Below are 48186 nucleotides of genomic sequence, written 5' to 3'. Positions count from 1 at the left end.
CCGGAGGCGTTCGGCGCGGTGTCCCGGGCCGCGGGACCGCCCGTCGACCCGGTCGCCGGGCCCCCGGCGCCGCCGACGGCTCCGGCACCCGCTCCGGCACCCGATCCGCCCGCTGCCCCGCCCACCGCTCCGGCGCCGACACCGGCCCCGGTCTCGGGGAGCGGGGCGCCCGGCGTGCCGGGCGGGAGGGAGGCGGCGGGCGAAGGGGCGGCGGGGGAGGGCGAGGCCGCGCCCGGGTCGGCCGAGGCCGCCGGCGGCAGATCCGCCCGGACGGGGTCGCCCGTCGATCCCGCGGCCGCCGCCCCCGCCACGACGGCGGCCGGCTTCCCGTCCTGGTGCAGTACGACGGCCGTGCCGGCGGTGACGGCGCAGCACAGCACGGCCGCGCCCGTCACGAGCAGGGTCCGGCGACGGCTGCCGAAGAGCGCCGTCCGCCATCCGGCCGCGTGCTTCGGCGGGGCGACGGTCTCGACCAGGAGCAGCTCGCGCGCCGCGGTCCCGAGCGGATGGGACCCGGTCCCGACCAGGAGCGACCCGGTGCCGATCGACCCGGCCGGGTCGAACACCACCCGGCCGAGCGTCGTCGCTCCGGTGCCCCTGCCGGCCCCCGCGCCGGCCCGGGCACCCGTCCCCGTTGCCGCTCCCGTTCCCGTTCCCGTTCCGGTGGATCGGAGTACCGCCGCCGCTCCGGTCAACCGGACCGCGGCCGCTCCGGCCGCCGCGCCGCCCAGGGTTCCGGTGGGCGGCGGACCCGCGACCGGTTCCCCGGCCAGCGCCGCCCGGACGGCCGAGGCCATCGCGGCGGCGTCCGGCCAGCGCAGGGCCGGATCCTTCGCCATGGCCCCCTCGACCACGGCCCGGACCGGGGCCGGGACGTCCGCCGGCAGTGGCGGCACCGGGTCGGTCAGGTGCTTGAGGATCAGTTCGAGGGCGGTCTCGCCCTCGAACGGAAGCCGCCCGGTCAGGCACTCGTAGAGGACGACCCCGAGCGCGTACAGGTCCGCCGAGGCGGTGACCGTGCCGGTGGAGGCCTGTTCCGGCGCCTGGTAGGCGGCGGTGCCGAGCACCATCCCGGGCACGGTGAGCCGGGCGTCGCAGCCGGGGCGGGCGATGCCGAAGTCGGTGATGACCACGTGGCCGTCCCGGACCATCAGGTTGGCCGGCTTGATGTCCCGGTGGACGATGCCGGCCTCGTGCGCCGCCTGCAGCGCGGCCAGCACCTCCAGTGCCAGGCCCAGGGTCTCCAGGACGGTCAGCGGGCCGCGCCGCTCCAGTACCGTGCTCAGCGGCTCGCCGGTGATCAGTTCCATGACCAGGTAGGCGACCGGGCGGGTGGGGGGAGCCGTCGGCGCGCCCCAGGACGGCACGTCCTCGGCCGTCCGGCCGGGGCCGAAGTCGTGCACGCCGACGATGCCGGGGTGCCGCAACCGGGCCATCACCCGGGCCTCGTCGTGGAACCGCTCCGCGAAGCCGGGCTCGTCCAGCAGCGCGGGCTTCAGGATCTTGACAGCCACCCGGCGGTCGAGCACCTGGTCCTCGGCGAGCCAGACATCGCCCATCGAGCCGCCGCCGAGCCATTCGCCCAGCCGGTAGCGGTCACCGAGTGTGGTGCCACGCATGATTCTCCTCGACCTCGTTCCGTCGTCGCGTCCGCCGCCAGGGGGCCCGGGGTCGGGCCTCGGTCGCGCCGACCGACCCTGCCAGTCGGGAATAAACACCGACTTGGCGTGGGCACCGAAAGTTCCCTTTCGGGGGTACCCCGACGGCCCGTCAATGCCTCCGTGGACGGACGATGGCCACCCTATGCGTGGCGCTCTGTCGACATGTCACCAGGGCGAGGTCCCGGGCGGACGTGAGGCGGACATGCGGCGGACACGAGGCGGACACGAGGGGCCGCCCGGCGGGCCGGAAAATCCGAGGCGGGCGGGTGCGGTTCCGATTAGGGTCGCGGACGACCGGTCAGGTGATCCTCGGGGGCTTCGATGCAGCGCAACGGACAGGTACTCGTCTTCGACGCGGACGACACGCTGTGGGAGAACAACGTGCTGTTCGAGCGCGTCATCCACGACTACCTGGACTGGCTCCGGCACCCCACGCTCGACCGGGCCCAGCTGCGGGCCGTGCTCGACGACGTCCAGCGGGCCAACGCCGTCACCCACGGGTACGGCAGCCGGATGCTGCTGCGCAGTCTCGGCGACTGCGTCGAGAAGCTGCGCGGCAGGCCCGCCACCGGCCAGGAGCTGGCCGAGATCGAGGAGCTGGCCGCCGTCCTGGCCGACCACCGGGTGGAGCTCGTCCCGGACGTCGCCGAGACCCTCGCCGTCCTCGGCGGCCGGCACACCCTGCTGATGCTGACCAAGGGCAACCCGGAGGAGCAGCGGCGCAAGATCGACGCCTCCCGGCTGGCGCACCACTTCCGGGCGATCGAGATCGTCGAGGAGAAGGACACCGCGACCTACCGGGGCTTCGTGGCGGCGCACGGCCTCACCCCCGCCGGCAGCTGGATGATCGGCAACTCGCCGAAGTCGGACATCCTGCCGGCGCGGGCCGTGGGCATGAACGCCGTCTTCATCCCCAACGACCACACCTGGGTGCTCGAACACAGCGAGCTGGACCCGGCCGACGAGGCGGTGCTGCACCTGCGCACCTTCCGCGAGCTGCTCGACCACTTCTGATTCCGACCGTGCCCGACACCGGAGGAACCACCGGATGAACCCCGCCCCGACCGGACGCCCCGCCGAACGGGCGCTCACCGCCCCCACGGTGTCCTGCGTCTTCGTCTGCCACGACGGCAACGGCCGCATCCTGCTGGCCCGGCGCAGCGCCGGCGCCCGGGACGAGCCGGGCACCTGGGACACCGGGGCGGGGGCCCTGGAGCACGGCGAGTCCTTCGAGTCGGCCGTGCGGCGCGAGGTCCTGGAGGAGTACGGCACCGAGGCCCTGACGGTCGAGACCCTGGGCGTGCGCAACATCCTGCGCGGCGACCCGGTCTCGCACTGGGTCGCGGTCCTGTTCGCCGTCGAGGTGGACCCCGCGCGGGTCGTCATCGGCGAGCCGCACAAGTTCGACGCCCTCGACTGGTTCGCCCCGGACGACCTGCCCGAGCCCCGGCACTCCCAACTCGCGGAGACCCTCGCCCACTTCGCGGCCGCCCGCTGACCGGCCGCCCGCTGACCGACCGGCCGCCCGCCGACCGGCCGCCCGCTGACCGGGGGCCGCCGACCGAGGGGCCGGGGCCCGGCTCTTCGAAGGGTCGGTCAGTTGTTGACGAAGGTGAGGCTGGCCGCGTCGTAGCGGGTACCCGCGACCTGCCCGGCCGGTGCGGCGGCCTCGATGGCGGCGAGGTCCTCGGGGGACAGTTCGACGCCCAGGGCCGCGAGGTTCTCCTCCAGGTAGCGCTGCCGCCGGGTGCCGGGGATCGGCACCACGTCCTCGCCCCGGTGCTGCACCCAGGCCAGCGCGAGCTGGCCGGTGGTGACCCCCTTCGCCGAGGCCAGTTCCTCCAGCTTCGCGACGATCGCCAGGTTCCGTTCGAGGTTGCCGTCGGTGAAGCGGGGCTGGCTGCGCCGTACATCGGTCTCGGCGAGCCCCTCCACCGAGCTGTACCGGCCGGTCAGGAAGCCGCGTCCGAGCGGGGAGAACGGGACCAGGCCGATGCCGAGTTCGCGGCAGAGCGGGGCGGTCTCCGCCTCCAGGTCGCGGGTCCACAGCGACCACTCGCTCTGCAGCGCGGCGATCGGGTGCACCGCGTGCGCCCGCCGGACGGTGTGCGCGGCCGCCTCCGACAGCCCGAGGTGGCGCACCTTCCCGGCCCGTACCAGCTCGGCCATGGCGCCGACGGTCTCCTCGATCGGTACCCGCGGATCGACCCGGTGCTGGTAGTAGAGGTCGATGTGGTCGACCCCGAGCCGGCACAGCGAGGCCTCGCACGCCTGCCGCACATAGGCGGCGTCGCCGCGGATCAGGGTGGGCTCGCCCAGACGGTTGGCGAAGCCGAACTTGGTGGCGATCACCACCTCGTCGCGCCGCCCGGCGACGGCCCGGCCGATCAGCTCCTCGTTGTGCCCGGCGCCGTAGAAGTCGGCGGTGTCCAGCAGGGTCACCCCGAGGTCGAGCGCGCGGTGCAGCGTCGCGATCGACTGCGCGTCGTCCGAGGCGCCGTAGCCGTGGCTCATGCCCATGCACCCCAGACCCTGCGCGGAGACCGTCAGGCTGCCCAGGTTCCGGGTGGGGATGTCGGTCATGTTGCTGCCTCCTGAGCTCGGGATTCGTCTGTCCCGGACGCTAGGCGTTGGAGTGCACTCGAAGTCAACCGGACCCTTGCTGCCAGGGGTGGTCACGGAGGGTGACGGATGGGGTGGGGGATTCGGACTTGAATCTTTGCGAACAGATGTTCGATCCTGGGGGTGTGCCCGTTATCGAATCTGTTTTCGAATCCATCGTCGAGCGGCAGCCCGCGCTCCGGCCGGTGGCGTCGCCCGCCGCCCCCGGGCGGGGGCTGCTGCCGGTGGTCCCCGCCCTGCGCGGGGTGCTGCCGGAGGGCGGGCTGAGGCGGGGGACGGCGGTGTCGGTGGCCGGCGGGGACGCCGGGCTGCTGCTGGCGCTGGCCGCCGGGGTGCGGGAGACCGACGGCGGATGGGCGGCGGCGGTCGGGCTGCCCGACCTCGGACTGGCCGCGGCCGCCGGGTACGGACTGGACCTGCGACGGCTGCTGGTGGCCGACGACCCCGGCCCGCACTGGGCCGAGGTGGTGTCGGTGCTGGCCGGTGCCGTCGAACTGATCATGCTGCGCCCGGACGGCCCGGTCCCGCCGAACCTGGCCGCCCGCCTGGCCGCCGTCCTGCGGCGCAGCGGCTGCGTGCTGCTGGTGGCCGGGCCGTGGCCGGGGGCCGGACTGCGGCTGGGGGTGCGGTCCGGACGCTGGTTCGGGCTGGGGGACGGGCACGGGCAGCTCACCGGACGGCAGGTGGAGGTGGTGGCCGAGGGGCGCGGCTCGGCGGTGCGAGGGCGGGCGGCCAGGCTCTGGCTGCCGGACGCGCACGGCGCGGTGCGGGCCGTGGAGGAGACGGTCGGCGCGGGGACGGTGGACATGGTGGGGGAGGACGCGGTGGCGGGACCCGGTACGGGTCTCGACCGCATGGCGGTGGTGTGAGATGAGTGGTGCGAGGTGACCGGCGGAGAGGTCGCCGGCCTCACCGGGGCGAGTGGCGCGGTCACCCCCCGGGTGCTGGTGGTGTGGTGTCCGGACTGGCCGGTGGTGGCCGTCGAACGTCCGGGGGAGGACCGGGACGCCCCGGTGGCGGTGGTCGAGGGCGGCCGGGTGCTGGCCTGTTCGGCGGCGGCCCGGGTGGCCGGGGTGCGGCAGGGGCAGCGGCTCAAGCTGGCCCAGCGGCTCTGCCCGGCGCTGGAGCTGCGGGACCGGGACCCGGAGGCGGAGGCCCGGCGGTTCGAACCGGTGGCCGCCGCGGTGGAGGCGTTCACCCCTCGGGTGGAGGTGCTGCGCCCGGGGCTGTGCGCGATCCCGGTGAAGGGGCCGGCCCGCTACTTCGGCGGGGAGGAGGCCCTGGCGGCGAAGGTCCGGGCGGCGGTCACGGCTGCCCTGGCGGTGTCGGCGGAGGTGGTTGCGGAGGTCGTGACGGCGGCGGTCGTCGGGCCCCAGGAGCAGCCGGCGGACGCGGAGGTGGAGGCGGAGGCGAACGCGGCGAGGGGCCGTGACGGCCTGGCCGAGGTGGTTCCCCTGCGTCCGGCCGCCCCTGCCGCTCCCGCGCACCCCGCCGATGCCGAGCGGGCCGGGGCCCGGCGGCGGACGGCCGGGGTGGAGGAGCTGTTCTCTGCCGCGCCGCCCGCCCGGGACGGCGCCCGGGGCGGTTTCGCGCGCCCGCCCGCCTATCCGTCGGCGCCCCCGTCGCAACCGGCGCCCGGAACACCCGGAACACCCGGAGCGCCTGCGGCTCCCGAGGTCGTGCCGCCCCTCGGCCTGGTCGGGGTGGCCGACGGCCTGTTCGCCGCCGTGCTCGCCGCCCGGGCCGGGGTGCTGGTCCCCGCCGGGCGGACGGCGGAGTTCCTCGCGCCCTACCCGGTGACCGCGCTCGGTGACGCCGGGCTGGCCGAACTGCTGGACCGGCTGGGCCTGCCCACGGTCGGGGCGTTCGCCGCGCTGCCCGCCGAGTCGGTGGCCGACCGCTTCGGCCCGACCGGTACGACGGCGCACCGGCTGGCCCGGGGGCTCCAGCCGCGCCCGCTGGCGCCGCGCACCGAGGGGCCGGACCTCTCCGTCGAGCAGCGCTTCGATCCGCCCGAGCCGCTCGCCGAACCGCTGGTGTTCGTCGCCCGGACCCTGGCCGAGCGGCTGCACCAGCAACTCGCCGGGGCGGGGCTGACCTGCCAGCGGGTCGCCGTCGAGGTGGTGTGTGCCGACGGGCGGACGGTCGCCCGGCTCTGGCGGCACGAGGGCCGGCTCTCGGCGACGGCGCTCGCCGAACGGGTCCGCTGGCAGCTCCAGGCCTGGCAGAGCACCGGCACGTTCGACCGCCCCGGGGAGAGCCCGCTCGGGGCGGGCCCCGAGCCGGGCGGCTTCACCGCGCTGCGCCTCGTCCCCGACGACCTCACCCCCGACCAGGGTCGCCAACTCGCCCTCTGGGGGCAGGCGGTGGCCGACGACCGGGTGGAGCGCGCGGTGGCCCGGGTACAGGCGGTGCTCGGGCATGCCGGACTGCGCCGGATCGAGCCGGCCGGCGGACGGGGGCCGGACGACCAGGTGGTCCGGGTGCCGTGGGGCGAGCCGTACGACCCGGCGGTGCCCACCGACGCACCGTGGCCGGGCCGGGTCGGCGGGCAGCGGGACGTCTGGCCGTCCGTCGTGCACCGGGTCCCGGTGCCGGCGACGGTCCTGGACGCGGACGGGCGGGCGGTGACGGTGGACGGCCGGGCGGGGGTGTCGGCCCGGCCGGCCATCGTGGCGGTGCGTGGGCGGGAACTGCCGGTGGAGGGCTGGACCGGCCCCTGGCCGGCGGTCGAGTACTGGTGGGACCAGGCCCGGGCCCGCCGCCGGGCCCGGTTCCAGGTGACGGTGGCGGACGGGCGGGCGCTGCTGCTCACGGTGGAGGGGGGCGCCTGGTTCGTGGAGGCCGGGTACGACTGACGGCCCGGGCGACGCGGGCCGTCCGAGCGGGGCCGAGCGGGGGGACCGGAGAACGAACGAGAGATCGAAGGCACCACCCCGATGGGATTCACCAGCCATCCCTCCGTCCCCTGGAGCGAGTTGCACCGGCGCATGACCGCCGGTGCCGGCGGCGCTGTCGTGCCGCTGCGCCCGGGCCCGACCGCGAAGGCCGCCGGCCCCGCCGCTCCCACGCCTCCGGCCGACCCCACGCCTCCAGACAACCCCACGCGTCCGGCCGAACCTGGCGGTGCCTCCGCCGGGCCCGCCTGGGCCGAGCTGCACGTCCACTCCGCCTTCAGCTTCCTGGACGGCGCCAGCGACCCCGAGGCGCTGGTCGCCGAGGCCGCCCGACTGGAGGTCGAGGCACTCGCGCTCACCGACCACGACGGCCTCTACGGCGTGGTCAGGTTCGCCGAGGCGGCTCGGGGCACGGGTGTGGCGACCGTCTTCGGCGCGGAATTGACGATCCGCCAGGACATGGGCGACGGGGTCGAGCACCTGCTCGTACTGGCCCGCGACCCCGAGGGCTACCGCCGCCTCTCCGCCGTCATCGGTGCGGCCCAACTCGCGGGCGGGGCCAAGGGGAACCCGGTCTACGACTTCGCCGCCCTGGCCGAGGCGCACGGCGGCCACTGGGCGGTGCTCACCGGATGCCGCCTCGGCCGCGTCCCGGCCGCCCTGGCCGCCGCGGCCGCGGCGGATCACGACAGCACCACCGCCCCCGACCCCGAGTACCAACTCCGCACCCTCGCCGAGGCCTTCGGTCGCGACAACGTCCACGTCGAGCTGATCGACCAGTGGCTCCCCGGCGACGATCTGCGCAACGACGCCCTCGCCGCGCTCGCCGCCCGGCTGCGCCTGACCGCCGTCGCCTCCACCAACGCCCACCACGCGAGCCCCGCCCAGGGCCGCCTGGCCCAGGGTCTGGCCGCCCTGCACGACCGCCGCACCCTCGCCGGGGCGGCGGGCTGGACGCGGGCCGCCGGTACCGCCCACCTGCGCTCCGGCCGTGAGATGGCGGCCCGGCTGGCCCGCTTCCCCGGTGTCCGGGAGGCGACCGTGGACCTCGCCCGCGCCTGCGCCTTCGACTTCGCGACCCTGGACCCGGGGCTGCCCGGCTACCCCGTCCCGCCCGGCCGGACCGAGATCGGCCATCTCCGCGCGCTGGTCGCCGAGGGCGGCCCGACCCGGTTCGGACCGGCGAACGGTCCGGCCCGCCGCCAACTCGCCCGCGAGCTGGACGTCATCGAGGACCTCGACCTGGCCGGCTACTTCCTGATCGTCCACGACATCGTCGACTTCTGCCGCCGCGAGGACATCTGGTGCCAGGGGCGCGGCTCGGCGGCGAACTCGGCGGTCTGCTTCGCGCTCGGGATCACCGCCGTCGACCCGGTGCACTACAAGCTGCTCTTCGAACGCTTTCTCTCCACCGCCCGGGACGGGCCGCCGGACATCGATCTGGACATCGAGAACCGCCGCCGCGAGGAGGTCATCCAGTACGTCTACCGCCGGTACGGGCGCGAGCACGCCGCCCAGGTGGCCAATGTGATCACCTACCGGCCCCGGCTGGCGCTGCGCGACGCCGCCCGGGTGCTCGGCTACCCGCAGGGGCAGGTCGACGCGTTCAGCCGACAGGCGGACTTCCGCTCGCCGCCCGGCGAGGACACCGTCATCCCCGCCGACGTGCTCTCGCTGGCCGGCCAACTCCACGGACTGCCGCGCCACTTGGGTATCCACTCGGGCGGCATGGTGCTCACCGGGGAGCCGATCGCCGAGATCTGCCCGACCGAGTGGGCCCGGATGCCGGGGCGGTCCGTGCTGCAGTGGGACAAGGAGTCGGTGGCCGGCGCCGGGCTGGTCAAGATCGACCTGCTCGGCCTCGGCATGCTCGCCGCGCTGCACGACACCTGCGACCTGGTCGCCCGCCACCACGGCCGGCACTACGACCTGGCGACCATCCCGGACGACGACGCGGGCGTGTACGCGATGCTGCGGCGGGCTGACACGGTCGGGGTGTTCCAGGTCGAGTCGCGGGCCCAGATGGCCACCCTGCCCCGCCTCAAGCCGGACCACTTCTACGACCTGGTGGTGGAGGTCGCGCTGATCCGGCCCGGCCCGATCCAGGGCGGCTCCGTCCACCCCTACCTGCGCCGCCGCGCCGGGGTGGAGCCGGCCGGCTGCCCGCACCCGCTGATGGAGAACGCGCTCGGCAAGACCCTCGGGGTGCCGCTGTTCCAGGAGCAGATGATGCAACTCGCCATCGACTGTGCCGGGTTCACCCCCGCCGAGGCGGACCGGCTGCGCCAGGCGATGGGCGCCAAGCGCTCCCACGAACGGGTCGCCCGGCTGCGGGAACGGCTGCTGGAGGGCATGGCCGAGCGCGGTATCCCGCAGGAGGTGGCGGAGGACGTCTATGTGAAGATCGAGGCCTTCTCCAACTACGGCTTCCCGGAGAGCCACGCGATCAGCTTCGCCTACCTGGTGTACGCCAGCGCCTGGCTCAAGTACCACTATCCGGCGGCTTTCACCTGCGCCCTGCTGGCCAACCAGCCGATGGGCTTCTACTCGCCGCTCAGTCTGATCTCGGACGCCCGGCGGCACGGCGTGCGGGTGCGCGGGGTGGACGTCAACGCCAGCGGCCCCGCGCCCACCCTGGAGCCGTACCGGGGGCCGACGCCCGCGCCGCCGCTGACCGCGGGCCTGCCGCAGCCCGCGATCCGGCTCGGCCTGGACACCGTGCGCGGCATCGGCACCGCGCAGGCCGAGGCGATCGCGGCCGGGCGCCCGTACGCGGACCTGGAGGACTTCGCCCGCCGGACCGGTCTGCCGGCGCCGGGCCTGGAGGCGCTGGCCGCGGCGGGCGCGTTCGGCTGTTTCGGGCTCGGACGGCGGCAGGCGCTCTGGGCGGCGGGCGCGTTCGCGGGCGTCTCGGCGGACCTCATCCCGGGCACGACGCCCGGCACCGAGGCGCCGGACCTGCCCGCGATGACCCCGATCGAGGAGACCATCGCCGACCTCTGGGCCACCGGGACGTCCGCGAGCAGCCATCCGCTCCAGCATCTGCGCGCCCACCTGGACCGCGGCGGCGCACTCCCGGCGGAGCGGCTCCCGGACGTGCCGGACGGGACGGCGGTGGTGGTCGGCGGCCTGGTCACCCACCGGCAGCGGCCGCCGACGGCGGGCGGGGTGCTCTTCCTCAGCCTGGAGGACGAGACCGGTCTGATCAATGTGATCTGCAGCCGGCCGGTCTGGGAGTCCCAGCGTCGTACCGCCCTCGACCGGGCCGGACTGCTGGTCCACGGGCACATCGAACGGGACCGGGGCGCCACCAATCTGGTCGCCACCCGGCTCGCCCCGCTGCGGATCGGGCTGTGACGCGCCGGATTCGTTCGTGCCATGATCGTCCCCATGGAATCGACGCCGTCGCCGACCCCACCCCCGCCCACCGTCCGCTCCCGGACCTCCGCCCGGGCGGGGCTGCTGCTCGCGGCCGGCCTGCTCGCGACGGCCGGATGCGGCAGTACCCCGGCGACCGGGGCGGGCGGGGGAGCGCCCACCCCCGCGCGCACCATCGGCGACGCGCCCCTCGCGGTCACGCCGACCTCCGCGGTCACGCCGACTCCCGCGGTCACGCCGACCCCCGCACCCGCCGTGAGCAGCGGATCCACCCCGGGGCCCGTCCGGGCGGTGCCCCTGCCGGGTTCCGCGCCGACCGCCACCCCGGCCCCGCCGCTCGTCTGCTCCCCCGAGGGCGTCGCCCTGACCGTCGGCGAGGCCGAGGCCGCGATGGGCCTGCGGGTGATGCCGGTCCGGCTGACCAACTGCGGCACCCGCCCCTACAGCCTCAACGGCCACCCTGCCGTCCGGGTCCTGGACGCCGAACGCGCCCCGCTCGCCGTCACCGTCAAGCACGGCTCGGCCGGCATCGCCACCCTGGCGAACTTCGACGCGGCCCCGAAGCCGCTGACCCTGCAGCCCCGGGAGTACGCCGAGTTCCAGCTGGTCTGGCGCAACACCGTGACCGCGGGCAACAAGGCTCCCGACAACGGCCGTTACCTCGACATCGCCCCGCTCCCCGGCCGCCCCCGGCTGACCGTCCCGGCCGACCTCGACCTCGGCACCACCGGCCGGCTCGGCGTCGCCCCCTGGTCCGTGCCCGCGGGGTAGTCCCCAACACCCCCGCCCGCCGGGCGACATGACAGCACTGATCCTGCGCGACGGCGGGAAATGACCGCGTGCGGGTGACCGGCGCGGCGCAGTCGTGGGGGTGCCTGCGCCGCGCCGGGGTTCACGGGGGCCCGGCGGCCGGACCCGACCGGTCGGAGGGCGAGCCGGTCGGAGGACGAGCCGGTCGGAGGGCGAGCCGGTCGGAGGACGAGCCGGTCGGAGGACGAGCCGGTCGGAAAGCGGCCCGGTCAGAAGGCGGGCTGGTCATTGAGCTCGACGATCTTCAGATCGCGCAGCCGCACGGTGTACCAGACCTCCTGGCTGCCGCCCCCGTCCCAGAACTCGGTGAGCCGGACGGAGGCGTAGCCGTACTCCTCCTTCACCTGCTGGACGGACCAGTCCACCGGGACGTTCTGGGCGCGGAACACCGGATCGGCGTCGTGCTGCCGCGCCCAGACGTCCAGCCGGCGGTCGAGGGCCGGGACGAGGAAGCGCTCGCGCACCTCGGAGGGCTGCTCGCCGCTGGTCTCCAGCACCGCCCGTCGGTACTCCTCGAAGAAGGTGACCACCTGGTGTGCGGCCGGCGTCCCCGCCCGCACCTCGGCCGTCGCGACCGCCGCGGCCGGTCCCGGGGGCAGCGCGAACGCGGCCTGGGCGGAGCCGGCCAGGAGGCCGCCGACGGCGAGCAGGGCGACGGCGCCGGCCAGGGCGGTGCGCCTCGGGTTCATTCGCTTCATGGCGGGATTCCATCATTCGCCGACGAACTCTGTATATCGCTGGAACGTGTGGTTTACCGTTCGAGCGAGCGTATTTGACGAATCATCTACTAAAGCGAGAATCCGCTCTGCCGCCCCTTTCCGGGCGGTCCCGCGAAGGCCTGGGCGATCGGCAGCCAGGCCGTCGCCACCTCGCCGACGGCGGTCAGCGCGAGGTCGTCCCGGTGCCGCCGCTGGGTGACCAGCAGGCAGAAGTCCAGGGCCCGACCGTCCACCCGGTCCGCCGCCCCCTCCGGGCCCCAGGTCCACAACCCGCCGTCGGGTGCCGTCAGTTCGACCCGCACCGGGGCCTGGGGGGCGGGCAGTCCGTGCACCGTGAACGCGAACCCCATGGTCCGCACGCCCAGGTGCGCGACGTGCCGCAGCCGGGCGCTCGGCTCCCGGACGGCGCCCAGCGCGTCCGCGACGTCCTGCCCGTGCGCCCAGGTCTCCATCAGCCGGGCGGTGGCCATCGAGGGGGCCTTCATCGGCGGCCCCAGCCACGGCAGCGTGGTCCCGGCCGGCACCTCCGCGAGGGCCTCCGCGAGCCGCTCCCGACCGGCCCGCCAACGGGTCAGCAGCGCGGCCGGCTCCTCGGCGGCCCCGCGCGCGGCGCCGTCCTCGACCGGGTCCGCCCCGGCCGCCAGCAGCTCGCCGAAGATCCGGCCGGAGTCCGCGACGAAGGCCCCGGGGTCGCGCGCGGCCAGCTCGGACCAGTCGTCCGTCCAGGCCAGGTGGGCGATCTGATGGGCCACCGTCCAGCCCGGCGCGGGTGTGTCCAGCGCCCAGCCGTCCGGCTCGAGCCCGGCGACGAGCCCGTCCAGCACCTCGCTCTCGGCCCGCAGGTCGGCCAGCAGCCCGGTCAGCACGGACGACTGCCCGGGAACGTTCGGGTCCGTCATGGATCTCCCTCTCGCAAGCTCGGAAACCTGGAACACACCGCGGCGCGCCACCCTTGGTGACCCGCCGGTAACCTCGCGCCCGCACCCTACGCCGCCCGGCGGCCCCGTACCCGGAACTCCACCGAACCCGCGCTCCGGACCCCTCCCCACGGGCGGGAGCCCGTGTGACAATCGCGCGGTGACGACCGCCCCGACCGCCCCGGGCCCGCCGACAAGTGGCCCGCCGACGAGCGGTGCGCCGAGGAGCGGTGCGCCCGCGCCGAACGGCCCCGCCGCGCCGGACGGCCTCCCCGCGCCGGACGACCTCGCCGCCCGGGCCGCTGCGCTGGTCCGGGACGCCGTGCTCGGCGACCTCGCCCGCCGGGTGGTCGCCGACTGCGGCGCCGACGTCGGCCTGGTCGGCGTGCCGGACCCGGAGGTGGCCGGACCGGGCGCCGAGGGCATGGTGCTTCGCCACTGGGCCGGTACCCGGGCGGAACTGCTGCACGGCCTCGCCGTGCCGGCCGGCACCGGCCTCGGCGGCCGGGCGCTGGCCGAGCGGGCGCCCAGCTGGGTGCCCGACTACCGCGCCGCCACCACCATCTCGCACCACTACGACGCCGCCGTCACCGCCGAGGACCTCTACGCGATGCTCACCGTGCCGCTGCTCCACCACGGCGCGGTGCACGGCGTGGTGTACGCCTCGCTGCGCGCGGTGGTGCCGTTCGGGGACGTCCGGATCGGCGCGGTGACCAGGCTCGCCGAGGCCGCCACCAGGGCCCTGGCCGGGGCCGCCGCCTGGTGCGGAGCGCCGGCCGCCGACCCCGCGCCGCGAGGACCGGGACCGCGCGCCCGGCCCGCCCGGCCCGCCCCGTTCGTCCCGTCGCCCGCCCCGCCGGCGGCCCCGCCGCTCACCCGGCTGCTCACCCGGCGCGAGCACGAGGTGCTCCGCTGGGCGGCGACCGGCCGGACCAACCCGGAGATCGCCGCCCAGCTCGGCCTCACCTGCAACACGGTGACGGGCTACCTGAAGAGCGCCATGCACAAGCTCGGCGTCCGCAACCGCACCGAACTCGCGCTCGCCGCCCGGGAGTCCGGGCTACTGGACTGAACGAAGCTCAGGGGCCGGTCAGTTGACGCGGCGCTCGCGCCCCGCCCAGTACGGCTCACGGAGCCGGAACTTCTGCAGCTTCCCGGTGGTCGTCCGCGGCAGCGACTCCCGGAACTCCACCGAGGTGGGCGACTTGTACCCGGCCAGCCGCTGCTTGCAGTGCGCGATGAGGTCCGCCTCGCCGACCTCGCTGCCCGGCTTCAGCACCACCAGGGCCTTGACCGTCTCGCCCCACTTGGCGTCCGGTACGCCGATCACCGCGGCCTCGGCCACCGCCGGGTGGTCGTAGAGGCAGTCCTCCACCTCGATCGAGGAGACGTTCTCCCCGCCGCTGATGATGACGTCCTTCTTCCGGTCCGAGATGGTCAGGTAGCCGTCGGTCAGGGTGCCGCCGTCGCCGGTGTGGAACCAGCCGTCCCGGACCGCCTCGGTGGTGGCCTCCGGCTGCTGCCAGTAGCCCTCCAGGACGACGTTGGAGCGGACCAGCACCTCGCCCTGCTCGTCCACCCGCACCTGGTTGCCGAGGGCCGGGGCGCCGGCCTGCACCAGCTTCTCGGCCCGCCGCTCGGCGGGCAGTTCGTCCCACTCGGCACGGGTGCGGTTGACCGTCACCACCGGCGAGGTCTCGGTCAGGCCGTAGATCTGCATGAACTCCCAGCCGAGTTCGGACTCCATCCGCTGCACCACCGAGGTGGGCGGCGGCGCGCCGGCCACCACCATCCGCACCCGGTCCCGGCCGGGGACCGGCCCCTCCCACTCGGCCGCCGCGTCCAGCACCATCTGCACCACGGCGGGCGCGCCGCACAGGAAGGTCACGCCGTGCCGCTCGACCCGGCGCAGGATCTCCGCGCCGTCGACCTTCCGCAGCACCACGTGCCGGGCGCCCAGCCCGGTGAGCGAGAACGGCAGGCCCCAGCCGTTGGCGTGGAACATCGGCAGGGTGTGCAGGTAGACGTCCCGGTCGCTCGCCCCGAAGTGCAGGGCCATCAGGTTCGCGTTCAGCCAGATGTTGCGGTGGGTGAGCTGAACGCCCTTGGGGCGCGCGGTGGTTCCGCTGGTGTAGTTGACGGTGGCGGTGTCGTTCTCGTCGATCGGGTACCGGCGGGGCGCGTGCTCGAAGTCGTACAGCAGCCGGTCGCTGTCCGCGCCGATCACGAACTTGTGCTTGGCGGCCACCCCGGCCAGCGGCTCGGCCAGCTCCGGGTCGACCAGCAGCACCGAGGCGCCGCTCTGTTCGACGATGTACGACACCTCCTCCGCCTTGAGGCGGAAGTTCACCGGCACCAGCACCCGGCCGTGCCCGCTGACACCGAACATCGAGGTGAGCAGCCGCGCCGAGTTGTGCGACACGACCGCCACCCGCTCGCCGGGGCCGACCCCGAGCCGGTCCAGCCCGGCCGCCTGCGCCCGGGCCAGCTCGGCCACCCGTCGATAGGTCAGATCGCCCCAGGATTCGGCCGGTTGCGCCGATTCGTCGACGATGCCGACCCGGTCGCCGTAGACCAGCTCGGCCCGGTCGAGGAAGTCCATCACGGAGAGTGGAATCTGCATGCGCCCACTGTCCTCCGCCCACCGCCCCCTGCACACCCCCGATCGGGGGTGTCACCCGGAAGGGGTCGGGGCCACCCCGGTAGCGGCCGCGGCGGCCTCGGCACCGGCGATCGCCGCGGCGAGCCGGTCCCGGGTCTCGGCCTGGGCGGCGATCCGGCGTTCCAGTACCGCCAGCCGGTCCCGGGCGATCCGCAGTGCGCCGGCCGACGGCGGTCCGAACGCCTCCTGGTCCAGGCACCCGAGGAACGGCCGGACGTCCTCCAGGGTGAACCCGGCCTCCAGCAGCGAGCGGATGTTGCGCACCCGGGTCACCGCCGACTCCTCGTACACCCGGTAGCCGTTGGCGGCCCGCCCGGAGCCGATCAGTCCGGCCTGCTCGTAGTGCCGCAGCGCCCGGGCGGTGGTCCCCGTCGCCCGTGCCAGCTCGCCGATCCGCACCCGTGCGGCCCCCGTCCTTCCCCCGGCGCTCATCCGACCACGGCGCCCCCGTCCACCGGCAAGACTACGCCGGTGACGAAGGAGGCCTGCGGCGCGGCGAGTTGCGTGACGGCCCAGGCCACCTCGGCGGCCTCGCCGATCCGGCCCAGTGGGGTGTGCGCGAGCTGCCAGGCCCGCAGCGCCGCCCGCTGCTCGGGGCCGATCCCGGCGTGCTCGGCGATGGGTGTCCCGATCGCGCCGGGTGCCACGGCCACCACCCGGATGCCGCGCGGGGCCAGTTCCACCGCCCAGCTGCGGGTCAGGGTGTCGACGGCGGCCTTGCTCGCGGCGTAGACGGAGTTGCTGGGCCAGCCGCGCAGGCCGACGGCCGTGCTGACGTTGACGATCACGCCCCGGCTGTCGGTGAGCGCGGGCAGCGCGGCCTGGGTCAGCAGGACGGGAGCCGTCAGATTGGTGGCCAGCAGCGCGCCGACGCCCTCCGGGGTGTAGCTGCCGAGCGTCGCGTGCGGGGCGATGCCTGCGTTGTTGACCAGGACGTCCAGTCGGCCGAACCGTTCCAGCGCGGCCCGGACGATCGCCTCCGGGCCGTCCGGCGCCGTGACGTCGGCGACCAGTGGCACGATCCGCCCCGGTGCCCGCTCCGCCGTCCCCGCCAGCGGTTCGGCCCGCCGCCCGACCGCCACCACCCGCACCCCCGGGTCCTGCTCGGCGAAGGCCCACGCGGTCGCCCGCCCGATCCCGGTCCCCGCGCCGGTGACCACCACCACCCGTCCTCGCTGTGCCACAGCCCCGTCCGTTCCCGTCGTTCCGTTCATGCCCGCAAGCCTGCGACCCTGACGCCGGTGGCAAGGTCAAGCGCCGTTCCGTGAACGGCGGGGTCCTGGGGGTGGGCGTGAGCCGGAGCGGGGGCTTCCTCTTGGTGAGCCGGCGGCGAACAGGGGCCGTGGGGGAGGCGCGGCCTCCGTTCCGCTGCTAGGAAGGGCGGCAGGACCGCAAGGACATCCGCACGGGGAGAAACACCGATGACCGACCACCGTTCCGACGGCCTCTACGACGCGATCGGGGGCCTCGACGCCCTCCGGAGACTGAGCAACACCTTCTACCAGGGTGTGCTCGCCGACCCCCTGCTCGCGCCGGTCTTCGCCGACTTCACGCCCACTCACATCGAGCACGTCGCCGTCTGGCTGGCCGAGATCTTCGACGGGCCGGACCGCTTCACCACCGACCTCGGAGGCCACCAGTCCCTGCTCCGCGCCCACCTCGGCCTCGCCATCACCGAGGAGCAGCGCACCCGGTGGATGGAGCTGATGGCCGAGGCCGTGCACAAGGAGCTCCCCGAGGGCGAACTGCTGCGCCGGCGTGTCCTGGAGTACTTCGACTGGGGCACCCGGATCGCCAAGGACGTCTCGGCCTCGCCGGCCGGCACCGACCTCGGGGACCCGGGCCCCACCCCGCGCTGGGGCTGGGAGGGCCTCAAGTAGGCCCCGGAAGCAGGCTCCCCGGAGCCGGCCGCCGGACACCGCCGGCGGCCGCGAAACCCGGTTGGACGAGACGGGTCCGACGGGTCACAGTGGGCGCATGGCTTCTCTTGTGCAACATGTGACGTTCGACTGCGCCGACCCCCACACCCTCGCCGTGTTCTGGGCGGAGGTGCTGGACGGTGCCCTGGGCGAGGACGACGTCCCCGGCGACCCGGAGATCGAGGTCAACTCGGAGGGCGTCTCCCTGCTCTTCATCCGGGTCGAGGAGGGCAAGGAGGTCAAGAACCGGGTCCACCTCGACCTCGTGCCGAAGGACCGCACCCGGGACGAGGAGGTGGAGCGCCTGATCGCCCTGGGCGCGAAGCCGTTCGAGGACCACCGCCGGCCCGACGGCGCGGGCTGGGTGACCCTCACCGACATCGAGGGCAACGAGCTCTGCGTGGTGCGCAGCGCCGCCGAGCGGGCCGCCACCGCCTGAGCGGCCGACACAACGGCTATTCGACGGCCGCCCGCCAGGTCCACGAGGTCCGGCGCGGGCGGCCGTCGAGCTCGCCCCGGCCGGTGCACCAGAGCAGTACGTCCACCGGCGCCCCGGCCGGTGCGTCGGGGAAGAGCCGGGCGAGCACCGCCGCCGCGAGCCGCTCCGGGGGCCGCCAGTCCAGGCCCAGCCCGAGGGTGATGTCATGGGTGTGCAGCAGGGTCTCGGCGACGCCCATCGCGGCGAAACCGGCCGGGTCGCACGGCCCGTAGTGCCAGGCCCGCAGTTCGGGCGGCGCCGCGTCCAGGGCGGTGGCCAGCAGCTGCGCGGCGGCCGTGACCACCGTGAGCACCTCGGCCGGTCCGGCGTCCGGGTGCACCGTGAGGTCCAGCGGCAGATAGCGGTCGGTGGGCCGGGCGGCGAGCTGTCCCGCGTAGGCGAGCAGGTCGTGGGCGATGTGGGCGGCGGTGTCCCGGCAGCTCCACTCCAGCGGCCCGGCGGGCGCGTCCCAGTCCGCGCCGCTTACTGCTGCGGGCCCCAGCACGGCCGTCGCCCCGCCGAGCGCGGCCCGGACGTCGGCGCCGTTCATCCGATGGTCGGTCATCGCCCCACCGTCTCATGCCCCCACTGCCGCCGGGGTCTCACCACCACTGCCTCACGCGCCTCACCCACCCCGCGTGTCCACGGGGTCCGCACCCGCCCCGGGTGCTACTGCTGGCCCCGGATCCCCACCCGGTCGGCGAGGAACTGGTCCGGCCCCGGAGAACAGGCAGGTACCCCATGGCCAGCATCGCCGTGTTCGGCGCCAACGGCACCGTCGGCAGCGCCGTCCTCGCGGAGGCCGCCGCGCGCGGCCACCGGGTGACGGCCGTCGTCCGGGACCCGTCCCGCTTCGACGTCGCCCGTCACGCCGGCCCGGTCCGGCCGGGCGGGGTGACCGTCGTGGCCGGCGACGTGCTCGACCCGGCGGACGTGGCCGGGGTCGCGGCCGGACAGGACGTCCTGGTGAGCGCGGTGGGCGGCGGCGACGGCCCGGGGCACCTGACGCTGATCGGCCCGGCGGCCCGTGCGCTGGTCGAGGGGCTGCGCGAACTCGGCGGCGGGGCACCCCGGTTGATCGTGGTCGGCGGCGCGGGCAGCCTGGAGACCGCGCCCGGCGTCCGGGTCTGGGACGCCCCGGGGCTGCCGGAGCAGGTGCGGCAGATCATGCACGCGCACGGCGAGGCCCTGGACTACCTCCGGACGGTGGCGGACGTGCGCTGGACGGTGCTCAGTCCGGCCGCCCGGCTCGGGCCGGGGGAGCGCACCGGCCGGTACCGCACCGGGTTGGAGCAACTCCTCACCGACGCCCGGGGGGAGAGCCGGATCTCGGTGCCGGACTACGCGCTCGTGCTCGTCGACGAGATCGAGCAGCCCGAGCACATCGGCGAGCGCTTCACCTGCTGCGCCCTGTGACCGGCGCGCCCCGCGCCTGCCCGCCCCGCACCTGGCCGCGCCCGCACGTGCTCGCCCCGCTCCTGCCCGCGCCCGGCCGGGTCAGCCGACCTGGATCGAGCGCTTCGCCAGGCCCATCCAGAAGCCGTCGATCACGGTGCGCTGGCGGCCCAGTTCACCTTCGGCGGCACCGAGGGTGACGAACAGCGGGGCGAAGTGCTCGGTCCGGGGGTGGGCGAGCCGGCCGGCCGGCGCCTTCTCCTCGAAGTCGAGCAGCGCGTCGAGGTCCTGGGCCTCCAGCGCCCGCCGGCCCCAGTCGTCGAACTCGGCCATCACCGAGGTGATCCGGCCGTCGCGGCTGAGTGCCCGAAGGTTGTGGGTGAAGAAGCCGCTGCCGACGATCAGCACGCCCTCGTCGCGCAGCGGGGCGAGCCGGCGGCCGATCTCCAGCAGCCGCTGCGGGTCGAGGGTCGGCATGGAGACCTGGAGGACGGGGATGTCGGCCTCCGGGAACATCTCCACCAGCGGGACGTAGGCGCCGTGGTCGAGGCCCCGGTCGGGGATGTCCTGGACCGGGGTGCCGGGGGCGCGCAGCAGCTTCCGCACCCGGTCGGCGAGCTCCGGTGCGCCGGGGGCGGCGTACTGGACGCGGTAGTAGTGCTCGGGGAAGCCCCAGAAGTCGTACACGAGTGGCACGGTGGTGACGGCGCCGAGTGCGAGCGGGGCCTCCTCCCAGTGCGCGGACACCATCAGGATCGCCCTGGGCCGGGGCAGGTCGGCGGACCAGGCGGCCAGCTGACCGGGCCAGACGGGGTCGTCGGCGAGCGGCGGCGCGCCGTGCGACAGGTAGAGGGCGGGCATGCGGCCGGTTGCGGCGGTACTCATGGCGGTTCTTCTCCTCCGGCCCTCGGGGTGCTCGGGGCGCTCCGTGGAAGGCGGTCCGGGCAGGTAGTTCAAATTTGAACTCTGCACGGATTCGACCGTACACCTTCGTTCGAATTTGAACAATAGGAGTACGATCACCCCATGCCCTCCACCTCGTCCGCACCTTCGGCGCCCCCCTCCGCCGCCTCCCCGTACGAGCCCCGGTGGCTCGACGAGGAGGAGATGGCTGCCTGGCGGAGCTTCGTCACCGCGAGCAACCTCCTCAACCGCCGCCTGGAACGCCAGCTCAAGGAGGATTCCGGTCTCTCCCACACCCAGTACGAGATCCTCGTCCACCTCTCCGCCGCCCCGGCCGGCTCGCTGCGCATGACCGAACTGGCGGACAAGCTCGTCACCTCCAAGAGCGGTCTGACCTACCAGGTCACCCAGTTGGAGAAGATGGGGCTGGTCGGCCGGCGCTCCTGCCCGAGCGATGTGCGCGGCGTCTTCGCCGAACTCACCGAGCAGGGCCGGGAGATGCTGCGGGAGGCCGCCCCCGGCCATGTCGCGCTGGTCCGCGAACTGCTGATCGACGTGCTCAGCCGGGAGCAGCTCGCCGTCCTCGCCGACGGCCTCGGCCAGGTCAGCGCCCGCCTCCGTCTCGACGACGCCCTCTGAGCCGGGCGGCGCTCCCCGGACCGTCCGCGAGTCGTCCGCCCTTCGAGCCGCCGGGTCCCGAGGACACCCCCGTCGTCCTCGGTACCCGGCTTCCGCCACGCCCCGTCCCGCCCTGCTCGTGACCGGTCCCACCCTCAGCCCTCGGCCGGGGCCGCCTCCGTCGCACGGGCGAGCAGCAGCTCCCGCTCCCGTTCGTTACGGGTCAGCCCCGCCGCCCGCTCGAACTCCGCCCGCGCCTCCGTCCCCCGACCCAGCCGGGCCAGCAGGTCCCCGCGGACGCTGGGCAGCAGGTGGTACCCGCGCAGCGCCGGCTCCTCGGCCAACGCGTCCACCACCTCCAGCGCGACCGCCGGACCCTCGGCCATCGACAGCGCCACGGCCCGGTTGAGCTCGACCACCGGGGACGGGGTCAGCGCCATCAGCCGCCGGTAGAGGGCGGCGATGGTGTGCCAGTCGGTGTCCTCGTAGCGCGGGGCCCGCGCATGGCAGGCGGCGATCGCGGCCTGGACCGAGTACGGGCCGGTGCCCGCCCGCAGCAGGGCGGCGAGCCCGCGCCGGATCAGCAGCCGGTCCCAGCGGGCCCGGTTCTGGTCGGCGAGCAGCACGGGTCGGCCGTCGGGGCCGGTGCGGGCCGCCGTCCGGGAGGCCTGGAGCTCCAGCAGCGCCGCCAGCCCGTGCGCCTCGGGCTCCCCGGGCATCAGCGCGGCCAGGACCCGGGCGAGGCGCAGCGCGTCCTCGCAGAGCGCCGGCCGCAGCAGGTCGTCCCCGGCGGTGGCCGAGTACCCCTCGTTGAAGATCAGATAGATGACCTCCAGGACGGAGGAGAGCCGGGCCGCCCGCTCCGCCCCGTACGGGACCTCGAACGGTATCCGGGCCTGCGCCAGCGTCCGCTTGGCGCGGACGATCCGCTGCGCGACTGTCGGCTCCGAGGAGAGCACGGCCCGGGCGATCTCCGCGGTGGTGAGCCCGCCGAGCAGCCGCAGCGTCAGCGCGATCCGGGCCTCGGCGGACAGCACCGGGTGGCAGACGGTGAAGATCAGCCGCAGCAGGTCGTCGTCGATGTCGTCCGGCCCGGCCGGCTCGGGCGGCGGGACGTCCTCCAGCGCCCGCCCGACCTCGGCGAGCTTGCGGGCGTACGTCTCCCGGCGGCGGACCAGGTCGACCGCGCGGTGCTTGGCGGTGGCCATGAGCCAGGCGCCCGGACGGTCCGGGACGCCCGAGTCGGGCCACTGCTCCAGGGCGGCGACCAGCGCGTCCTGCGCCAGCTCCTCGGCGATGCCGACGTCGCGCACGATCCGGGTGACCCCCGCGATGATCCGGGCGGACTCGATCCTGAACACGGCCTCGACCGTCCTGGCCGTGTCCGTCCTGGCCGTGTCGGTCCTGGCCGTGCCCGTCCCGGCGGCGGCCGTCCCGGCGGGCTCCACCGCCGGGGTCTCCGTCGCACCCGCGTCGCGCTCCGTCACGATCACCCATCAGAGCAGCCGCCGCCCGAGGGGGCAAACCGTCCGCCCGTCACGCCTCCGGCGGCGTGGCGGCCTCGTCGATCTGCCGCAGCTCGGCGCCGACCGTCCAGCTCCCCGGGTGGACCTCCAGGAAGCGCCGGGTCCACTCGACGGCCTCGGCCATGTCCTTGCACTGGAGGATCGCGTAGCCGCCCACGACCTCCTTGGTCTCGGTGAACGGTCCGTCGGTGCAGCTCACCTTGCCGCCGTCCCAGAGCAGCCGGGTGCCCTCCTTGGTGGGCAGCAGCCCGGCGGTCTCCAGCATCACCCCGGCCTTGGTGATCTCCGCGAACAGCGCCCCCATCCGCTCCTCGAACGCGGGGTCCGTCTCGAAGTTCTGGGACTGCTGCTCGTCGATGCGGATCAGGCTCATGAAGCGCGGCATGGTACTCACTCCTCGTCGGTGCGGGCGGGGCTTCTCCCCGCCGCTCACCCCTGCGTCGAACGGAGGGCGTCCGTTTCGACAGCCGGTCGGGAAATTCTTCCGACGGATTCCGGCCCCGGCCACCGGAGCACCCGGTGTGCCGGTGTGCCGGTGCGGCGGCCGCGGGAAAGCGGCGCCGCGCGGGTGTATCGGACCCGGCAGGGTCTCCGCTACGGTGGCGGCGGATACACCGATGTATCCGATGCGGTGATGTATCGAGTGCGGTGTTGTATCGAGGTGGGACTGTGGCGACGACGGATGCGGCACCCGGGCCCGGCGGCGTCCGGGTGACCGCGCGCAGGGCACGGACGAGGGCCCGGCTGCTGGAGGCCGCGTTCGGCGTGTTCGCGGCCAAGGGGTTCGGCCGGGTGTCGATCGAGGAGGTCTGCGAGGCCGCGGGGTACAGCCGGGGAGCGTTCTACTCGAACTTCGACACCCTGGAGGAGCTGTTCTTCGTCCTGTACGAGGAGCGGGCCGAGCTGATCGCCGCCCAGGTCACCGGGGCGCTCGCGGCGGGGGCCGGGGACACCGACGTGGCCTCGCTGGTCGAGCGGGTGACCGGGGTGCTGCTGCTGGAGCGCGACTGGCTGCTGATCAAGACGGACTTCCTCGTCGCCGCCGCCAGGGACCCGCGGACCGCGCGGACGCTGCTGGAACACCGTCGGCGGCTGCGGGAACTGATCGCCGAACGGCTGGCCGAGGTGGCCGCCGAGCGCCCGCTGCCCGAGGTGCTGGGGGGTGCCGAGGGAGCGGCCCACGCGGTGATCGCCGCCTACGACGGTGTCACCACCCAGCTCCTGCTGGACCGCGACGTCGAGCACGCCCGGGCCTGGCTCCGGCAGCTGCTGCTCGCCCTGCTGTCCGCCGACGGACCCTGCTGACGGGCGCACCCTGCCTTCCCCCTCGCCCTTGTCTTCCCTGTGTCCCCGGCCGGACCGGCCGGTCGCCCGAAGGATGGAGTGCTGTCATGGACGCCGATGTCATCGTGGTCGGAGCAGGCCTCGCCGGGCTCGTCGCGGCGCGCGAGCTCACCGCGCGGGGCCGACGGGTCGCGCTGCTGGACCAGGAGAGCGCCGCCAACCTCGGCGGCCAGGCCCACTGGTCCTTCGGCGGGCTCTTCCTGGTGGACTCGCCCGAACAGCGGCGCCTCGGTGTGAAGGACTCCGTCGAGCTGGCGTGGAACGACTGGAGCGGCAGCGCCCGCTTCGACCGCCTCGACGACGAGGACTCCTGGGCGGTGCGCTGGGCCCGCGCCTACGTGGACTTCGCCGCCGGGGAGAAGCGCGCCTGGATCACGGAGCGCGGTATCAAACTGACACCGCTGGTGGGCTGGGCCGAGCGCGGCGACCTCCGCGCGGACGGCCACGGCAACTCCGTGCCGCGCTTCCACGTCCCCTGGGGCACCGGCACCGGGGTGGTCGGCCCGTTCGTGCAGGACGCCCGGCAGGCCGTCGCCGCAGGCCTGCTCACCTTCCACCACCGCCACCGGGTCGACGAGTTGGTGGTCCGGGACGGGGCGGTGACGGGCGTGCGGGGCACCCTGCTGGCGGCGGACCCGGCACCGCGCGGCGCCGCCTCCAGCCGGGAGCCGGTCGGGGAGTTCGAACTCACCGCCCAGGCCGTGATCGTCACCACCGGCGGCATCGGCGGCGACCACGAACTCGTGCGCCGCCACTGGCCGGAGCGCATGGGCACGCCTCCGAAGGACATGATCACGGGCGTCCCGGCGTACGTGGACGGGCGGATGCTCGACATCAGCGCCGCCGCAGGGGTGCGGCTGGTCAACCGCGACCGCATGTGGCACTACACCGAGGGCATCCGGAACTGGGACCCGATCTGGCCCGGACACGCGATCCGCATCCTCCCGGGCCCGTCGCCGCTGTGGTTCGACGCCCTCGGCCGGCGTCTGCCGGAGCCCTGCCTGCCCGGCTACGACACCCTGGGCACGCTCAGGCACCTCCGCACCACCGAGGACATCGCGCGGTACGACCACTCGTGGTTCGTCCTCACCCAGCGGATGATCGAGAAGGAGTTCGCGCTGTCGGGCTCGGAGCAGAACCCCGACCTCACCAGCGGCGACCGCAAGGCCGTCCTGCGCGAGCGCCTCCTCGGCAGCGGGGCACCCCGGCCGGTGGAGGCGTTCAAGCGGAACGGCGCGGACTTCGTCGTCGCCGCCACCCTGGAGGAACTGGTGGCGAAGATGAACGGCCTGACCGAGGAACCGCTGCTCGACCCGGCCGTGCTGAGGGCCCAGATCGAGGCCCGGGACCTCCAGATCGCCAACCCCTTCAGCAAGGACGCCCAGATCCAGGGCATCCGCAACTCCCGCCGCTACCTCGGCGACCGGCTCAGCCGCACCTCCGCCCCGCACCGCGTCCTCGACCCGGCGGCGGGTCCGCTGATCGGCGTCAAGCTGCACGTCCTGACCCGGAAGACCCTCGGCGGCATCCAGACCGACCTCGACTCCCGCGCCCTCGGGCTCGACGGGCGGCCCGTCGACGGCCTGTACGCGGCGGGGGAGGTCGCCGGGTTCGGCGGCGGGGGCGTCCACGGCTACAACGCCCTGGAGGGCACCTTCCTCGGCGGCTGCCTGTTCTCCGGCCGGGCGGCGGGCCGGGCGGCGGCGGAGGCGGTGGCCTGACCGGCCCGACGAGGACGTGACGACGAGGGCGTGACGACGAGGGTGTGGCGAGGGGGCGTGGCGACGAGCGCGTGGCGAGGGGGCGTCACGCCCCGGGCGGTCAGAACATGCGGGCCTGGGTGACCTGGTTCAGGTGGATCAGGACGTCGTAGGCCCGGCCGATCGCCAACTGCGGCTGGGGGTCGGTGCGGTAGACCGACCCGGCCTCGTAGGTGGGGCGGGAGACGTTCAGCCAGTCGCGGGCCGCCCGGGGGGCGGTGCGCAGATCGACGTAGTAGTCCCGGTAGCGGACCCGGTCGAGGGTGTGCTCGTTCATGTCCGGCGTGGCCGGCGGGACGGTGACGGTCTTCCAGGCGTCGGTCAGGATCCCGTCGTTGGTGAGGAAGGAGCCGCCGTCGAAGGTGAAGCCGATGGCCACGTAGTCGCGGCCGTAGGTGTCCCGCAGGTGGGACCCCTGCGGCTCGGGGTAGAGGAAGGTGTCGGTGGCCAGGTAGCCGGCGTGCCCGTTGTGCGCCGACAGCAGCACCTTGCCGCCGGTCCGGCGCTCCCACCAGGCGGTGTTGTCCGCCATCGCCCGGTCGCGCAGCTGCTCCGCGGCGGAGACGGAGGCCGGGTCGGCGAGGTCCAGGGCGGCGAAGTCGAAGGTGTCGGCGATGTTCCTGGCGTGCTGCACGGCCCACGCGTGGGCGTCCCCGCCGGTACCGCTCGCGGTGACCAGGTCGAGGGCCTGCCGCGCCTTGGCGGCGTTCTCCCGGCGCTCGGCGACCGGCTTCTTCAGGTACGCCATGGTGTCGTCGAACGGCCGCAGCCCGGCGTAGAGCCCGTCGAGCTGCGGGAGCGCGTCCGGCCGGGCCTCGCCCAGGTAGGAGGCGACCCGTTCGAAGATCCGGTCGCCGAGCCTCGGGGCGCCGATGTCGTCGCCCAGGAAGTGGACCGGGTTCCGCGGGTGGCTCCGGTTGTAGGAGCGCATCCAGGCGATCAGGTCGGCGAACTCCTCGCGGTCCCACGGGCTGCCGCCCAGGGCGTCCTTGACCACCTGCCGCGCGTCGCCCGGGCCGCCCTGGATGTACTCCTCGACCTGCAGACCGCTGCTCCAGCTGGTCTCCAGGGCGAAGGTGGTGAAGCCCTTCTCCTCGACGAGGTAGCGGAACAGCCGCTGCTTCATCGCGAAGAACTCGTGCGACCCGTGGGTGGCCTCGCCGAGGCCGACCACCCGGGCGTCGCCGATCATCGCGCCCAGGGCCCGCAGGTCCGCGGTGCGGCCGCCCGGCTCGGTGGTCCGCAGCGGCTGGGCGACGCCCTCCAGCGCCCGCACCACGGCGGAGCGCTGGGCCTGCGCCGGGTCCGCGGCCGTGGCGGCGGCCGCCGCCGGGGTCACCGGCGCGGCAACCGCCGCCACGGGGGCCAGCACCGCCGCCGCGGCCAGTGCCGCCGTCGCCGCCAGCAGCCCGCGCCGCCCGATCCGCTTGTTGCCTGCCATCGTTGTGATCACTCCTCAACCCGACGGAACGCCGATGACCTCGGCGTTCGATGAGTTGATCTTCGCTTCGGAGGACCCTGCGGCGCGCTGGGGAGGGCCGCCGTCCTTGCTGGGGAAACCCCCCGGTCGGATTCGGTGGCGGGCCCCCGACCGGTGGCGGCCCGCCGTCCGTTACCCGGGCGCGCGGCACCGGGCGACGGGGAGGCGACGGAGGCGACGCGTTACGGGTGGCCGTGCCGCACGTCGGTGTTCTTCTCCGGGCGCAGCTCGGCCGCCAGCGGTTCGGCCTTGGCCCGCTTCACCGCCAGGGCGCGGGCCAGGTCGAACGCCGCCACCGGGTCGTCCTGCTTGCGCCACGGCTGCGCCCCGCACCAGGGGCCGATCGCCCGGAACTGCTCCAGCGCCACCTCGTACGACTCCACCTCGCCGGCGAAGTGCGCCAGCAGGTGCCGCAGCTGCGGCATCCGCTCGTCGTCCGGACGGACCTGGCGCAGCTGGGCGGCGAGGTTGTCGATCCGCCACCTGGTCCGGTCCGCGGCCAGTGTGCCGGTGATGCTGCGGCGCTCCTCCAACTCGGCGAGCGCGTGCAGGTAGATCCCGCCCAGCGGGCTCCCGGGCGGGGCCGAGTCCATGGTGCGCTCGGCGAAGGCCATCATCTTGTCGTTCGACCCGAACCACTTGGCGCACCAGTACTGCATGGCCTGCCAGTGGCCGTCGTAGTGGTACCAGGCGCGCTTCAGCAGCTCGTCCCACGCCTCCTGGAACTGCTCCGGGGTGAACTGCGCCCCGCGCGCCGCCGTCACGATCACCACCCACGGGCCGGGGTTCGCCGGGTCCAGCAGCGCGGCCCGGCGGGCGGCCTCGATCGCGGCCGGCAGCAGCTCGATGAAGCTGTTGATCGCGTCGTCACCGACCTCGTCCCGGTAGCCGGAGCCGCGCACCTCCCAGGCGCGGTGCACCATCAGCTTGGCCTCCAGGGTGGCGGCGTCGCAGTCGCCCGGCTCGGCGGCGCGCCAGGCGGTCAGCCAGCCGTCCCCCTCGGCCGCGACCGCCGCCAGCAGGCCGAGCCGGGACCAGCGCTCGTCCCAGTGGTCCCCGGCCTCGGCGACGTACGCGGCCGCCGGGCGCCAGTCCCCGGCCCAGGCGGCCTCGGCGATTGCCTGCGAGCGCTCGCGCTGCTCCAGCGGGGTCGGCGGGCCGGACCTGGTCGGGTCGAGCCGCTCGCGCGGCGGCATGCCGTACGCCGCCGGGTCGAAGCCCTCCCGGGCCCACTTCAGCTGGTTGCGCCGCCGGAGGAAGCGGTAGACGAGGTAGGCCACGAAGGCCAGGAGGATGATCAGCAGACGTATCACGAGGGCGAATCATGGCTGGTGGGACGGGGTGCGTGCAAAGCGATAACGGCTCGCCGAATGCGGTGTTCCATGGAAGCATCCGCTGTTATGGGGACGAATCTGCACGGCGCGCACGTCACACTCCGCCCGGCCTCGGCCGAGGACATCCCGGCCCTGGTCGCCATCCGCCGCACCCCGGAGGTCTTGGCCCGCTGGCGCGGTGGTGACGACCTCACCGACGCCGTCACCACCGACCTCGCCGAGCCCGGCACCGAGACCTTCGCGATCGAGGTCGGGGGCCGGGTCGTCGGCGCGGTCCAGTGGTACGCGGAGAACGACGACGAGTACCGCCACGCCGGGATCGACATCTACCTCGACCCGGCCCACCACGGCCGCGGCCACGGCACCGACGCCGTCCGCACGCTGGCCCGCCACCTCGTCGACGACCACCACTACCACCGGCTGATCATCGACCCGGCGGCGGACAACGCGGCGGCGATCCGCTGCTACGAGAAGGTCGGCTTCCGCCCGGTGGGGGTGATGCGCCAGTACGAGCGCGGCTCCGACGGCACCTGGCACGACAATCTGCTGATGGACCTGCTGGCCGCCGAACTCGTCTGATCCGCGGCGGGGCTCGCCGCCGGTGCGCCCCGGCGGGGTGAGTGCCCCGGTGGGGAGTGGTCCGGCGGGTCAGTGGTCCGCGCGCAGCGGCTCGCCGGTGCGGTGGAGGTGGGTGAAGATCTCCCGGTAGGAGCGGAGCAGCCCGGTCTCGTAGTACGGGATGCCCTTCTCCGCGCAGAACCGGCGGGTGATCCGGGCGGCCCGGGGGAGGGCGGGGGTCGGCATGCTGGGGAAGAGGTGGTGCTCGACCTGGTAGTTGAGGCCACCCATCAGGGTGTCGAGCACCGGGTTGCCGCGGACGTTGCGCGAGGTCAGCACCTGGCGGCGGAGGAAGTCCAGCCGCATCTCCGGGGTCACCATCAGCATGCCCTTGTGGTTGGGCGCGAAGACGCAGCCCAGGAGGATGCCCAGCAGCGCCTGGTGGACGGCGAGGAAGGCGATCGCCTTTCCGGCGGGGAGGGCGGCGAGGACGACCCCGAGGTAGGCCGCGAAGTGGAGGACCAGCAGGGAGCCCTCCAGCCGGGGGCGCTTCATGCCGGGGCTGCGCAGCGCGCGGAAGCTGTTCCAGCTGAGGTTGAGGCCCTCCAGGCACAGCAGCGGGACGAAGAGGTAGGCCAGCCGGCGGCCGATGAACCGGGCGGCCCCGCGTGACTCCCGGGCCTGCTGCTGGGACCACACCACGATGTCGGGGGAGACGTCCGGGTCCCGGCCCTCGTGGTTGGGGTTGGCGTGGTGGCGGGTGTGCTTGCTCATCCACCAGCCGTAGCTCATACCCATCAGCAGGTTGGCGACGATCCGCCCGCCGGTCTCGCTCGCCCGGCGCCCGGCGAATACTTGACGGTGCGCCAGGTCGTGTGCGAGCAGCCCGAGTTGGGTGAATACGACGGACATGCCGGCGGCCAGGGCGAGTTGCAGCCAGGTGTCGCCCAGGGCGAACAGGGCGTACCAGCCGCCGGCGAACGCCGCGAGGGTGAGACCGATGCGCGCGGTGTAGTAGCCGGGGCGCCGGTCGAGCAGTCCCTCCTCGGTGATCCGGCGGGCCAGCTGGGCGAAGTCGCTGCCCTCCCGCTCCCGCCCGGCCGTGGTGGCGCTGGTGGCCGTAGTGACTGGTGCGGGCGGGGCAAGCGTCGTGGGCTCTGGGCTCATGACAGGAAGTCTGGTGCCCGGCCCGGGGCCGGAGAACCGGACAAGCCCCCTTTCCGGTAGGGGGGTTGACCCCCGGCTCGGGGGCGGGAAAGCCCCCGCCCGGCGGCGGTCGGGGTTGACGGCTGCCGCGGGGTTCCACCACCCTTTCACTAATTGAGTAGTGAAAGGGTGGTTTACTCATGTGGATGCTCCATGCCCTCCGGCGGCCCCGGCCGCTGTCCTGGGGGCTGGCCGGGCTGTTCGCCGCGCTCTACGCCTGCGTCGCCGTCAACCGGCACCGGCGGATGCTGACCCAGGCCTACGACCTGGGCATCTTCGAGCAGGCGGTGCGCGCCTACGCCCATGGGGAGGCGCCGGTGGTGCTGCTCAAGGGCCCCGGCTACCAGCTGCTCGGCGACCACTTCCACCCGCTGCTCGCCACTCTCGCCCCGCTGTACCGGCTGTTCCCGAGTGCCGTCACGCTGCTGCTGGCGCAGGCGGTGCTGATGGCGCTGGCCGTCGTGCCGCTCGCCCGGTGGGCCTTCGACGTGGGCGGCCCGCGGCCGGCCGTGCTGGTCGGCGTGCTGACCGGGGCCTCCTGGGGGATCGTCGAGGCGGTGGCCGACGACTTCCACGAGATCGCGTTCGCGGTGCCGCTGCTGGCCTTCGCCGCCACCGCGCTCGGCCGGGGCCGACCGGTCGCGGCGGTGCTCTGGGCCCTGCCACTGGTCCTGGTCAAGGAGGACCTCGGGCTCACCGTGGCCGTGGTCGGCGCGCTGGTCTTCGTCCGGGCGGGGAAGGGCAGCGGGACCAGGGCGCTGGGCTTCGGGGCGGCGGTGTTCGGGCTCGCGGCGACCGCGCTGACCGTGCTGGTGGTGCTGCCGTCGTTCAATCCGGACGGGGGCTTCGACTACTGGGGCCAGATGGGTACGCGGGAGGCGGCGGGCGCGCCCTGGGAGGTCGCGGGGCGGCTGGTCTGGCCGCCGCTGAAGTGGCTGCTGCTCGGGCTGGCGGCCGCGACAGCCGGCTTCCTGGGGCTGCGGTCGCCGCTGGTCCTGCTCTGCGTGCCCACCCTGGGCTGGCGGCTGGCCGCCGACAACTCGCACTACTGGGGCGTGAGTTACCACTACAGCGCGGTGCTGATGCCGCTGCTGCTGGCGGCCCTGGTGGATGCCGTGCGGCGGACCGGAGCCTTCGCGGGGCCGGGTCGAGTGCTCGCGCGGGGCCGGGAGGCCGGACCGGACCGGACGGCCGTCCGCCGGGCCCGTCGCGCACTGGCGGTGGCCGGCCTGGTCGCCCTGGTGACACTGCCGGTCTACCCGCTGCACGAACTCGTCGCTCCCGGGGCCTGGGGGACCTCGCCCCGACTGGAGCGGGCCCGCGCGATGCTCGCCCGGATACCCGACGGTGCCACCGTCGTCGCCTCCAACCGCCTCGCCGCGCAACTGGCCGGGCGGACCACGGTCGGCCTGGTGTGCCGCGAGCCGTCGCCACCGCTTGTCGAATCACCGTCGGCCGGGACGCTCTCGATCGGGACGCCGTCGGCCGGGACGCCGTCGGCCGGGACGCTTTCGGCCGGAGCGGTGCGGGGAGGCCCGGAGTGGGTGGTCGTCGACCTGGCCGATCCGAGCGTGCAGGCGCCCTGTGCGATCGCCGACACCCTCCGGATGCTCGACCGCTACGAGCGGCTCGGCTACCGCCGGGTCGTGGACGACGGTGACCTGCGGCTGCTCGGTCGTCCGTAGGACTTCCCGCACGTTCTCCCGGGTGGGTCGGACTTGACCGCGGCGCAGTGGTCCGCCACCATTCCACCAATAAACTAGTGAAAGGGTGATGAGGGTGTGATCGAGTACCGCATCGAGCGGCGCAGCGGAGTCTCCACCTACCAGCAGATCGTGCAGCAGACCAAGCAGGCGCTGCGCCTCGGTGTGCTGCAGCCCGGGGACAAGCTGCCGACCGCGCGGGAGGTGGTCGAACAGACCGCGATCAACCCGAACACCGTGCTGAAGGCCTATCGCGAACTCGAACGCGAGGGGCTGGTCGAGCCCCGGCCCGGCCTCGGCACCTTCGTCCGGCGTTCGCTCGCCCGGCCCGAGGCGGCCGCCGACGGACCGCTGCGCGCGGGGCTGGTGGAGTGGGTCGACGAAGCCCGCGCGGTCGGACTCGACCGCGAGGACATCTCCGCGCTGATGGCCTCCGTGCTGGAGCAGCGCTTCGAGACCGGCGTCACCGGGAGCACCGGTGGTGCGGGAAGTACCGGTAGCGCCGGGAGCACCGGGCCGGCGGATCCGGCCGCGTAGAACAGAGAGGGTGGGGGCCGCATGACAGACGCGACAGACGCGACAGCGGCGAAGCAGACGATATCCGGGCTGTCGGACGGCATGCCTTCCGACAGCACACCGTCCGGCGGGGCGCCGGCCATCGAGGCCGTGGGACTCGGCAAGCGCTACGGGCGCGACCGGTGGGCGCTGCGCGACTGCGAGTTCACCGTCCCGGTCGGCCGGATCTGCGGCGTGGTCGGTGCCAACGGGGCCGGCAAGAGCACCCTGCTCACCCTGGCCGCCCGCCTGATCGAGCCCACCGAGGGCGAGTTGCGGGTGTTCGGCGAGGCGGCGAGCACCCCGGAGGCGCGGGCCAGGGTCGCCTGCGTCACCCAGGAGAAGCCGCTCTACCCCTCCTTCACGGTGGCGGGGACACTGCGCATGGGGCGCGAACTCAACCCGGGCTGGGACGAGGAGGCGGCCCAGCGGGTCGTCGAGATGGGGGAGTTGAGGCTCGACGCCCGCGTCGGCTCGCTCTCCGGGGGCCAGCGCACCCGGGTCGCGCTCGCGCTCGCCCTCGGCAAGCGCGCCGACCTGCTGCTGCTCGACGAGCCGATGGCCGACCTCGACCCGCTCGCCCGCCACGAGCTGATGGGCGTCCTGATGGCCGAGGCCGCCGAACGCGGCACCACGATCCTGGTCTCCTCGCACATCCTGCCCGAACTCGACGGCATCATGGACCACTTGCTGCTGGTGCAGGCGGGCCGGATCCGGCTGTCCGGGGACCCGGAGGAGATCCTGGACAGCCATCAGCTGCTCACCGGCATCGCCGACGGGGCGGAACTCCCCGCCGGGACCGCCGTGGAGCGGAGGGTCAGGGGCCGCCAGGTCACCGCGCTGCTGCACACCGGCGAACCGGTCGACGGGCCTTGGGAGTCGGTCCGGCCGAGTCTGGAGGAACTCCTGCTGGCCTACCTCCGCACCCCGCTGCCCCCGCCCGACACCGCCCCCGATCGCGAGGCCGCCGCATGAGCACCAGCACCCTGTCCGGCCCGGCGACCCCGCCCCACCCGGCCGCCCCGCCGGCCGCGAACGCCGGCTCCGCCCCGGTCCGCCGCAGGCGCGGGCCGAGCGGAGTGCTGTGGCTGGTTCTGCACCAGAACCGGCCCGCGATCCGGTCGGTGGCGATCCTGCTCGTTCTCGTCTCGGTCGTCCTGGTCGCCATGCACGTCCTGATCCAGGACCGGATCGGGGCCATGCAGCAGTCCTCCTGCTACACCCCGGCGTCCTGGGAACGGATCGAGTGCCGGGTGCAGCTCGGCCGGGTCGAGCTGCTGACCCGGATGTTCACCGACATCCTCCAGCCCGCCGTCACCGCCGTCCCGCTGCTGATCGGCATGTTCCTCGGCGGGCCGCTGCTCGCCCAGGAGTACGAACGCGGCACCGTCCGGCTGGTCCTGACCCAGTCCGTCACCCCGCGCCGCTGGCTGCTGACCCGGCTCGCCGTCCCCGGCGTGACCGTCCTGGTGGCGACCGCCGTGCTGTCCACGCTGACCAGCTGGGTGTGGTGGTCGGACGTCTACCACGGTCCGGTGGCCTTCGACCCCCCGTTCCAGGGCTTCACCTACCCGGTGCTGGGCCTCGCCCCGGTCGCCTGGTCGCTGTTCGGCCTGGCCCTCGGCGTGCTGGTGGGGCAGCTGCTGCGGCGCACCGTCGCCGCCGTGCTGGTCAGCGGGGTGGTGGTGGCACTCGCCCAGGCGGTGATGGTCGCCTGGCGGCCGTTCTTCTGGCCACTGGTCGAGGAGGAGCAGCCCTACAACAACAGGATGGGCGGGTTCGTCAAGCCCGCCGGTGCCTGGCTGGTGGAGCACGGCGTGGTGCGCGCGGACGGCACTCGGATGATGGACGACGAGTGCTTCGAGGTGGCCAGCGCCTGCAACGAGGCACCGACCTCCTGGGGTCAGTACCACCCTGTCTCGCACCTCGTGCCGATCCAGCTGGTCGAGGCCGGTCTGCTGCTGGTGCTCACCGCCCTGGTGGTGACCGTCGTCCTCCGCCGGCTCACCCGCGCCGGGGTCTGAACGGTCCGGCGCCGTCCGATTACGGTCTTCTGCCCGCGCGCCCGGCCCAGCAGACTGGGACGGCGTCACGGCCGATTGCGGTCTCCCCCGTCCCAGAAGGAGAACTGCGCAGCATGACCGGAACGACAGCAAGCACCGGCGCGACCGGTGAGACCGATGACACCAGTGGGTCCGGTGGGTCCGGTGGGTCCGGAACGACCGCGAGGATCGCCGTCATCGGCGCCGGCCCCGCCGGCCTCACCCTCGCCCGGATCCTCCAGGTCCACGGCATCGCCGCCACCGTGTACGAGCGCGAGCCCGACCGGGACGTCCGCGGCCAGGGCGGGACCCTCGACCTGCACGGCGACACCGGTCGGCGCGCCGTCCAGGAGGCGCGCCTGACCGAGGAGTTCTGGGCGAAGGCCCGGCCCGAGGGTGCCGAGTTCCGCATCGTCGACAAGCACGGCGCCGCCCCCCGCGGCTTCGGTGCCGGGCCCGCTCCGGACACCGCCGGTGCGTCGGGCCCTCCTGGCGCCGCGGACGGGTCGGGTGCGCCGGGCGGGGCCGACCCGGGGGAGAGCCCCGAGATCGACCGGGGCGATCTGCGCGGACTGCTGCTGGACTCGCTCGCCCCCGGCGCCGTCCGCTGGGGCCACCGCCTCGACCGCGCCGAGCCGCTCGGCGACGGCCGGCACCGGCTGCACTTCGACAACGGCGCCGTTGAGCACTGCGACCTGCTGGTCGGCGCCGAGGGCGCGCACTCCCGGGTCCGCCCGCTGCTCACCCCGGTGGAGCCGCACTACACCGGCGTCAACCTGGTCGAGCTGGGCATCCCCGACGCGGACCGGACCGCCCCCGGGGCCGCCGCCGCCGTGGGCAACGGCAGCCTGTTCGCGTTCCACGACAACAAGGGCCTGGTCCTCCAGCGCAACAGTGACGGCCGGATCCGCGTCTACGCCTTCTTCCGCAGCCCCGAGGACTGGCTACGGGTGGCCGGCCTCTCCGCGCACGACCCGGCGGGCACCCGCGCCGCCGTCGCCCGGCACTTCGCCGACTGGGCACCGGAGTTCCGGGACGCCCTGGCGGCCTGCGACGACACCCTGCGCACCCAGCCGCTGGAGATGCTGCCGGTCGGCCTGCGCTGGTCGCGCCGCCCTGGCGTCACCCTGGTCGGGGACGCGGCGCACCTGATGTCCCCGTTCGCCGGGCAGGGCGTCAACCTCGCGATGTGGGACGCCGCCGAACTCGCGCTCGCGGTGGCCCCCGTGCTGGCTCCACCGGCCCGCTGGGAGGCTTCGACGGCGGCCGCCATCGAGGCCGCCGTCGAGGGCTACGAGAAGGCGATGTTCGAACGGGGTGCGTTCTGGGCCGGCATCTCCGCGTTCAACCACGACCGGGTGCTGGCCCCCGACGGCCACGAGAACCTGCACCTCATGGCCGGGCCGCCCACCGCTCCGCCCACCGCTCCGGGCAGCGCTCCGGACGGCACGTAGCCCGGACCCCTGCCGCTGCCCGGGCCCGCTCAGGACCCGGTGCAGCCGCAGGACCGCCGGACCACCATCCGGGCCGGGAACATCCGGGCCCCGGCGGTGGGCGCCGGCTCCCCGTCGGCGCGCACACCGAGCACCAGGTCGACGGCGGCGCGCGCCATCTCCTCCTGCGCGGTGGCCACGCTGGTCAGCGGCGGGCCGGCGATCACGGCCTCCGCGATGTCGTCGAACCCGGCCACCGCCAGGTCCTCCGGCACCCGCAGGCCGAGGTCGTCGGCGGCCCGCAACAGGCCGATCGCCTGATCGTCGGTCGCGCAGAACACGGCCGTCGGCCGGTCGGCGCGCGCCAGCAGCGCGAGCGCCTCCCGGTGGGCGCGGACGCGGTCGAAGGGCGCGCCGACCAGTCGGCCCTCGGTGGTGAGCCCGGCCTCGGTGAGCGCGGCGGCCCAGCCGGCGGTGCGGACGGTGACCGGGTCGCTCGGGCTGAGCGAGAAGGTGCCGCCGAAGCAGTGCACGGTGGCGTGGCCGTGCCCGAGCAGATGGCCGACGACCTCCCGCGCCCCGCCCTCGTCGTCCGCGACGACCGCGATCCCGTGCTCGGTCTCGGCGCGGTGGTGCAGCAGCACGACCGGTGTCCCCTCCGGGGCGTCCGCCCGGGCGACGCCGGGGGCGGACGGGTCCTGGGTGACCAGGATCAGGCCGTCCACCTGCATGCCCAGGAAGGCGCGGATGTAGTGGGCCTCGCGCTCGTCGGCGTAGTCGGAGTTGCCGATCAGCAGCAGCCGCCCGCGCTCGGCGGCGGCCCGCTCCACGGTGTGCGCGAGTTCGGCGAAGAAGGGCTGCCGGGCGTCCGGCACGACCATGCCGATCAGGTCGGTCCGCCGCCGCGCCATGGCCTGCGCGACGCGGTTCGGCCGGTACCCCAGCTCCTCGACGGCGGCGAGCACCCGGGCCCGGGTCGCGGCCGCCACCGGCCGAGGCCCGTCGTTGATCACATAACTCACGACCGCCGTCGACGTCCCCGCCGTCCTCGCCACGTCGTCCCGCGTCACCCTTGCCATGCCCGCGAGCCTACACACCGGCACCGACGGGCCCGGCCGTCGTTCCGCCGGCCGGACGCCGCGTCGGGCCGTCAGTACATCTGGTCGGCGGTGACGTCCGCGGAGCGGCGCAGGGCCTGTTCCGCCGGTTCGCCGCGCAGGGCGAGCAGGGTGAGCGTCAGCGCGTCCACCACCGTCAGGTGGGCGATCCGGCTGGCGGTGGTCTCCAGTCCGAAGACCAGGTCCTGGCCGCCGGCGACCAGGGTGTGGGTGGCGGCCTCGCCGAGCGGGGAGCGGGCGTAGCTGGTGACCGCCACCACCGCGGCGCCGTTGCCGCGGGCGTGGCGGGCGGCGTCGACCACGGTGCGGGTCGCCCCGGTGTGGCTGACCGCCAGGCAGGCGGAGGCGGAGGTCAGCTGGGCGGCGGCCAGTTGCGCGGTGCTCGGGTCGGCGGGGGCGTCGGTGCGCAGGCCCAGGGCGCGCAGCCGGTAGGCCGCGTCCAGGACCACCGCGCCGGAGAGCCCCTCGCCGAGGACGAGGACGTGGTCGGCGGCGTTCAGTGCCTCGGCCGCCGCCCGCAGCTCGTCGACGGCGAGCGTCGTGGTGATCCCGTCGAGCGCCTCCCGGGCGGCGCGAACGGTGTCGGCGAGGGCGCGGGCCGCCGGGTCCCGGGTGTCGGACGCGTCCGGCGCCAGGGCCGGGGCCTGGCGGACGGCCGCGATCTTCAGCTCCTGGTAGCCCCGGAAACCGAGTCGCTGGCAGGCGCGGACCACCGAGGACGGCGCCGTCCCGGCGAGCTCGGCGACATCGCTCACGCTGAGGCCGACGAGATCGGCGCCCCGCGCGAGGACCACCTGGGCGACCCGCTCCTCGCTGCCGCGCAGCTCGCCCAGCCGGGCGCGGACGTGGGCGGCCAGCTGGGACTCCAGCGGAGAAAAATCGGAATGCTCTTCCATGGATCAAGTGTAACGTGGAACCGGATTCCGGCGATCGGTGCTCCACCGGCCCGTCGATCCGTCGATCCGTCGATCCGTCGATCCGTCGTTTTGTTGTTCCGTCGTTCTGTTGTTCCGTCCTTCGGAGGGGAGCCCCGCCATGGCAGCCGCCGCCGTTCCCGTGGCCGTTCTGACCGCCGCCGTCCTGCACGCGGTGTGGAACGGGCTGGCGCACCGGATCCAGGACAAGCTGGTCGGCTTCACCCTGATCAACCTCGCGTACACCGCGTGCGCGGTGGTCCTGGTGCTGCTCAACCCGTTCCCGGCGGCCGCCGCCTGGCCGTACCTGCTGGCCTCGGTGGCGATGCAGGTGACGTCCCAGCTGCTGCTCCTGCGCGCCTACCAGCTGGGGGACTTCGGGCAGATGTACCCGATCGCGCGCGGTTCGGCGCCGCTGCTGGTCGCGGTGCTGTCGGTGGCCCTCCTCGGCGAGTCCCCCGGGGCCGGGGAGCTGCTCGGGGTGGCCGTCATCTCCTGCGGCCTGGTCGGGCTGGCCTTCGCCAAGGGGATCCCGGGCCGGGCCCAGCTGCCCGCGCTCGCGGCGGCGCTCGGTACCGGGGTGATGATCGCCGCGTACACCGTGTCCGACGACGGCGGCGTCCGGCACGCGGGGACGGTCGGCGGCTACGTCGCCTGGCTGTTCCTGCTCCAGGGGCCGGTCCTGGCACTGGTCGCCCGGGTGCGGCGCGGGCCGGGGCTGTTGGCCGGGGCCGGTCCGGCGGTGCCGTTCGGGCTGCTCGGCGGAGTGCTGTCGCTGACCGCCTACGGGCTGGTGGTGTGGGCGCAGTCCCGGGGGGACCTCGCCACCGTCGCGGCGCTGCGCGAGACGAGCATCGTGATCGCCGCGCTGATCGCCGCCGTGGTCTTCCGGGAGCGCCTCGGGCGGCTGCGGATGGCGGCGAGCGCGGCCGTGCTGGCCGGGATAGCCGTCCTGGAACTGGCCCGCCCCTGAGGCCGGTTCCAGGACGGCGGGGGCGACTCCGCGCGACTCAGGGGACGACGACCGTCAGCGAACTGTGCGTCGTCGTGAAACCCAGCTCCTCGTAGAGCTGTCGGGCCCGGTTGCCCTCGGTCACGGCCAGTCCGATCCGGGCGGCGCCACCGGCGGCGACCTCGGCGACGACCCGGCGCAGCAGGTCGCGGCCGAGACCGGGGTAGCCGTGCGACGGGTGGCGGAACACATGGGCGATCCAGGGCAGGCCGTCCCAGTCGGTGAGCACGGCACCGGCCACCACCCGGTCGGCACCGTCCACGACCAGGGTGCTGGCCGGCAGCACGGGGCCTATCACCTGCCCGGAGAGCAGTTCGGCGATCCTCCGCACCGAGGACCGATCGTCCCGGCCGTCGTCCGGGCGGTGGTCGGGGTGGCCGGGGCCGAAGGCCGCCCTGGAGGCGGGCACGAGCGCCTCGGGCCCACGGTCGCAGGGAACGGTGCGGAACCCGTCCCGGAGCGGGGTGTCCGCCCAGCCCGCCCAGCCCCCGGGCGGGGGAGCGTCGGTGAGGTTCCGGTGCATCGTGTGGCCGTGGCGCAGCACCGCGGCCCCCTGGCGCACCAGTTCCTCCCCGAGCCGGACCGGGCCGGAGACCACCCAGCCCGCCAGTTCCGTCCGCACGAAGGCGGCCAGGGCGGCCGGATCCGCGCCCGGGTCGACCGCCTCCAGCCGGTCCGCCCAGGGCCGGCCCTCCCGTTCGCCCCGCTCGAACCGCACCACCGCGACCCCGTCGGCTCCGTACCCGTACTGCCAGTCGTTCCCGCCCTGCGCCACGCCGTTCGTCCGATCCTCGAGCCTCGGCACACCCCTCGGTGCGCCCTGTCGTCCGCCATGCTCGGTGAACGATCCGCCGGCATCAACCGACTGTCGGTCAACCGGCCTGCCGGGGCGGCGAATCGGGAGGGCCGTGGCCGGATTGTCGGTGGCGGCGCCTAGCGTTCCCGGTATGAGCGTTCCCGACGTCGTCCCGATCCTCCACGAGCCCGGCTACCGCACCGACACCATCGGCCGCTGCCGGGGCGGTCAGTTCTTCGCCTCCGTCTGCTACGCCGTCCCCGAGGGGTCGCCCGACCTCGACGGCGGGGCGTGGTACGCGGTGCTGCACCGGTTCGACGCGGGCGGGCGGCACCTCGACTCACGGATCGAGGCGGCGCCGGAGGAGTTCGACACCGGTGTCGGGAAGGCCGCCGAGGAACTGCTGCGGGAGTGGCTGGACGTGCTGCCGGAGCGGGAGTTCGGGGACATCGCCGTCGCGCCCTTCGCGGTGCTGGTCGACGGCTGCCGCTTCGGCCTGGTCGTCGAGCGGCACGGCGAGGACGCGACGGAGGACGACTGGGCCGAGCTCTACCCCGACGGCCTCGGCTTCCACGCCCCCTGGGACGGCGAGTACGACACCTGAGCCCGCCCGTCCCCGGACCCGCCGTCCCGAACCCGGTGGTCGGCGGCCCCCGGCCCGCTCAGTCCGCGATCACCGCCGCGCGGACGCAGAGGACGTCCGGCAGGTGGGAGAGCACCGGCGACCAGTGCCCGCCCTCGTCGTTGCTGGCGTAGACCTCGCCGGTCCGGGTGCCGAAGTAGATGCCGGCCGGCGCGAGGTCGTCGGTGCGCAGCGCGTCCCGCAGCACGACGCCGTAGTGGTCCTCGCCGGGCAGGCCCTCGGCGAGCGCCTGCCAGCTGTCGCCGGCGTCGTTGGTGCGGAAGACCCGGCAGCGGTGGCCCGGCGGAATCCGGTCGTCGGCGCCGCCGAGCGGGAACACGTACGCGGTGTCGGCGCGGTGCGGGTGGGCGGCGATCGCGAAGCCGAAGTCGGCGGGCAGGCCCTCGGCGATCGAGCGCCAGCTCGCGCCGGCGTCGTCGCTGCGGTAGACGCCGCCGTGGTTCTGGAGGTAGAGCCGGTCCGGGTTCACGGCGTCCCGGGCGATCTTGTGCACGCACTGGCCGAACTCGGGGTACTGGTTCTCCTCCGGCAGGAACTCGGCCCGCAGACCGGTGTTGGAGGGTTCCCAGCTGCCGCCGCCGTCCTTGCTGCGGTAGACGCCGCCGCTGGAGACGGCGACCAGCAGCCGTTCCGGGTCGCGCGGGTCGCAGAGCACGGTGTGCAGGCCCTGGCCCCCGTAGCCGGCGCCCCACTCGGTGCGCTGCGGGTGGTCCCACAGCGAATCGACCAGGGTGAAGGTCTCGCCGCCGTCCGCGGAGCGGAACAGCGCGGCGGGTTCGGTGCCCGCGTAGACCACGCCCGGGGCCTCGGGCCCGGCCGGCTGGAGCTGCCAGACCCGGGTCAGCGAGGCGCCCGTGCGCTCGGGGAAGCGGACGGCCGGGGTGGACGGCTCCGACCAGCTTGCGCCGAGGTCGTCCGAGCGCCACACCGACGGGCCCCAGTGACTGCTGTCGGCGCCCACCAGCAGTCTGGTCCGATCGCCGCGGCGGTCGACGGCGACGGAGTAGATCGCGTTCATCCGGAAGTGCGGCCCGCTGAACTTCCAGTCCAGCCGGTCACGACTGCGGCCGAGAAAGAGGCCCTTCTCGGTCCCGACGGCCAACAGCACCTCGGTCATTGCCACACACCACCCGGTCGGCGAAACGGCCCCCGCGGACACCCCTCCCCGGGCCAGTGTCCCGCCGTCGGGGGCCCGCCACATCTCGCCGCGCCGTGGCGGGTCGCCACCGGGCACCGCCCCGCACCCGACGGCGCACCCGACCGCGTACCCGACGGCGCGGCGCCCGGGACGCCCGGGCACCGCGCCGCCGACCGCCGCCGACCGCCGTCGGCCCTGTCGCCGTCAGCCCCGGCAGCCCTCCAGCAGCCGCAGCCAGACCTCGCTGATCGTCGGATAGGCGGGCACCGCGTGCCACAGCCGGTCGATGGGCACCTCGCCGACCACCGCGATCGTCGCCGAGTGCAGCAGTTCCGAGACGCCGGGGCCGACGAAGGTCGCGCCGACCAGCACCTCCCGGTCCAGGTCGAAGACGACCCGGGCCCGGCCGCGGTAGTCGTCGCCGTAGAGCGAGGCCCCGGCGACCGCGCCGAGGTCGTGGTCGATCGCCTTGACCCGCAGTCCGGCCCGTTCGGCGGCGTCGAGGGTCAGACCGACGGCGGCGACCTCCGGTTGGGTGAAGACCACCTGGGGCGCGCCGGCGCTGTCCGCGGACGCGGCGTGCGCGCCCCAGCGCTCGGTGTCCAGCGGGCGCGCCTGGGCGCGGGCGACGATCGCCGCGCCGGTGATCCGCGCCTGGTACTTGCCCTGATGGGTGAGCAGCGCCCGGTGGTTGACGTCCCCGGCCGCGTACAGCCACGCGCCGTCGACGCCGAGCACGGTGCAGCTGTCGTCCACGTCGAGCCAGTTGCCGGGGTGCAGACCGACCTGCTCCAGGCCGACGTCGGCCGTGCGCGGGGCACGCCCGGTGGCGTACAGCACCTCGTCCACGGTCAGCCGCCCGCCGTCGCCCAGGGTGAGCGTGACCTCGGACGGGCCCTCCGCCGGGCCATCCGCAGGGTCCGTCCCGTTCGCCCCCTCCGCCCCGGCCACCGCCCGCCGCTCCAGCGCGGTCACCTCCGTCCCGAACCGGAGGTCCACCCCGAGGTCCCGAAGACCGTCCGCGACCAGCTCGCCGGCGAACGGCTCCGTCCGGGGCAGCAGCGCGGAGCCGCGGACCAGCAGCACCACCTCCGAGCCGAGCGCCCGCCAGGCGGTGGCGAGTTCCACGCCGACCACCCCGCCGCCCACCACGGCCAGCCGCCGGGGGACGGCGGGCGCGCCGGTGGCCTCGCGGTTGGTCCACGGCCGGGCGTCGGCCAGTCCGGCCACGTCGCGCGGCAGCACCGGGCGGCTCCCGGTGCAGATCGCGACGGCGTGCCGGGCCACCAGCAGCCGCTCGCCGCCGTCCTCCGACTCGACCGTCACCTGCCGTTCGCCGGCCAGCCGGCCGTGGCCCCGGACCAGTTCGATGCCGGTGTCACGGAGCCAGCGCACCTGGCCGTCGTCCTGCCAGTGCGAGGCGAACGAGTCGCGCCGGGCGAGCACCGCGGCCGCGTCCAGCGTCCCGCCGCCGACCGCCTCCCGGGAACCGGCCACCGCGCGGGCGTCGGCCAGCGCGGCCACCGGGCGCAGCAGCGCCTTGCTCGGCATGCAGGCCCAGTACGAGCACTCCCCGCCGACCAGTTCGCTCTCCACGATCACCGTGCGCAGCCCGGCGGCGGCCGTCCGGTCGGCGACGTTCTCGCCGGTGGGGCCCGCGCCGATCACGATGACGTCGAACTCCTCGGGGGCGGGGGACTGGGGGGAGGTCATACGTGCTCCTCGCTGCTCTGGATCGGTGCTGTCGTTCGGGCGGACGGCGCGGGCCCGCAGACGTTCAGGTGCTCCGGCGCCGGAACACCGTCACGCCGCGGTGCCGTCCTGCGGTGCCCATCCTGCGCCGACCGGACCGCCCGGCGCAGCCGAACACGCGGGCGAAGCGCCGGTCCGGACAACCCCTTCACACCTCGGTGGCGGCCGCACCGCACCGAGGTGCGGTGCGGCCGCCACCGGGTGCCAGGGCACGAACTACCCGAGCTCGCCCAACTCCGCGAGCGCCGCCGCCGTTTCGGCCGGCCGGGAGAACATCGGCCAGTGCCCGGTCAGTACCTCGCGCAGCTCCCATTCCGCCCCGCCGAGCGCCGCGAAGTACGGGTGTCCGGCGGCGATCATCTCCCGGACCTGTGCCAGCGGCATCGTGCAGGAGACCAGCGCCTTCGGCAGCTTGTCCGCCCCGCCGGTCAGCCGCACCGGCTCGTAGAGCGTCCCGGCCGGCTGGGCCGTCGCCCGCTCGCGGAAGCGCGCCAGCCCGGCCTCGTCGATGCCCTCCACCGAGGCGCCGTCGGAGGCCAGCACCTCCCAGGACGGCAGCGGCAGCCACTGGCCGTCCACCAGCGTGGCCTCCAGCGTGGCGCGGTAGGCCGGGTCCCAGAGGTCCGCGAGCACGACACCGTCGTCGAGCGGGCCGGAGTCGAGGTAGACCACCCGCCGGATCCGCTCCGGCACCCGGTCGGCCGCGCCGGACACCGCGATGGTGCCGCCGCTGTGCGCCACCAGGATCACGTCCCGGAGGTCCTCGCGGACCAACAGCTCGGTGAGGTCGGCGACCTGGGCCTCGGTGCCGGTCTCCGCCGCGGGCTCGCCGGCCCGCTCGGCGAGCCCGGGCAGGGTCACCGCGTGCACGGTGTGGCCGGCGGCGCGCAGGGGTTCGGCCACCTCCTCCCAGGCCCAGCCGCCGAGCCAGAAACCGGGGACGAGTACGAAGGTGCTCATGATGGGACGGTCCTCTCTGGAATGCCTGTGGTGGGCGCGGGCCCGGTCCTGACCGTCACCCGGGCCGCCCGCCGTGACACCGACCCTAGAATGGCAACCGGACAGAACTCGACCGGATTTGTCGCCGGTTCGATCATCCGGGCGCCCGCGTCACCGTCCGCCTCGTCGTCCACCCGCCTCGCAGTCCACCCGGCCCGCCGACCGTCCGGCCCGCCGACCGTCCGGCCGATCGGCAGAACAGGAGCGGAACACCGTGGAGCACCCGGTCAGCCGCATCCTTGCCCTCCTCGAACTGCTCCAGGCCCGCCCCGGCCTCACCGGCGCCGACCTCGCCGAGCGGCTGGAGGTCGACGTCCGCACCGTGCGCCGCTACGCGGCCCGGCTCGCCGAACTCGGCATCCCCGTCCAGGCCGAGCGCGGCCGCTACGGCGGCTACCGGCTGCTGCCCGGCTACCGGCTGCCGCCGCTGATGCTCACCGGGGACGAGGCCGCCTCGGTGGTGCTCGGGCTGCTGGCCGGCCGCCGGTCCGGGCTGTCGGTGGGGGAGCAGGCCGGGGAGTCGGCCCTCGCCAAGATCCAGCGGGTGCTGCCGCCGGCACTGCGCGACCAGGTCGCGGCCGTCGAGCAGACCCTCGGACTGACCGGCGCGCCCGCCACCGGCCCCAGCCCGGCCGCCTCGGCGCTGTTCACGCTCGCCGAGGCCGCGCGCCGGAACCGCCGGGTCCGGCTCGACTACCGGGACCGCGCCGGCACGCCCAGCGAGCGCGAGTTCGACCCGTACGGGCTGGTCTTCCACTCGGGCCGCTGGTACACCACGGGGCTGGACCACCGCAGCGGCGAGCAGCGGACCTTCCGGCTGGACCGGATCCGCTCCGTCCACCCGGGCGAGGCCGGCTTCGAACCGCCCGCGGACGCCGACCCGGTGCGGCGGGTCCTGGAATCCCTCGCCTCGGTGCCGTGGCAGCACGAGATCGAGGTCGTCCTGACCACCGGCCTGGACGAGGCCCGCCACCGCCTCCCGCCGACCGTCGGCACGGTCACCCCGACCGAGGACGGCAGGGTGCTCTTCCGCGCCCGGGCCGAGCGCCTCGACGGCATGGCCGTGCTGCTCGCCGGTCTCGGCTGGCCCTTCACCGTCCGCCGCCCCGCCGCCCTGCGCGACGAGGTCCGCGCGCTCGCCGCCCGGCTCGCCGACTGGACGGAGGACGGACCGGCCGACGGCTGAGCGGCCCTCCACGCGCGTGCCGGTCCGCCGAAGAACGCGACGGCGGGCCCCGGGGCGGACGGACCACCCCGGAGCCCGCCGTACGGGCGACCGGCCGTCAGGCCTGCGGAGCGCCGTTCTGCTCCGACGCCACCTTCCGCTTGACCTCGTCCATGTCCAGCTTCCTGGCCTGGCCGATCAGATCCTCGAACACCGGCTCGGGCAGCGCCCCGGCCTGGGAGAAGACGAGCACGCCCTCCCGGATGATCGCCAGCGTCGGGATCGACTGGATCCCGAACGCCGCGGCGAGCTCCTGCTGCGCCTCGGTGTCGACCTTGGCGAACACGAGGTCCTGGTGCCGCTCGGCGGCCTTCTCGAAGACCGGCGCGAACTGCCGGCACGGGCCGCACCAGGCCGCCCAGAAGTCGATCAGGACGAAATCCTTGCCGCCCTCACCGGGGACGATCTCGTCGAAGTTCTCCTTGGTCAGCTCGACCGTGCTGCTCATCTCGCGATTCCTGCCCTTCCGGTGGTGGCGGTCCAGGCCGTGTGCCCATCTGCCCCCGGACAACGGCTGCTGTCCGCGCGCTATTCCGCGGACCCTACCGCGCGGTTCGTCGAGCGGAAGCGGGTCCCCGTCCGTACCGGAGGGTGTCAGGCACCGACGTGCCCACCCACCGACCGGGGAGCGGTCACCATGCGCAACACCCGCCGTACCCGTACCGAAGGCCCGACCGGTTCCGTTCGCGGGCCCGGGCGCCTCGCCGTGCTCGCCGCCGCCGGGCTGGCCGCCGCCGCCCTCGTCGCGGGCTGCGGTTCGTCCGCCTCCTCCGGCGGCTCGGCGCCCGCCAGCCCGCCCGCGTCCTCCTCCGCCCCCGCCGTACCGGGAATGTCCGCCGCCACCCTGCGGACCACGACCGACGCCCGGCTCGGCACCGTCGTCACCGACAGCGCGGGCTTCACCCTCTACCGCTTCGACAAGGACAGCGCCACACCGCCCACCGCCACCTGCGCCGGCGACTGCGCCGCGCTCTGGCCCCCGGCCGCGGCCCCGGCCGACGGCACGGCGGTCACCGTCAACGGCGTCGACGCGAAACTCGTCGGCACCGTCACCCGGGCCGACGGCAGCAAGCAGCTCACCCTCGCCGGCTGGCCGCTCTACCGCTACGCCCCGGACCGGAACCCCGGCGACACCAAGGGCCAGGGCGTCCAGGGCGTCTGGTTCGCGGTGACCCCCGCCGGCGACCGGGCCGCCGCCGGCTCGGGCGGCTCCGGTTACTGAGCCCGACGGGCCCGACGGGCCGCCGCCCACACTCGACCCGGAGGCACGGGTGCGCAAGGATGTGATGGTGACCGAGGAGCCTCCCGGTGGCGGCCGCCCGGCCGCGCGGAGCGCGTCGGCACCGGACGAGGAGCTGATGCGCGCCCTCTACCGCGAGCACGCCGGGCCCCTGCTGGGCTTCGTGCTCCACCTCGTCGCCGGGGACCGCCAACGCGCCGAGGACGTCGTGCAGGAGACCCTGCTGCGGGCCTGGCGCAACCTCCACCGGCTCGACCCGGCGACCGCGTCCCTGCGCCCCTGGCTCGCCACCGTCGCGCGGCGGATCGTCATCGACGGACACCGCGCCGCGCTCGCCCGACCGCGCGAAGTGGACGCGGCACCACTGGAGTTGCTGCCAGCCGCGGACGAACTCGACCGCGCACTGCGGATGATGACGGTCGCCGACGCCCTCGGCGACCTCTCGCCCGCGCACCGGGAGGTCGTCGTGGAGACCTACTTCAAGGGCCTGACCGCCACCGAAGCGGCCGCCGAACTCGGCATCCCCGCAGGTACCGTGCGCTCGCGGCTGTACTACGCGCTGCGCGCGCTCAGGCTCGCGCTGGAGGAACGGGGCGTGACACCGTGACACCGCACGAGCCCGGCCCCGAACCGTCCGTGCACCTCGACGTCGCAGGCTACGTCCTCGGCGTCCTGGACCCGGCCGAACGCGCCGCCTTCGACGCCCATCTGGCCGCCGGCTGTCCGCAGTGCGCCCGGCAACTGGCCGAACTCACTCCGGTCGGAACCCTGCTGGCCGAGTACGCGGCCGACGGCGACCCGGCCGACCCACTGCCGGAGCCGGACCCGGCGCTGCTCGACCGGCTGGTGACGGAGGCCGGGGCGGTCCGCCGCCGGAGCCGGGTCCGGCGGCTGGCGCTGGTCGTCGCGGCCGCCGTCGTAGCACTGGCCGGACCTGCGGTGACCGCCGCCGTCATCACCGCCGACTCCCCGCCCGCGGTGGTCGCCACGGCCGCCGCCCACCGCTTCACCGCGACGGACCCCACGACCGGCGCCCACGCCGTCGTCGGCGTCGACGCCGCGCCCTGGGGCAGCCGGGTCACCCTCGAACTCTCCGGCGTCCCCGGCCCGCTCACCTGCGACCTGGTCGCCGTCTCCGCCGCAGGCGACCGGCAGACGGTGACCACCTGGAGCGTCCCCGCCACCGGCTACACCACCGCCGCCCTCCACACCACCGGCGGCACTGCCCTCCCGCCCACCACCATCCACCACTTCGAAATCCGCACCCTCGACACCGACACCCTCCTCCTCACCATCCCCACCCCCACCCCCAACAGCCCCGGGGCGAAGCCTTCGCCCCCCCCCGCCCCGGCCGACACCGCCCCGGCCAGCCCGAGGATGATCACGATGATCGGCTTCGCCAGGTCCACCGCCAGCATCACCCCCGCCC

Annotated in this window: 46 protein-coding genes; 25 read left to right on the top strand and 21 right to left on the bottom strand. The window is 74.8% G+C overall.

Annotated features, from left to right (window positions below; all coding sequences use genetic code 11):
• Positions 1-1619: serine/threonine-protein kinase (locus tag ADK60_RS30380; RefSeq protein WP_053650224.1), on the bottom strand; the 1619-nt coding region annotated here is incomplete at its 3' end.
• 363 nt (positions 1620-1982) lie between these two features.
• Here ADK60_RS30380 and ADK60_RS30375 point away from each other — a divergent pair.
• Together ADK60_RS30375 and ADK60_RS30370 are read left to right on the top strand one after the other, a co-directional pair.
• The gene (locus tag ADK60_RS30375) at positions 1983-2675 is read left to right on the top strand and encodes an HAD family hydrolase (RefSeq protein WP_053650222.1); all 693 of its coding nucleotides are present in this window, start codon (positions 1983-1985) and stop codon (positions 2673-2675) included.
• 34 nt (positions 2676-2709) lie between these two features.
• Positions 2710-3159 (top strand): NUDIX domain-containing protein, encoded by a 450-nt coding sequence (locus tag ADK60_RS30370; RefSeq protein ID WP_045942131.1) that lies wholly within the window; start codon positions 2710-2712, stop codon positions 3157-3159.
• Positions 3160-3257: 98 nt separating this feature from the next.
• On the opposite strand, the gene ADK60_RS30365 is transcribed toward ADK60_RS30370, so the two are convergent.
• Positions 3258-4244 (bottom strand): aldo/keto reductase, encoded by a 987-nt coding sequence (locus tag ADK60_RS30365; protein ID WP_053650220.1) that lies wholly within the window; start codon positions 4242-4244, stop codon positions 3258-3260.
• A gap of 164 nt (positions 4245-4408) precedes the next feature.
• On the opposite strand from ADK60_RS30365, the gene imuA' reads away from it, so the two are divergent.
• The 4 genes from imuA' (at position 4409) to ADK60_RS30345 (ending at position 11329) form a co-directional block, all read left to right on the top strand.
• A complete protein-coding gene (imuA', locus tag ADK60_RS30360) occupies positions 4409-5152 on the top strand; it encodes a DnaE2-dependent mutagenesis accessory factor ImuA' (protein ID WP_159400657.1) in 744 nt (247 codons plus the stop codon).
• Positions 5153-5167: 15 nt separating this feature from the next.
• On the top strand, positions 5168-7141 hold the full coding sequence (locus ADK60_RS45965) for a DNA polymerase Y family protein (protein WP_053650218.1): 1974 nt from the start codon (positions 5168-5170) through the stop codon (positions 7139-7141).
• 81 nt (positions 7142-7222) lie between these two features.
• Positions 7223-10537, top strand: coding sequence for an error-prone DNA polymerase (locus ADK60_RS30350; protein ID WP_053650216.1), 3315 nt, complete (start codon positions 7223-7225; stop codon positions 10535-10537).
• Between the two features lie 33 nt (positions 10538-10570).
• Positions 10571-11329 (top strand): DUF4232 domain-containing protein, encoded by a 759-nt coding sequence (locus tag ADK60_RS30345; protein ID WP_079008806.1) that lies wholly within the window; start codon positions 10571-10573, stop codon positions 11327-11329.
• A gap of 248 nt (positions 11330-11577) precedes the next feature.
• On the opposite strand, the gene ADK60_RS30340 is transcribed toward ADK60_RS30345, so the two are convergent.
• Together ADK60_RS30340 and ADK60_RS30335 are read right to left on the bottom strand one after the other, a co-directional pair.
• Positions 11578-12066 carry a hypothetical protein gene (locus ADK60_RS30340; protein WP_159400656.1) on the bottom strand — a complete coding sequence of 163 codons (489 nt, stop codon included), beginning with the start codon at positions 12064-12066 and terminating at the stop codon, positions 11578-11580.
• An 89-nt stretch (positions 12067-12155) separates the two neighbouring features.
• Positions 12156-12986: a TIGR03084 family metal-binding protein gene (locus tag ADK60_RS30335; protein ID WP_053650212.1), complete on the bottom strand. Its 831-nt coding sequence runs from the start codon at positions 12984-12986 to the stop codon at positions 12156-12158.
• Between the two features lie 178 nt (positions 12987-13164).
• On the opposite strand from ADK60_RS30335, the gene ADK60_RS30330 reads away from it, so the two are divergent.
• Entirely contained in the window at positions 13165-14076 is a 912-nt protein-coding gene (locus ADK60_RS30330) for a LuxR C-terminal-related transcriptional regulator (protein ID WP_053650210.1), read from the top strand.
• 18 nt (positions 14077-14094) lie between these two features.
• Here the strand turns inward: ADK60_RS30330 and ADK60_RS30325 are convergent, their stop codons facing one another.
• From ADK60_RS30325 to ADK60_RS30315, 3 genes are read right to left on the bottom strand one after another with little or no spacing between them, the layout of a single operon-like run.
• On the bottom strand, positions 14095-15627 hold the full coding sequence (locus ADK60_RS30325) for an AMP-binding protein (protein ID WP_053650208.1): 1533 nt from the start codon (positions 15625-15627) through the stop codon (positions 14095-14097).
• Positions 15628-15678: 51 nt separating this feature from the next.
• Entirely contained in the window at positions 15679-16098 is a 420-nt protein-coding gene (locus tag ADK60_RS30320) for a MerR family transcriptional regulator (protein ID WP_079008803.1), read from the bottom strand.
• Positions 16095-16880: an SDR family NAD(P)-dependent oxidoreductase gene (locus ADK60_RS30315; RefSeq protein ID WP_053650203.1), complete on the bottom strand. Its 786-nt coding sequence runs from the start codon at positions 16878-16880 to the stop codon at positions 16095-16097. The genes ADK60_RS30320 and ADK60_RS30315 overlap by 4 nt, the downstream gene beginning before the upstream one ends.
• 207 nt (positions 16881-17087) lie before the next feature.
• Here ADK60_RS30315 and ADK60_RS30310 point away from each other — a divergent pair, with 207 nt between their 5' ends.
• Positions 17088-17546 (top strand): group II truncated hemoglobin, encoded by a 459-nt coding sequence (locus ADK60_RS30310; RefSeq protein WP_045942148.1) that lies wholly within the window; start codon positions 17088-17090, stop codon positions 17544-17546.
• Positions 17547-17643: 97 nt separating this feature from the next.
• The gene (locus ADK60_RS30305) at positions 17644-18024 is read left to right on the top strand and encodes a VOC family protein (RefSeq protein ID WP_045942149.1); all 381 of its coding nucleotides are present in this window, start codon (positions 17644-17646) and stop codon (positions 18022-18024) included.
• Positions 18025-18040: 16 nt separating this feature from the next.
• On the opposite strand, the gene ADK60_RS30300 is transcribed toward ADK60_RS30305, so the two are convergent.
• Entirely contained in the window at positions 18041-18628 is a 588-nt protein-coding gene (locus ADK60_RS30300) for a maleylpyruvate isomerase N-terminal domain-containing protein (protein ID WP_234371341.1), read from the bottom strand.
• A 176-nt stretch (positions 18629-18804) separates the two neighbouring features.
• Here ADK60_RS30300 and ADK60_RS30295 point away from each other — a divergent pair, with 176 nt between their 5' ends.
• Entirely contained in the window at positions 18805-19479 is a 675-nt protein-coding gene (locus ADK60_RS30295) for an NAD(P)-dependent oxidoreductase (protein WP_045942150.1), read from the top strand.
• 81 nt (positions 19480-19560) lie between these two features.
• Here ADK60_RS30295 and ADK60_RS30290 read toward each other — a convergent pair whose 3' ends face one another.
• Positions 19561-20343 carry a dioxygenase family protein gene (locus ADK60_RS30290; RefSeq protein WP_045942151.1) on the bottom strand — a complete coding sequence of 261 codons (783 nt, stop codon included), beginning with the start codon at positions 20341-20343 and terminating at the stop codon, positions 19561-19563.
• A 141-nt stretch (positions 20344-20484) separates the two neighbouring features.
• Between ADK60_RS30290 and ADK60_RS30285 the strand changes: the two genes are divergently transcribed.
• Positions 20485-21000: a MarR family winged helix-turn-helix transcriptional regulator gene (locus ADK60_RS30285; RefSeq protein WP_045942152.1), complete on the top strand. Its 516-nt coding sequence runs from the start codon at positions 20485-20487 to the stop codon at positions 20998-21000.
• A 134-nt stretch (positions 21001-21134) separates the two neighbouring features.
• Here the strand turns inward: ADK60_RS30285 and ADK60_RS30280 are convergent, their stop codons facing one another.
• Entirely contained in the window at positions 21135-22340 is a 1206-nt protein-coding gene (locus ADK60_RS30280) for an RNA polymerase sigma factor (RefSeq protein WP_053650226.1), read from the bottom strand.
• A 175-nt stretch (positions 22341-22515) separates the two neighbouring features.
• Entirely contained in the window at positions 22516-22890 is a 375-nt protein-coding gene (locus ADK60_RS30275) for a YciI family protein (protein ID WP_053650201.1), read from the bottom strand.
• 284 nt (positions 22891-23174) lie between these two features.
• Here ADK60_RS30275 and ADK60_RS30270 point away from each other — a divergent pair, with 284 nt between their 5' ends.
• Positions 23175-23810: a TetR/AcrR family transcriptional regulator gene (locus tag ADK60_RS30270; RefSeq protein ID WP_234371340.1), complete on the top strand. Its 636-nt coding sequence runs from the start codon at positions 23175-23177 to the stop codon at positions 23808-23810.
• A gap of 86 nt (positions 23811-23896) precedes the next feature.
• The gene (locus tag ADK60_RS30265) at positions 23897-25570 is read left to right on the top strand and encodes an FAD-binding dehydrogenase (protein WP_053650197.1); all 1674 of its coding nucleotides are present in this window, start codon (positions 23897-23899) and stop codon (positions 25568-25570) included.
• 100 nt (positions 25571-25670) lie between these two features.
• Here the strand turns inward: ADK60_RS30265 and ADK60_RS30260 are convergent, their stop codons facing one another.
• Positions 25671-27050, bottom strand: coding sequence for an erythromycin esterase family protein (locus tag ADK60_RS30260; RefSeq protein WP_053650196.1), 1380 nt, complete (start codon positions 27048-27050; stop codon positions 25671-25673).
• 221 nt (positions 27051-27271) lie between these two features.
• Positions 27272-28402 (bottom strand): hypothetical protein, encoded by a 1131-nt coding sequence (locus ADK60_RS30255; RefSeq protein ID WP_053650194.1) that lies wholly within the window; start codon positions 28400-28402, stop codon positions 27272-27274.
• Positions 28403-28489: 87 nt separating this feature from the next.
• Here ADK60_RS30255 and ADK60_RS30250 point away from each other — a divergent pair, with 87 nt between their 5' ends.
• Positions 28490-29002: a GNAT family N-acetyltransferase gene (locus ADK60_RS30250; protein WP_053650192.1), complete on the top strand. Its 513-nt coding sequence runs from the start codon at positions 28490-28492 to the stop codon at positions 29000-29002.
• Positions 29003-29071: 69 nt separating this feature from the next.
• On the opposite strand, the gene ADK60_RS30245 is transcribed toward ADK60_RS30250, so the two are convergent.
• Positions 29072-30148, bottom strand: a complete 1077-nt coding sequence (locus tag ADK60_RS30245) for a fatty acid desaturase family protein (protein WP_053650190.1) — start codon at positions 30146-30148, stop codon at positions 29072-29074.
• A 185-nt stretch (positions 30149-30333) separates the two neighbouring features.
• Here ADK60_RS30245 and ADK60_RS30240 point away from each other — a divergent pair, with 185 nt between their 5' ends.
• From ADK60_RS30240 to ADK60_RS30220, 5 genes are all read left to right on the top strand, one after another.
• Positions 30334-31872, top strand: coding sequence for a DUF2079 domain-containing protein (locus ADK60_RS30240; protein WP_234371338.1), 1539 nt, complete (start codon positions 30334-30336; stop codon positions 31870-31872).
• A 96-nt stretch (positions 31873-31968) separates the two neighbouring features.
• Positions 31969-32427, top strand: coding sequence for a GntR family transcriptional regulator (locus ADK60_RS30235; RefSeq protein WP_053650186.1), 459 nt, complete (start codon positions 31969-31971; stop codon positions 32425-32427).
• A gap of 81 nt (positions 32428-32508) precedes the next feature.
• Positions 32509-33420, top strand: coding sequence for an ABC transporter ATP-binding protein (locus tag ADK60_RS30230; RefSeq protein ID WP_053650184.1), 912 nt, complete (start codon positions 32509-32511; stop codon positions 33418-33420).
• Positions 33417-34469 (top strand): ABC transporter permease, encoded by a 1053-nt coding sequence (locus ADK60_RS30225; protein WP_053650182.1) that lies wholly within the window; start codon positions 33417-33419, stop codon positions 34467-34469. Before ADK60_RS30230 ends, ADK60_RS30225 begins: the two co-directional genes overlap by 4 nt.
• A gap of 113 nt (positions 34470-34582) precedes the next feature.
• Positions 34583-35941, top strand: coding sequence for an FAD-dependent oxidoreductase (locus tag ADK60_RS30220; protein WP_053650180.1), 1359 nt, complete (start codon positions 34583-34585; stop codon positions 35939-35941).
• A gap of 29 nt (positions 35942-35970) precedes the next feature.
• Here ADK60_RS30220 and ADK60_RS30215 read toward each other — a convergent pair whose 3' ends face one another.
• Together ADK60_RS30215 and ADK60_RS30210 are read right to left on the bottom strand one after the other, a co-directional pair.
• The gene (locus tag ADK60_RS30215) at positions 35971-36999 is read right to left on the bottom strand and encodes a LacI family DNA-binding transcriptional regulator (RefSeq protein ID WP_053650178.1); all 1029 of its coding nucleotides are present in this window, start codon (positions 36997-36999) and stop codon (positions 35971-35973) included.
• Between the two features lie 71 nt (positions 37000-37070).
• A complete protein-coding gene (locus ADK60_RS30210) occupies positions 37071-37934 on the bottom strand; it encodes a MurR/RpiR family transcriptional regulator (protein WP_053650175.1) in 864 nt (287 codons plus the stop codon).
• A 139-nt stretch (positions 37935-38073) separates the two neighbouring features.
• On the opposite strand from ADK60_RS30210, the gene ADK60_RS30205 reads away from it, so the two are divergent.
• Positions 38074-38925 (top strand): EamA family transporter, encoded by an 852-nt coding sequence (locus ADK60_RS30205; RefSeq protein WP_053650173.1) that lies wholly within the window; start codon positions 38074-38076, stop codon positions 38923-38925.
• Between the two features lie 37 nt (positions 38926-38962).
• On the opposite strand, the gene ADK60_RS30200 is transcribed toward ADK60_RS30205, so the two are convergent.
• Positions 38963-39739, bottom strand: coding sequence for a GNAT family N-acetyltransferase (locus ADK60_RS30200; RefSeq protein WP_053650171.1), 777 nt, complete (start codon positions 39737-39739; stop codon positions 38963-38965).
• 172 nt (positions 39740-39911) lie between these two features.
• Between ADK60_RS30200 and ADK60_RS30195 the strand changes: the two genes are divergently transcribed.
• On the top strand, positions 39912-40364 hold the full coding sequence (locus ADK60_RS30195) for a hypothetical protein (RefSeq protein ID WP_053650169.1): 453 nt from the start codon (positions 39912-39914) through the stop codon (positions 40362-40364).
• Positions 40365-40422: 58 nt separating this feature from the next.
• On the opposite strand, the gene ADK60_RS30190 is transcribed toward ADK60_RS30195, so the two are convergent.
• The 3 genes from ADK60_RS30190 to ADK60_RS30180 all read right to left on the bottom strand — a co-directional run bounded on the left by ADK60_RS30190 (position 40423) and on the right by ADK60_RS30180 (position 44253).
• Positions 40423-41520 carry a WD40/YVTN/BNR-like repeat-containing protein gene (locus ADK60_RS30190; RefSeq protein ID WP_053650167.1) on the bottom strand — a complete coding sequence of 366 codons (1098 nt, stop codon included), beginning with the start codon at positions 41518-41520 and terminating at the stop codon, positions 40423-40425.
• 225 nt (positions 41521-41745) lie between these two features.
• Positions 41746-43254 carry a dihydrolipoyl dehydrogenase family protein gene (locus tag ADK60_RS30185; protein ID WP_045942165.1) on the bottom strand — a complete coding sequence of 503 codons (1509 nt, stop codon included), beginning with the start codon at positions 43252-43254 and terminating at the stop codon, positions 41746-41748.
• A gap of 255 nt (positions 43255-43509) precedes the next feature.
• Positions 43510-44253 (bottom strand): alpha/beta fold hydrolase, encoded by a 744-nt coding sequence (locus tag ADK60_RS30180; RefSeq protein WP_053650164.1) that lies wholly within the window; start codon positions 44251-44253, stop codon positions 43510-43512.
• 253 nt (positions 44254-44506) lie between these two features.
• On the opposite strand from ADK60_RS30180, the gene ADK60_RS30175 reads away from it, so the two are divergent.
• Entirely contained in the window at positions 44507-45478 is a 972-nt protein-coding gene (locus ADK60_RS30175) for a helix-turn-helix transcriptional regulator (protein ID WP_045942167.1), read from the top strand.
• Between the two features lie 97 nt (positions 45479-45575).
• On the opposite strand, the gene trxA is transcribed toward ADK60_RS30175, so the two are convergent.
• The gene (gene trxA / locus ADK60_RS30170; protein ID WP_286163482.1) at positions 45576-46001 is read right to left on the bottom strand and encodes a thioredoxin; all 426 of its coding nucleotides are present in this window, start codon (positions 45999-46001) and stop codon (positions 45576-45578) included.
• A 153-nt stretch (positions 46002-46154) separates the two neighbouring features.
• Between trxA and ADK60_RS30165 the strand changes: the two genes are divergently transcribed.
• The 3 genes from ADK60_RS30165 to ADK60_RS45215 all read left to right on the top strand — a co-directional run.
• Positions 46155-46739 (top strand): hypothetical protein, encoded by a 585-nt coding sequence (locus tag ADK60_RS30165; protein ID WP_053650162.1) that lies wholly within the window; start codon positions 46155-46157, stop codon positions 46737-46739.
• Positions 46740-46803: 64 nt separating this feature from the next.
• Positions 46804-47364, top strand: coding sequence for a sigma-70 family RNA polymerase sigma factor (locus ADK60_RS30160; RefSeq protein ID WP_045942181.1), 561 nt, complete (start codon positions 46804-46806; stop codon positions 47362-47364).
• Positions 47361-48186: anti-sigma factor family protein (locus ADK60_RS45215; protein WP_053650160.1), on the top strand; the 826-nt coding region annotated here is incomplete at its 3' end. The genes ADK60_RS30160 and ADK60_RS45215, both read left to right, overlap by 4 nt.

It is taken from the genome of Streptomyces sp. XY431 (assembly GCF_001279805.1).
Classification (GTDB): domain Bacteria; phylum Actinomycetota; class Actinomycetes; order Streptomycetales; family Streptomycetaceae; genus Kitasatospora; species Kitasatospora purpeofusca.
Note: the sequence above shows the minus strand (reverse complement) of the source record. Positions and strands in the feature narration are given on the sequence as shown.

Bases quoted from the DNA above. Each gene is read 5' to 3' on its own strand.
- ADK60_RS30310 (WP_045942148.1), top strand. From the start codon at position 17,088: ATGACCGACCACCGTTCCGACGGCCTCTACGACGCGATCGGGGGCCTC.
- ADK60_RS30260 (WP_053650196.1), bottom strand. From the start codon at position 27,050: ATGGCAGGCAACAAGCGGATCGGGCGGCGCGGGCTGCTGGCGGCGACG.
- ADK60_RS30185 (WP_045942165.1), bottom strand. From the start codon at position 43,254: ATGACCTCCCCCCAGTCCCCCGCCCCCGAGGAGTTCGACGTCATCGTG.
- ADK60_RS30165 (WP_053650162.1), top strand. From the start codon at position 46,155: ATGCGCAACACCCGCCGTACCCGTACCGAAGGCCCGACCGGTTCCGTT.
- ADK60_RS30300 (WP_234371341.1), bottom strand. From the start codon at position 18,628: ATGACCGACCATCGGATGAACGGCGCCGACGTCCGGGCCGCGCTCGGC.
- ADK60_RS30180 (WP_053650164.1), bottom strand. From the start codon at position 44,253: ATGAGCACCTTCGTACTCGTCCCCGGTTTCTGGCTCGGCGGCTGGGCC.
- ADK60_RS30210 (WP_053650175.1), bottom strand. From the start codon at position 37,934: ATGGAAGAGCATTCCGATTTTTCTCCGCTGGAGTCCCAGCTGGCCGCC.
- ADK60_RS30370 (WP_045942131.1), top strand. From the start codon at position 2,710: ATGAACCCCGCCCCGACCGGACGCCCCGCCGAACGGGCGCTCACCGCC.
- ADK60_RS30240 (WP_234371338.1), top strand. From the start codon at position 30,334: ATGCTCCATGCCCTCCGGCGGCCCCGGCCGCTGTCCTGGGGGCTGGCC.
- ADK60_RS30225 (WP_053650182.1), top strand. From the start codon at position 33,417: ATGAGCACCAGCACCCTGTCCGGCCCGGCGACCCCGCCCCACCCGGCC.
- ADK60_RS30160 (WP_045942181.1), top strand. From the start codon at position 46,804: ATGGTGACCGAGGAGCCTCCCGGTGGCGGCCGCCCGGCCGCGCGGAGC.
- ADK60_RS30315 (WP_053650203.1), bottom strand. From the start codon at position 16,880: ATGAACGGAACGACGGGAACGGACGGGGCTGTGGCACAGCGAGGACGG.
- ADK60_RS30290 (WP_045942151.1), bottom strand. From the start codon at position 20,343: ATGAGTACCGCCGCAACCGGCCGCATGCCCGCCCTCTACCTGTCGCAC.
- ADK60_RS30375 (WP_053650222.1), top strand. From the start codon at position 1,983: ATGCAGCGCAACGGACAGGTACTCGTCTTCGACGCGGACGACACGCTG.
- ADK60_RS30305 (WP_045942149.1), top strand. From the start codon at position 17,644: ATGGCTTCTCTTGTGCAACATGTGACGTTCGACTGCGCCGACCCCCAC.
- ADK60_RS30325 (WP_053650208.1), bottom strand. From the start codon at position 15,627: ATGCAGATTCCACTCTCCGTGATGGACTTCCTCGACCGGGCCGAGCTG.
- ADK60_RS30295 (WP_045942150.1), top strand. From the start codon at position 18,805: ATGGCCAGCATCGCCGTGTTCGGCGCCAACGGCACCGTCGGCAGCGCC.
- ADK60_RS30265 (WP_053650197.1), top strand. From the start codon at position 23,897: ATGGACGCCGATGTCATCGTGGTCGGAGCAGGCCTCGCCGGGCTCGTC.
- ADK60_RS30205 (WP_053650173.1), top strand. From the start codon at position 38,074: ATGGCAGCCGCCGCCGTTCCCGTGGCCGTTCTGACCGCCGCCGTCCTG.
- ADK60_RS30365 (WP_053650220.1), bottom strand. From the start codon at position 4,244: ATGACCGACATCCCCACCCGGAACCTGGGCAGCCTGACGGTCTCCGCG.
- ADK60_RS30320 (WP_079008803.1), bottom strand. From the start codon at position 16,098: ATGAGCGCCGGGGGAAGGACGGGGGCCGCACGGGTGCGGATCGGCGAG.
- ADK60_RS30250 (WP_053650192.1), top strand. From the start codon at position 28,490: ATGGGGACGAATCTGCACGGCGCGCACGTCACACTCCGCCCGGCCTCG.
- ADK60_RS30335 (WP_053650212.1), bottom strand. From the start codon at position 12,986: ATGACGGACCCGAACGTTCCCGGGCAGTCGTCCGTGCTGACCGGGCTG.
- ADK60_RS30215 (WP_053650178.1), bottom strand. From the start codon at position 36,999: ATGGCAAGGGTGACGCGGGACGACGTGGCGAGGACGGCGGGGACGTCG.
- ADK60_RS30345 (WP_079008806.1), top strand. From the start codon at position 10,571: ATGGAATCGACGCCGTCGCCGACCCCACCCCCGCCCACCGTCCGCTCC.
- ADK60_RS30340 (WP_159400656.1), bottom strand. From the start codon at position 12,066: ATGAAGCGAATGAACCCGAGGCGCACCGCCCTGGCCGGCGCCGTCGCC.
- ADK60_RS30350 (WP_053650216.1), top strand. From the start codon at position 7,223: ATGGGATTCACCAGCCATCCCTCCGTCCCCTGGAGCGAGTTGCACCGG.
- ADK60_RS30195 (WP_053650169.1), top strand. From the start codon at position 39,912: ATGAGCGTTCCCGACGTCGTCCCGATCCTCCACGAGCCCGGCTACCGC.
- ADK60_RS30190 (WP_053650167.1), bottom strand. From the start codon at position 41,520: ATGACCGAGGTGCTGTTGGCCGTCGGGACCGAGAAGGGCCTCTTTCTC.
- ADK60_RS30220 (WP_053650180.1), top strand. From the start codon at position 34,583: ATGACCGGAACGACAGCAAGCACCGGCGCGACCGGTGAGACCGATGAC.
- ADK60_RS30230 (WP_053650184.1), top strand. From the start codon at position 32,509: ATGCCTTCCGACAGCACACCGTCCGGCGGGGCGCCGGCCATCGAGGCC.
- ADK60_RS30285 (WP_045942152.1), top strand. From the start codon at position 20,485: ATGCCCTCCACCTCGTCCGCACCTTCGGCGCCCCCCTCCGCCGCCTCC.
- ADK60_RS30275 (WP_053650201.1), bottom strand. From the start codon at position 22,890: ATGCCGCGCTTCATGAGCCTGATCCGCATCGACGAGCAGCAGTCCCAG.
- ADK60_RS30245 (WP_053650190.1), bottom strand. From the start codon at position 30,148: ATGAGCCCAGAGCCCACGACGCTTGCCCCGCCCGCACCAGTCACTACG.